At 46.7% G+C, this 47,736-nt stretch carries 44 protein-coding genes, 1 tRNA gene and 3 pseudogenes (1 of these 48 only partly in view); 36 read left to right on the top strand and 12 right to left on the bottom strand.

Translation table 11 applies throughout. The features are described from left to right. On the bottom strand, nucleotides 1-2,490 hold the 5' portion of the coding sequence (locus NtB2_RS05045) for a cation-translocating P-type ATPase (protein WP_109245852.1). Its footprint begins 123 nt before the window's first position; the window shows 2,490 of its 2,613 coding nt (coding positions 1-2,490); its start codon is at nucleotides 2,488-2,490; its stop codon lies off the left edge, out of view. Between the two features lie 122 nt (nucleotides 2,491-2,612). Between NtB2_RS05045 and NtB2_RS05050 the strand changes: the two genes are divergently transcribed. The 4 genes from NtB2_RS05050 (at nucleotide 2,613) to recG (ending at nucleotide 7,086) form a co-directional block, all read left to right on the top strand. Next, the gene (locus NtB2_RS05050; protein WP_225867049.1) at nucleotides 2,613-3,095 is read left to right on the top strand and encodes a DUF536 domain-containing protein; all 483 of its coding nucleotides are present in this window, start codon (nucleotides 2,613-2,615) and stop codon (nucleotides 3,093-3,095) included. 68 nt (nucleotides 3,096-3,163) lie between these two features. After that, on the top strand, nucleotides 3,164-3,829 hold the full coding sequence (locus tag NtB2_RS05055) for a YcjF family protein (RefSeq protein WP_109245854.1): 666 nt from the start codon (nucleotides 3,164-3,166) through the stop codon (nucleotides 3,827-3,829). Between the two features lie 178 nt (nucleotides 3,830-4,007). Then, complete coding sequence (gene gap / locus NtB2_RS05060) at nucleotides 4,008-5,018, top strand: type I glyceraldehyde-3-phosphate dehydrogenase (protein WP_109245855.1); 1,011 nt, start codon at nucleotides 4,008-4,010, stop codon at nucleotides 5,016-5,018. 61 nt (nucleotides 5,019-5,079) lie between these two features. Then, nucleotides 5,080-7,086, top strand: a complete 2,007-nt coding sequence (recG, locus tag NtB2_RS05065; RefSeq protein ID WP_109245856.1) for an ATP-dependent DNA helicase RecG — start codon at nucleotides 5,080-5,082, stop codon at nucleotides 7,084-7,086. A 44-nt stretch (nucleotides 7,087-7,130) separates the two neighbouring features. Here the strand turns inward: recG and mnmE are convergent, their stop codons facing one another. After that, nucleotides 7,131-8,498: a tRNA uridine-5-carboxymethylaminomethyl(34) synthesis GTPase MnmE gene (gene mnmE / locus NtB2_RS05070; protein ID WP_109245857.1), complete on the bottom strand. Its 1,368-nt coding sequence runs from the start codon at nucleotides 8,496-8,498 to the stop codon at nucleotides 7,131-7,133. Nucleotides 8,499-8,535: 37 nt separating this feature from the next. On the opposite strand from mnmE, the gene NtB2_RS05075 reads away from it, so the two are divergent. The 6 genes from NtB2_RS05075 (at nucleotide 8,536) to NtB2_RS05100 (ending at nucleotide 12,294) form a co-directional block, all read left to right on the top strand. Continuing rightward, nucleotides 8,536-9,255, top strand: a complete 720-nt coding sequence (locus NtB2_RS05075; protein WP_109245858.1) for a pseudouridine synthase — start codon at nucleotides 8,536-8,538, stop codon at nucleotides 9,253-9,255. A gap of 90 nt (nucleotides 9,256-9,345) precedes the next feature. Beyond that, a complete protein-coding gene (locus NtB2_RS05080; RefSeq protein ID WP_109245859.1) occupies nucleotides 9,346-9,642 on the top strand; it encodes a bacteriocin immunity protein in 297 nt (98 codons plus the stop codon). 29 nt (nucleotides 9,643-9,671) lie between these two features. Beyond that, nucleotides 9,672-10,577 carry an Rgg family transcriptional regulator gene (locus NtB2_RS05085; RefSeq protein WP_109245860.1) on the top strand — a complete coding sequence of 302 codons (906 nt, stop codon included), beginning with the start codon at nucleotides 9,672-9,674 and terminating at the stop codon, nucleotides 10,575-10,577. A gap of 53 nt (nucleotides 10,578-10,630) precedes the next feature. After that, complete coding sequence (gene rpiA / locus NtB2_RS05090; protein ID WP_109245861.1) at nucleotides 10,631-11,302, top strand: ribose-5-phosphate isomerase RpiA; 672 nt, start codon at nucleotides 10,631-10,633, stop codon at nucleotides 11,300-11,302. A gap of 91 nt (nucleotides 11,303-11,393) precedes the next feature. Next, nucleotides 11,394-12,110, top strand: a complete 717-nt coding sequence (locus tag NtB2_RS05095) for an XRE family transcriptional regulator (protein WP_109245862.1) — start codon at nucleotides 11,394-11,396, stop codon at nucleotides 12,108-12,110. 4 nt (nucleotides 12,111-12,114) lie between these two features. Beyond that, nucleotides 12,115-12,294, top strand: coding sequence for a hypothetical protein (locus NtB2_RS05100; protein WP_125194964.1), 180 nt, complete (start codon nucleotides 12,115-12,117; stop codon nucleotides 12,292-12,294). Between the two features lie 19 nt (nucleotides 12,295-12,313). On the opposite strand, the gene NtB2_RS05105 is transcribed toward NtB2_RS05100, so the two are convergent. Further along, the gene (locus NtB2_RS05105) at nucleotides 12,314-12,625 is read right to left on the bottom strand and encodes a winged helix-turn-helix transcriptional regulator (RefSeq protein ID WP_109245864.1); all 312 of its coding nucleotides are present in this window, start codon (nucleotides 12,623-12,625) and stop codon (nucleotides 12,314-12,316) included. Nucleotides 12,626-12,808: 183 nt separating this feature from the next. On the opposite strand from NtB2_RS05105, the gene NtB2_RS05110 reads away from it, so the two are divergent. Further along, entirely contained in the window at nucleotides 12,809-14,161 is a 1,353-nt protein-coding gene (locus NtB2_RS05110; protein ID WP_109245865.1) for an MFS transporter, read from the top strand. Between the two features lie 14 nt (nucleotides 14,162-14,175). Here the strand turns inward: NtB2_RS05110 and rpmG are convergent, their stop codons facing one another. Together rpmG and rpmF are read right to left on the bottom strand one after the other, a co-directional pair. Beyond that, on the bottom strand, nucleotides 14,176-14,337 hold the full coding sequence (gene rpmG, locus NtB2_RS05115; RefSeq protein WP_109245866.1) for a 50S ribosomal protein L33: 162 nt from the start codon (nucleotides 14,335-14,337) through the stop codon (nucleotides 14,176-14,178). A 26-nt stretch (nucleotides 14,338-14,363) separates the two neighbouring features. Continuing rightward, nucleotides 14,364-14,537 (bottom strand): 50S ribosomal protein L32, encoded by a 174-nt coding sequence (gene rpmF / locus NtB2_RS05120; protein ID WP_109245867.1) that lies wholly within the window; start codon nucleotides 14,535-14,537, stop codon nucleotides 14,364-14,366. Nucleotides 14,538-14,981: 444 nt separating this feature from the next. On the opposite strand from rpmF, the gene NtB2_RS05125 reads away from it, so the two are divergent. Continuing rightward, nucleotides 14,982-16,763, top strand: coding sequence for a heavy metal translocating P-type ATPase (locus NtB2_RS05125; protein ID WP_109245868.1), 1,782 nt, complete (start codon nucleotides 14,982-14,984; stop codon nucleotides 16,761-16,763). Between the two features lie 76 nt (nucleotides 16,764-16,839). Next, a complete protein-coding gene (locus tag NtB2_RS05130) occupies nucleotides 16,840-17,799 on the top strand; it encodes a polysaccharide deacetylase family protein (RefSeq protein WP_109245869.1) in 960 nt (319 codons plus the stop codon). A gap of 119 nt (nucleotides 17,800-17,918) precedes the next feature. Here the strand turns inward: NtB2_RS05130 and NtB2_RS05135 are convergent, their stop codons facing one another. The 3 genes from NtB2_RS05135 to NtB2_RS05145 are packed head-to-tail and all read right to left on the bottom strand — an operon-like array spanning nucleotide 17,919 to nucleotide 20,492. Then, a complete protein-coding gene (locus NtB2_RS05135) occupies nucleotides 17,919-18,692 on the bottom strand; it encodes a ParB/RepB/Spo0J family partition protein (RefSeq protein ID WP_109245870.1) in 774 nt (257 codons plus the stop codon). After that, nucleotides 18,689-19,954: a replication-associated recombination protein A gene (locus NtB2_RS05140; RefSeq protein WP_109245871.1), complete on the bottom strand. Its 1,266-nt coding sequence runs from the start codon at nucleotides 19,952-19,954 to the stop codon at nucleotides 18,689-18,691. Before NtB2_RS05140 ends, NtB2_RS05135 begins: the two co-directional genes overlap by 4 nt. Before the next feature lie 55 nt (nucleotides 19,955-20,009). Further along, the gene (locus NtB2_RS05145; protein ID WP_225867050.1) at nucleotides 20,010-20,492 is read right to left on the bottom strand and encodes a GNAT family N-acetyltransferase; all 483 of its coding nucleotides are present in this window, start codon (nucleotides 20,490-20,492) and stop codon (nucleotides 20,010-20,012) included. Nucleotides 20,493-20,552: 60 nt separating this feature from the next. On the opposite strand from NtB2_RS05145, the gene NtB2_RS05150 reads away from it, so the two are divergent. From NtB2_RS05150 to ptsP, 20 genes and pseudogenes are all read left to right on the top strand, one after another. After that, on the top strand, nucleotides 20,553-21,020 hold the full coding sequence (locus NtB2_RS05150) for a DUF3013 family protein (protein WP_109245873.1): 468 nt from the start codon (nucleotides 20,553-20,555) through the stop codon (nucleotides 21,018-21,020). A gap of 27 nt (nucleotides 21,021-21,047) precedes the next feature. After that, a complete protein-coding gene (locus NtB2_RS05155; RefSeq protein WP_109245874.1) occupies nucleotides 21,048-22,601 on the top strand; it encodes an ABC-F family ATP-binding cassette domain-containing protein in 1,554 nt (517 codons plus the stop codon). Then, nucleotides 22,580-23,167 (top strand): hypothetical protein, encoded by a 588-nt coding sequence (locus tag NtB2_RS05160; protein WP_125194966.1) that lies wholly within the window; start codon nucleotides 22,580-22,582, stop codon nucleotides 23,165-23,167. The genes NtB2_RS05155 and NtB2_RS05160 overlap by 22 nt, the downstream gene beginning before the upstream one ends. Then, nucleotides 23,164-24,117 carry a 50S ribosomal protein L11 methyltransferase gene (gene prmA / locus NtB2_RS05165; RefSeq protein ID WP_109245876.1) on the top strand — a complete coding sequence of 318 codons (954 nt, stop codon included), beginning with the start codon at nucleotides 23,164-23,166 and terminating at the stop codon, nucleotides 24,115-24,117. Before NtB2_RS05160 ends, prmA begins: the two co-directional genes overlap by 4 nt. Then, the gene (locus tag NtB2_RS05170; protein WP_109245877.1) at nucleotides 24,110-24,859 is read left to right on the top strand and encodes a 16S rRNA (uracil(1498)-N(3))-methyltransferase; all 750 of its coding nucleotides are present in this window, start codon (nucleotides 24,110-24,112) and stop codon (nucleotides 24,857-24,859) included. Before prmA ends, NtB2_RS05170 begins: the two co-directional genes overlap by 8 nt. 197 nt (nucleotides 24,860-25,056) lie before the next feature. After that, nucleotides 25,057-27,276, top strand: coding sequence for a RelA/SpoT family protein (locus tag NtB2_RS05175; protein ID WP_109245878.1), 2,220 nt, complete (start codon nucleotides 25,057-25,059; stop codon nucleotides 27,274-27,276). Continuing rightward, complete coding sequence (locus tag NtB2_RS08620) at nucleotides 27,273-27,437, top strand: hypothetical protein (protein ID WP_165814958.1); 165 nt, start codon at nucleotides 27,273-27,275, stop codon at nucleotides 27,435-27,437. Before NtB2_RS05175 ends, NtB2_RS08620 begins: the two co-directional genes overlap by 4 nt. A gap of 83 nt (nucleotides 27,438-27,520) precedes the next feature. Continuing rightward, on the top strand, nucleotides 27,521-29,140 hold the full coding sequence (locus tag NtB2_RS05180; protein WP_109245879.1) for an NAD(P)/FAD-dependent oxidoreductase: 1,620 nt from the start codon (nucleotides 27,521-27,523) through the stop codon (nucleotides 29,138-29,140). A 173-nt stretch (nucleotides 29,141-29,313) separates the two neighbouring features. Beyond that, nucleotides 29,314-30,738, top strand: coding sequence for a glycosyltransferase family protein (locus tag NtB2_RS05185; RefSeq protein ID WP_109245880.1), 1,425 nt, complete (start codon nucleotides 29,314-29,316; stop codon nucleotides 30,736-30,738). A 14-nt stretch (nucleotides 30,739-30,752) separates the two neighbouring features. Further along, nucleotides 30,753-31,202 carry a D-aminoacyl-tRNA deacylase gene (gene dtd, locus NtB2_RS05190; RefSeq protein WP_109245881.1) on the top strand — a complete coding sequence of 150 codons (450 nt, stop codon included), beginning with the start codon at nucleotides 30,753-30,755 and terminating at the stop codon, nucleotides 31,200-31,202. Further along, nucleotides 31,202-32,164 (top strand): TMEM175 family protein, encoded by a 963-nt coding sequence (locus NtB2_RS05195; RefSeq protein ID WP_109245882.1) that lies wholly within the window; start codon nucleotides 31,202-31,204, stop codon nucleotides 32,162-32,164. Before dtd ends, NtB2_RS05195 begins: the two co-directional genes overlap by 1 nt. Nucleotides 32,165-32,168: 4 nt before the next feature. Beyond that, on the top strand, nucleotides 32,169-32,786 hold the full coding sequence (locus tag NtB2_RS05200; RefSeq protein ID WP_109245883.1) for an HAD family hydrolase: 618 nt from the start codon (nucleotides 32,169-32,171) through the stop codon (nucleotides 32,784-32,786). A gap of 116 nt (nucleotides 32,787-32,902) precedes the next feature. Beyond that, on the top strand, nucleotides 32,903-34,249 hold the full coding sequence (locus tag NtB2_RS05205) for an amino acid permease (RefSeq protein ID WP_109245884.1): 1,347 nt from the start codon (nucleotides 32,903-32,905) through the stop codon (nucleotides 34,247-34,249). Nucleotides 34,250-34,574: 325 nt separating this feature from the next. Further along, entirely contained in the window at nucleotides 34,575-35,195 is a 621-nt protein-coding gene (locus NtB2_RS05210; protein WP_109245885.1) for a lysophospholipid acyltransferase family protein, read from the top strand. A 98-nt stretch (nucleotides 35,196-35,293) separates the two neighbouring features. Beyond that, a pseudogene (gene secA, locus NtB2_RS05215) lies at nucleotides 35,294-37,700 on the top strand (preprotein translocase subunit SecA); the annotation flags it as partial. A gap of 107 nt (nucleotides 37,701-37,807) precedes the next feature. Beyond that, nucleotides 37,808-37,885, top strand: a pseudogene (locus tag NtB2_RS08890) (SEC-C metal-binding domain-containing protein); the annotation flags it as partial. 70 nt (nucleotides 37,886-37,955) lie between these two features. Then, complete coding sequence (locus NtB2_RS05220) at nucleotides 37,956-38,993, top strand: 3-deoxy-7-phosphoheptulonate synthase (RefSeq protein WP_109245887.1); 1,038 nt, start codon at nucleotides 37,956-37,958, stop codon at nucleotides 38,991-38,993. A 687-nt stretch (nucleotides 38,994-39,680) separates the two neighbouring features. Then, nucleotides 39,681-41,213 (top strand): Nramp family divalent metal transporter, encoded by a 1,533-nt coding sequence (locus tag NtB2_RS05225; protein WP_109245888.1) that lies wholly within the window; start codon nucleotides 39,681-39,683, stop codon nucleotides 41,211-41,213. Nucleotides 41,214-41,363: 150 nt separating this feature from the next. Continuing rightward, the gene (locus NtB2_RS05230) at nucleotides 41,364-41,630 is read left to right on the top strand and encodes a phosphocarrier protein HPr (RefSeq protein WP_109245889.1); all 267 of its coding nucleotides are present in this window, start codon (nucleotides 41,364-41,366) and stop codon (nucleotides 41,628-41,630) included. Beyond that, nucleotides 41,630-43,357, top strand: coding sequence for a phosphoenolpyruvate--protein phosphotransferase (ptsP, locus tag NtB2_RS05235; protein WP_109245890.1), 1,728 nt, complete (start codon nucleotides 41,630-41,632; stop codon nucleotides 43,355-43,357). Before NtB2_RS05230 ends, ptsP begins: the two co-directional genes overlap by 1 nt. A gap of 141 nt (nucleotides 43,358-43,498) precedes the next feature. Here the strand turns inward: ptsP and NtB2_RS05240 are convergent, their stop codons facing one another. The 3 genes from NtB2_RS05240 to NtB2_RS05250 all read right to left on the bottom strand — a co-directional run bounded on the left by NtB2_RS05240 (nucleotide 43,499) and on the right by NtB2_RS05250 (nucleotide 45,037). Then, nucleotides 43,499-43,837 (bottom strand): YbaB/EbfC family nucleoid-associated protein, encoded by a 339-nt coding sequence (locus tag NtB2_RS05240; protein WP_225867052.1) that lies wholly within the window; start codon nucleotides 43,835-43,837, stop codon nucleotides 43,499-43,501. Nucleotides 43,838-43,886: 49 nt separating this feature from the next. Next, nucleotides 43,887-43,972, bottom strand: a tRNA-Leu gene (locus NtB2_RS05245). 123 nt (nucleotides 43,973-44,095) lie between these two features. Beyond that, the gene (locus tag NtB2_RS05250) at nucleotides 44,096-45,037 is read right to left on the bottom strand and encodes an alpha/beta hydrolase (RefSeq protein WP_439956811.1); all 942 of its coding nucleotides are present in this window, start codon (nucleotides 45,035-45,037) and stop codon (nucleotides 44,096-44,098) included. 83 nt (nucleotides 45,038-45,120) lie between these two features. Here NtB2_RS05250 and alr point away from each other — a divergent pair, with 83 nt between their 5' ends. The 3 genes from alr (at nucleotide 45,121) to rpsI (ending at nucleotide 47,251) form a co-directional block, all read left to right on the top strand. After that, complete coding sequence (gene alr, locus NtB2_RS05255) at nucleotides 45,121-46,248, top strand: alanine racemase (protein ID WP_165814959.1); 1,128 nt, start codon at nucleotides 45,121-45,123, stop codon at nucleotides 46,246-46,248. Between the two features lie 145 nt (nucleotides 46,249-46,393). Further along, entirely contained in the window at nucleotides 46,394-46,840 is a 447-nt protein-coding gene (rplM, locus tag NtB2_RS05260; RefSeq protein ID WP_109245894.1) for a 50S ribosomal protein L13, read from the top strand. A gap of 18 nt (nucleotides 46,841-46,858) precedes the next feature. Next, a complete protein-coding gene (rpsI, locus tag NtB2_RS05265; protein ID WP_109245895.1) occupies nucleotides 46,859-47,251 on the top strand; it encodes a 30S ribosomal protein S9 in 393 nt (130 codons plus the stop codon). A gap of 101 nt (nucleotides 47,252-47,352) precedes the next feature. Here the strand turns inward: rpsI and NtB2_RS08815 are convergent. Beyond that, nucleotides 47,353-47,610: pseudogene (locus NtB2_RS08815) on the bottom strand (hypothetical protein); the annotation flags it as partial. Between the last annotated feature and the right edge of the window lie 126 nt (nucleotides 47,611-47,736).

A 47,736-nucleotide genomic window follows, 5' to 3' on the forward strand; every position in this document is an offset into this window, starting at 1 on the left:
TAGGACATTCATCAGGAAGGGCACCTGAGTAAAGACAGCCGTAATAGATAGCGAGAGCAAGGTCGTCCCAAAGACCATCCGGTTGCTTAACAAGCCCATCTTCAAGATAGATTCATTGCTTCTGGCATTGAAGACGTTGATTGTAGAAGCAAGTGTCAAGACGATGAAGGCCATGGTTTGCCCCAACTGATGACTGCCGACCATACCGCCTACTTCTAGGAAGCGACCAATAGCAAAGCCAGATAGGACTGTGATGATAAAGGCGGTCGAGCAGACAGCGATTCGTTTTCCGACACCTCTTGAGAATAGGCTCTCAGTCACACCAATCGGCGGTCGCTCCATGATTTCTTTGTCTGCCTTCTCACGAGAGAGGCCGAAACCTGGAATCCCATCAGCCAGGACATTGATGTAGAGAAGTTGTATCCCTGTGAATGGCAATCCCCAGCCGATGATGGCACCAATCAGCATGGTCATAATTTCAGCGACATTAGCCGATAAGAGGTAGTAGATGGTCTTTTTGATGTTAGTATAGACCCGCCGGCCCTCTCTGACAGCCCCGACGATGGTCTCAAAGTTGTCATCAGCCAGGACGATGTCAGAGGCTGATTTAGCAACCTCTGTCCCTGTGATACCCATAGCCGTCCCGACATCAGCGGCCCGAAGGCTGGGAGCATCGTTGACCCCATCGCCAGTCATGGCAACAATCTGCCCTTTTTCCTGCCAGGTCTTGACAATCCTGAGCTTATCTTCTGGAGATACCCGGGCGTAGACTGAAATTTTCTCAATATTTTCTTTTAATTCTTCATCTGTCATATGGCTTAGCCGGATGCCATCAACGACCTGGTCATTCTCTCTATAAATATCGAGCTCATAGGCAATAGCCTTGGCGGTCAAGGCATGGTCGCCAGTGATCATGATAGGTTTGATACCAGCCCTTCTTGCTTCTGTCACAGCCTGCTTAGACTCTGGTCGTGGCGGGTCAATCATGCCGACAATCCCCAGGAATGTCTGATTTTCTTCAAGTTTTTCCAGGTCTGATGGCAAGTTATCCACAATCTTGTGGGAAAGTGCTAAAACCCTGAGGGCAGATTCAGCAAATTGGTCGTGGATGTCAAAGGCTTCAGGGAGATTATCTGGAGCCAGACGGTCAAAGGCCCCTTTGGTCAAGACCAGGTATTTCTCACCGTAAGGAAGGACGACCGTCATCTTTTTCCGCTTGGAATCAAAGGGAATTTCGATGATTCGCTTGGCTTCATGCTTGAAAGGATAGATTTCCTTGTCAATGGCAAAGCGGAGAATCGCTGCTTCTGTTGGGTCGCCCAAGACCTCCCAGTTCTCCTCTTCTTTATTAAAGTGGGCACTGGCATTGCTGGCCAAGATAAATTGCTCAATGAAGCGGGTCTCTGCATCCGTGATATGGCCGTGTTCATAGACCTGGTGTCCATGGAGCCAGAACTTCTGGATAGACATCTGGTTTTGTGTCAGTGTCCCTGTCTTGTCTGAGGCAATGACGGTCGCATTTCCAAGGGTTTCTACGGCTGGAATATTACGGATGATGGCACGCCGGTGGGCCATATTCTCCACACCATAAATCAGGCTCAGTGTGACGATAACAGGCAGGGTCTCAGGGACAGCAGCAACACCAAGGACAGCAGCCGTCATTAAATTATCGACTAATGGAATATTCCCATAGAGGATATTGATGAAAAAGATGATGGCACCAGCACCAAAGGCGATGAAGGCAAGGCGTTTTGCCAGGGTGTCAATCCGTTTTTGCAGGGGTGTCTTTCCCTTGACCTGTTCTTCTAGGAGGCTGGCAATCTGTCCCATCTGAGACTGGTTTCCGACGGCGACAACAATACCTTCTGCTGTCCCATTTAAGACATTAGTCCCTGAAAAGACCATATTAATCTGGTCTCCTAAAGGCACTTCTTGGCTGATGACTGCCTTGGCATCCTTTTCAATTGGCTCAGATTCACCTGTCAACGAACTCTCGTCAATCTGTAAACTACTGCTTGACAGCAGTCGAATATCAGCTCCTACCTGGACACCGGCTGTCAACTTGATCAAATCCCCACAGACCAGCTCACTTGAAGGAATGGTCTGGGTCTTGCCATCACGGATGACAGTTGAGGTCGGAGAAGAGAGCTTTTTCAGGGCTGATAAGGCATTTTCTGCCCGGCTTTCCTGGAAGATAGCCATGACGACATTGATACTGACAATAATCAAAATGACAGCAGTCTTCGTATAATTTCCATCTCCAATGAAGGCCAAATAGCTTGAAAACACCGCTACTGTCAGCAGAATGATATTCATGATTTCTAAGAGATGATGGCCAATCTTCTTAAAAATCCCTTCTTTTTTAGCTTCAGAAAATTCATTGGAGCCGTAGCTTTCACGAGAAAATTTGACCTGCTTCTGGCTTAATCCCGTCTGATCCTTATGGTAATAGGCTTTTATTTTTTCTATACTTTCAGTTTTATGGTTCATCCTGTCCTCCTTTTTGCGAAAATAGTTCTAATTTAATTTTAATATATTTCTTTCTTTCCGAGAAATAATATCCTTTTAGACAGGGGTTTACTAATTGACAGACTTATGATATTATTGTAAACATGAATACGAAAACAGTGACAGAACTCGCAGGGCTCTTTGGTGTAACCCGTCAAGCGATGAATAAACGTGTAAAGTCTCTTGCTTCAGAATACGTCGAAAAAAATGAAAAAAACATTACGGTTGTCAAGCAAGAAGGCATCCATCAGCTTGAACAGTTAATGGGGAAGGTTGTCACTGCTGAAGCTGAAGTGGTTGACAAGCCAGATTTGAGCCAGACAACCGAGCTTTCCTTAAAAGATGACTCAGGAATGTTAGACTTGGTCAGAAATCTCATGAGGGATAAAAACTCTGAAATTGATCAACTTCATCATCAACTGACTGTAAAAGACCAACAGTTGGCTGAAAAGGACAAGCAGATCCAACGTCAACAAGAGATGATGGAAAAGGCTCTGGGCGACCAGCAACAATTCTTTGTTGAGCTTCAAGAGCAGATGAAGACAGCTGGTAATAGAGGCTTCTTCGCCCGCCTCTTTGGAAAATAGAATAATAAAGTAGAACATTTCTTTTTGAGGGATGTTTTTTCTATAATAAATGTGAATGGGGGATTGTAATGAAGAAACAAGAAAAATTAGACCTTGACCTCTTTGAAACAAAAGAGGAGGAAGCAGACTTTCGGGCTTTTTTTGACGACGTCTTAAAGAAGATTCCTAAAAAATATGCCGTCATCGTTAAAAATTCACTGGCCAAGACCAGTAAACAGGCAGAAGCCTTTGTAAAGTCCAGAGCTGAGCAATTTGACAAGATTTTTGATGACTTCTTAAAGGATTTAGACAGAGATAGCCGCAAGAAAGCTCACAAAATCATCCATTTTGCCAGTGTGACGGCCGCGATTGTCGGCTTTACCCCCCTGCCTTTTGCAGATGCTCTTTTGCTCGTGCCTATACAGCTGGTCATGATGACTCGCCTCTATGCGATTTTTGGAGAAAGCTGGTCTGAAGGCTTGACCAAGTCACTGGCAAAGGAGATGGTGGTTGTAGGTCTGGGCCGTTCTGCTGTCGGTAATCTCTTGAAGTTCATTCCTGCGGTTGGAACGATTGCGGGTGGTGTGATCAATGCCAGCGTTGCCTCTATCATCACGGAGTCTCTGGGCTGGGTGACCGTCAAGATGTTGCATGATGGTGAGGACATTTTTGATCAAATCATGTCTTTTAGAGGACAATTTAATCTCTTATTTTCCAGTCTTTCTAAGGCATCCAAATCTAAGAATAAAAAGTGAAAGCCTTTACATCATCTAGTTTTAGACATTCCCACCATGAAAGGATTTTCAAACGCTTTTCCTTGCAAAATTTAGGAAAAGTGTTAAAATATTATTTGTAAGTTAGTTCAATAATTAACTTTGTTGTAAGGGCATTTGCTCTGAAAAAATTTCACCCTAATAAGGAGGCAACTACATAATGGTAGTTAAAGTTGGTATTAACGGCTTCGGTCGTATCGGTCGTTTGGCATTGCGTCGTATTCAAAACGTTGAAGGTGTTGAAGTAGCACACATCAACGACTTGACTGACCCAGCTATGCTTGCACACTTGTTGAAATATGACACAACTCAAGGTCGTTTCGACGGTACAGTTGAAGTTAAAGATGGTGGTTTCAACGTTAACGGTAACTTCATCAAAGTTACTGCTGAAGCTGATCCAGCAAACATCAACTGGGCTGAATCTGGTGTAGAAATCGTGCTTGAAGCAACTGGTTTCTTCGCAACTAAAGAAAAAGCTGAAAAACACTTGCACGCTAATGGTGCTAAGAAAGTTGTTATTACTGCACCTGGCGGAAACGACGTTAAGACTGTAGTATTCAACACTAACCACGATATCCTTGATGGTACTGAAACAGTTATCTCTGGTGCTTCATGTACTACTAACTCACTTGCACCTATGGCTAAAGCCCTCAACGATGCATTTGGTATCAAAGTTGGTACAATGACAACTGTTCACTCATACACTGGTGACCAAATGACACTTGACGGCCCACACCGTGGTGGTGACTTCCGTCGTGCACGTGCTGCAGCTGAAAACATCGTTCCTAACTCAACTGGTGCAGCTAAAGCTATCGGTCTTGTCGTTCCTGAACTTCAAGGTAAACTTCAAGGTCACGCACAACGTGTTGCAACACCAACTGGATCAGTTACTGAACTTGTAACTATCCTCAACAAAGAAGTTACTGCTGAAGAAATTAACGCAGTAATGGAAAAAGCAGCTAACGATTCATTCGCTTACAACACTGACGAAATCGTTTCATCTGATATCATCGGTGAAACTCACGGTTCAATCTTCGATGCTACTCAAACTGAAGTAACATCTGTAGATGGCGCACAACTCGTTAAGACTGTTGCTTGGTACGACAACGAAATGTCATACACTTCACAATTGATCCGTACTCTTGAATACTTCGCTAAAATTGCTAAATAATCAACTTGTATAGATTGAAAAGACCAGCTCTCAGGCTGGTTTTTTTGTTATAATAAGAACTATGAAACTTACGGATAGTATACAATACTTAAAAGGAGTGGGACCAAAGTCGGCAGAGAACTTTGAAAAGCTTGGCATTTCAAACCTCCAGGACCTCCTGCTCTATTTTCCCTTCCGCTATGAGGACTTTGCTGGTCGCTCAGTTTTTGAGCTGATGGATGGGGAGAAGGCGACAGTGATTGGAGAGGTTGTCACACCGGCTAATGTCCAGTATTTTGGGCGTGGAAGGAACCGCCTGTCCTTCAAAATTAAGCAGGAGGAGGCAGTCATTTCAGTGACCTTCTTTAATCAGCCCTATCTGGCGGATAAGGTAGAGCTTGGCAAGGAGATTGCTGTCTTTGGGAAATGGGAGCAGGCCAAGCAGGCCCTTTTAGGGATGAAGATCATTGCCCAAGCAGATGACGGTTTTTCACCGGTCTATCATCTGAAAGAGGGAATGAAGCAGGCAACGCTCGTAAAGGCCATTCAGGCGGCCTTCGATGCTGAGGTCTTGTCTGATGTAGAGGAAAATCTGCCGGATTATCTCCTTGAAAAATACCGGCTGATGCCTAGACAGGAAGCGATTGTGGCCATGCACTTTCCAAAGGACATGGAAGCCCATAAGCAGGCACTGCGAAGGGTTAAATTTGAAGAGCTTTTCTATTTTCAGATGAAACTTCAGGCCCTTAAAAATAAGGAAAAGGCTGCTAGATTTGGCCGGAAAATTAGTTTTGATGCGTTAGCTTTACAGGAAAAACAGGACAGTCTTCCCTTTGAGTTGACAGCTGCCCAGCAAAAGGCACTGGATGAAATCCTTTCTGATATGAAGTCTGACTACCATATGAATCGCCTTTTACAGGGGGATGTGGGCTCAGGAAAGACAGTGGTTGCAAGTCTGTCAATGTATGCAACAGTTCTGTCAGGTTTACAGTCGGCTCTTATGGTTCCTACTGAAATCCTAGCCCGTCAACATGCCGCAAGTTTACAGTCAACTTTTCCAGAGTTAAAGATAGCCCTACTCGTCTCTGGCTTAAAAGTAGCTGAGCGGAAGGAGATTCTAAAAGAGCTCAAATCTGGAGCGATTCAGATGATTGTGGGGACGCATGCCCTGATTCAGGAGGGGGTTGAGTTTCATGACTTAGGCCTTGTCATCACAGATGAACAGCACCGTTTTGGTGTCAAGCAACGTAAAACCTTACGAGAGAAAGGTCAAAATCCAGATGTTCTGATGATGACAGCGACACCGATTCCTAGAACCCTTGCTATTACAGCCTTTGGAGATATGGATGTTTCAATCATTGACGAGTTGCCTCAGGGTCGTCAAGCGATTACGACCAGATGGGTAAAGCATGAACAGATGCCTGAAGTCCTGAAATGGATTGCTGAGGAGTTGACAAAAAAAGCCCAGGTTTACTTTATTTCGCCCTTGATTGAAGAGAGTGAAGCCCTGGATTTGAAGAATGCTGAAGCACTTTACAGTGAGTTGACAGCCTACTTTGGAAGTCAAGTAGAGATAGGCCTTCTTCATGGTCGGATGAAAAATGAGGAAAAAGATGCCATCATGCAGGATTTCAAGTCAGCCAAGCTGGATGTTCTAGTGTCAACCACTGTCATCGAGGTCGGTGTCGATGTGCCTAATGCAACGGTCATGGTCATCATGGATGCAGACCGCTTTGGCTTATCCCAGCTACATCAGCTCAGAGGTCGTGTCGGCCGGGGAACTAAAAAATCCTATGCTATTTTAGTGGCGAATCCTAAATCTGAGTCAGGAAAAAAACGGATGGAAATCATGTGTAAAACACAAAATGGTTTTATCCTGGCTGAGGAAGACTTAAAGATGCGGGGCTCAGGAGAAATCTTTGGCCTACGCCAGTCCGGTATGCCTGAATTTCTGGTGGCTGACCTGGTCAATGATTATAATATCCTTGAAGTGGCCAGACAAGAAGCGCTTGAGGTCTTTAAGAGACCTGATGAGCCCGTCCATCGCTGGTTAATCCAGCAGAGCCAGGTTGAAGGAGAATTTGATTAGAAAAAAGCCTTTTGATGAGGCTTTTTTCTAATGAGAAAGATTGATTATTTTCCTAGGCAGAATTGACTGAAGAGTTGGGTGATGAGTTCATCTGGAGCCCCGTCACCTGTGATTTCTCCTAGGGCCTGCCAGCATCGAGTCACATCAACCTGGATCAAATCAACAGGTAGACCTGCTAGCAGGCTGTTTTTAGCTTCAGCAAGACTGTTTACAGCTGATTCTACGAGGGCGATATGGCGAGCATTAGAGAGGACGGTAGCATCCTTTGCTTCGATGTTGCCAGCAAAGAAAATGCGGTTGATTTCGTTTTCGACTGCCTCTAAGTTTTTACTATTGAGTACAGAGATGCGAATGAAATTGTCTGGTAATTGGTCAATCTCTATCTTTTCTGGCAGATCTGTCTTATTGAGAAGGATAATCCTTGTGGCTGACTCTGACTGCTCTAGGAGCTGTAAATCTTGACTGGTCAAAGTTGATGATGCGTCAAGGACTAATAGCACCAGGTCAGCCTCTGACAAGGCCTTGACTGAACGTTCAACACCGATTTTTTCAACGACATCATCTGTCTCACGAATGCCAGCTGTGTCAACCAATTCAAGGGGAACACCGCCAATATTTGCAAATTCTGTGATGACATCACGGGTTGTTCCTGCAATATCAGTGACGATAGCCTTTTCTTCTCTCAAGAGCTGGTTGAGTAAACTTGATTTACCGACATTTGGACGGCCGACAATTGCTGTTTTTAAGCCTTCCCTGAGGATTTTTCCTCGTTTTGCAGTTGACAGGAGATGGTTCAGAAGTTGCTCAAATTCAGCAATTTTTTCAGCTAGGAGCTGACTGGTCATCGTCTCGACATCGTCGTATTCAGGATAGTCAATATTGACTTCAACCTGGGCTAATGTCTCAAGGATTTCCTGACGAATGCTTGCAATCAAGGTTGACAGTGAGCCATCAAGTTGTTTTACAGCGATATTTGCGGCCAAATCTGTCTTGGCCCGAATCAAATCCATGACTGACTCAGCCTGGGCCAGGTCCATCCGGCCATTTAAGAAGGCCCGCTTTGTAAACTCACCTGGCTCAGCCAGACGTGCCCCATGACGGAGGAGGAGCTGGAGGATTTCTTGAGTGACAGCAATCCCGCCGTGTGTATTGATTTCAACGATATTTTCTCTGGTAAAGGTCTTTGGAGCTCGCATGACGGACAACATGACCTCATCAACCAACTCTTCATCATTGTAAACATGACCGTAATTGATGGTATGACTGTCAACCAGGTCTAAATCCTTGCCACGAAAGACTTCTTTTGCAATTTTTATCGCATCTGTCCCACTGAGGCGGACGATAGAGATGGCTCCTTCGCCAAGGGGCGTAGAAATCGCCGCAATCGTATCAAATTCTTGTGTTAATGTCATAAACCCATTTTACACAAAATTAAGGTAAAATAATAGCATGAGACTCGATAAATATCTGGCAGATTGTGGTTTAGGCAGTCGTTCAGAAGTAAAAACTTTTATAAAAAAAGGCAGGGTCACGGTCAACGGAAGCCTGGTGCGTTCTGACAAATTTCAGGTCGATGCCAATGAGGATGAGATTGCCTTTGATGGAAAAATGTTGCATCATCAGACCCTCTTTTATTATATGATGAACAAGCCGGCCGGCTTTGTTTCTGTCACCCAGGATAATCAGCACCAGACGGTGCTTGAGTTGCTGAATACGGCGGATTATCGCAAGGACATCTTTCCTGCAGGGCGACTTGATAAGGACACAGAAGGCCTCCTTTTTCTGACCAATGATGGCCTTTTGGCTCATGAACTATTGTCTCCTAGTAAGCATGTGGAAAAAGAGTATTATGCGAAGATTGACGGCCTGGTGACTGAGGAGACGGTCAAGCAATTTTCTGAAGGTGTCGAGCTTTTTGGTGAAAAAGGGAATCCCTTTAAGGGAGAATTGAGCGTTGTTTCCACAAATGAAAATGAGAAAAGCTCAGAGATTCGCCTGATTATTCATCGGGGTGTCTATCATCAGGTCAAGCGGATGTTTCGGGCAGTGGATATGAATGTGACTTATCTGAAGCGATTGAGGATGGGGACTTTGCTTTTGGATAGTAGGCTTGAGTCTGGATCTTACCGGGATTTGACAAAGGATGAGTTAGAAAAACTCAGGAAGTAAGAAAGCTAATCGATGAGATTTGGCTTTTTTTATTTCCAAAAATGGAAATGAAAAAATCTCATGTTATGATAAAAGAAAAAGGAGTAATTTATGGAAGAAAAATTTGAAGCGACAAGGCTTAAATTAGCCGACGACTTGAAGAGACTGCTTGCAAATGCTGAGATTTCGCCCTTTGAGCGAGAAAAACTAGGCCTGGCCTTAGAAAAGCTGGAGTCAGGCATCTTCATTCCAAATCTCATCCGGAGCCTGCAAGCAAGTTTTTATAAGCCGGCGATGAAGGGGAGACTGACGGATGAGGTTTTGGATTTTTATCATAGCCTGCCTAAGTCATTGCCAATGCTACAAATTTTAGGCTTTAGCATGACGGGAAAAGCCTATCCTTTGTGATAAAATCAAGCTAAAAGGGAGGAGAAAAGATGAAGGGAAGAAAAAGAATCAGGCGAGAGATGCTGAGAAAGCAAGCCAGGATTGATACGAAGTACGGCGATACCTTTGTCCAGATGAGGGAGCAGATGGGTATGATATCAAAGGATTTTGGCCAGTATATTAGTGCAGGGGCCCTTTCCAGATTTGAAAATTATGAGACCCTGCCAGATATTCGCAAGCTAAAAGAAATGATGCAGGTCATGCACAGCAGTCTTGGAGAGTATGAACGCTTCTGTGATAATTTTGAGCAGAACCCTTATGAGGCGGGCTATCAGAGGATTGCCTGGGCAAGATACCGAGGCGATAAGGATGAGCTGAGAAGCATTCATCTTTTGATGGTCAATCTGGGGCCGGCCTTTAGGCGGGGAGCACTGGCTGCTAAAGCAAGCTATCAGAGCTTGACAGAGCAAGAGGCTGAAGAGTGTTACGAGCACCTTTTTGGTGTGGACATGTGGATGATCAATGAAATCTATTTTGCAGGTTTTGTCGTCGAGCAGTTGCCAAAAAGTCTTATTTTATCGCTGTTAAAAGACTTTTTTGAAAGACGATTTTTGACCCGCTATCAAGGAAGCACCAAATACACGCGGGAAATCTATAATTTTGCCTCACGGGCCGGCCATATTCTTGTACGAGATGGCTCGGAAGAGGAGGTCATGAAGCTGGTCGAGCAGATGGAGCTTTATTTGCCTGGGGAAAACGAGCTTTATACCAGAATGGATTTTCATTTTCTAAAAGGGCTGGCTATCTATCGTTTTATCGACCGGGAGGCTGGGCAAAATAAAATCCAGGAGATTATGGATGTTTTAGGCAGTTTGGGGAGCTATACGCTTCAAAGCTTTTATTTGAGACGCTTTGAGGAGACAGTTGGCCATCCCTTTGGAAAAATTTCTGATTAAAAATATTTAAGAAAGCCCTATCAAGATTTTTCGAGTCGTGTTATAATAAGACTATGGAAAATCTAAAGCAGGCGGCGGCCGTCGAGGCTGCAAAATTTGTGAAAGATAGCATGGTGCTGGGACTTGGGACGGGTTCAACGGCGGCTTATTTTGTGGATGAAGTTGCTAGGCTGATGACAGAAGAAGGCTTGAGCATCACGGCAGTGACCACTTCTTTTGAGACAGCGAGCCAGGCTGAAAAACTCGGCATTCCCCTCAAGTCGATCGATGAAGTCGACCATGTTGACTTGACGGTTGATGGGGCTGACGAAGTGGACGCTGAGCTCAACGGCATCAAGGGCGGTGGCGGTGCCCTATTGATGGAGAAGGTGGTGGCATGCTATTCTCGGGATTACATCTGGATTGTAGATGACAGCAAGCCATGTAAGCAGTTGGGTGCCTTTAAGTTGCCCGTGGAAGTCGTGACTTATGGGGCAGAGCAACTCTTCCGTATCTTTGAAGAACGGGGTTATAAGCCGAGCTGGCGGATGAGGGGCGATGAGCGCTTGTTGACCGATATGAAGAATTTGATTATCGATCTGGACCTAGGCGTGATTAAAGAGCCTGAAAAATTAGCAGATGAGCTCAAGAGCATGTGTGGTGTGGTTGAGCATGGCCTCTTCATCAACATGGTCAAAAAGGTGATTGTAGCCAGTTCTGAAGGTATTAAGATTTTAGAAAAATGATCCAAAAAAATGGGTCATTTTTTCTTGCAAAATTTTGCTGAATAAGCTATAATAAAAATATAGTTTGAAACTATATTTTGAAAAGGACACTATGGAATTTGGACAAAACATCAAAATTTATCGGAAGGCGAGAGGTATGACCCAGGTTGAGCTCTGTGAGCAACTGGGCATCATGCAGGCTTCCTACTCTAACTGGGAGCGGGGGAAGACCTATCCTAGTTTTGAAAATCTGATGCAGTTATCTGATATTTTGAAGGTCAGCCCTGCCCAGCTCCTTGCCGACAAGCTCACAGCCACAATCATCGAGGCTTTACAGAACATGCAACCCAAGCAACAAGAAAAGTTGCTGGCTTATGCTCAGGAAGTTAGCAAGCCGCAAGTAAAGAAGAGTCCTGAAAAGCCCCTTGTCTTTCCTAAGAGGCCAGCTTTGACCGAGGTCAAGGTCTATGAAGGCCTGTCGGCTGGCACTGGGCGTGGCCTGGTTGGAGACGGCGACTACAGTACAGTTTATACGGATGAGGTCCTGCCTAGTTTTGATGTGGCAAGTTGGGTTTCAGGAGATTCGATGGAGCCAACCTATCTCAACGGCTCAGTGGTCTTGATTAAGGATACGGGCTTTGATTATGATGGGGCTATCTATGCGGTCGATGTCGATGGTAGCCTCTATATCAAGAAGGTTTACCGTGAGGAAGCTGGCCTTAGACTGGTTTCGATTAATAAAAAATATGATGATAAGTACTTCAGCCTAGAAGAGAATCCAAGGATTATTGGTAAGGTTGTTGGTAATTTTAAGGAATATGAGGATTAAAGAGATGATGAATTTAACAAATACGCAGACGACATATAATATTGGCCAGTTGATTATCAAGACTAATCGACCTATCACAGGGACTTCTGCCATCCAATTTCCGCTGACAAAGGAAAAGGGACATGAAATGCTGGAGGAGATGTTTCAATCTGAAGAAATGAAAAAAGCTCGCCTGTTTGGCTGAGCTTTTTTGCTGGCTGACGTTAGTTGTATTCTAAATGCCAGTCTCTCATGGCTTCAATGATTGGATAGAGGGCCATTCCTTTATCTGTCAAGCGGTATTCGACTTGAGGTGGGATAAGTGGCAGGACCTTTCTTGATAAGATGCCCTCCTCCTCAAATGCTCTGAGGCGGGTTGCGAGAATTCTGGGGTTGATTCCATCAATATTTCTGATGAGATAACCGTAGTGTAGATGGCCATCAAGGATGGCTGATAGAATTTCTAGGGCGAACTTGCCTTTTAATGTATTGATAACCGATCCAGCCAGACATTTTTTATCTTCTAAAAGTTCCATCGTTGTTAAATCTATCCTTAAGTATAGCTACTATACTTTATTTCCGTTCTTTTTAATCTCTTGTCGCTGTGCTATACTTCCAAAGTATCAGCTTTTAGCTGAATCAATTATATCATCAAAGCTTAGAAGCTTGGGCTCTCTGAGCTTACAAAGTAGAGAGATTTTTAAGAATAGGAGATTAAAATGACAGAGAAAAAAGTCTCAAACGGCTTAATCTTGATCACATTGGCCATTGGCTTTATCATGGCAACACTCGATGCTTCAGTAATGAACGTCGCTGTTGCTACACTTCAAAAGGCCTTATCCCTTGATAATTCTAGCGGGACTTGGATTGTTGATTCGTATTTATTATCTTTTGCGAGTCTGCTTTTATTAGGCGGGGTCTTGGCCAATAAATTTGGAGCAAAACAGATTTACTTACTAGGCTTAGTTATATTTACCATCGGGTCTATCTCAGGAGCCTTTTCTCAAAACGGGGCCTGGTTGATAGCTTCTCGTTTCTTGCAAGGGATTGGTTCGGCCCTGTTTATGCCCAGTTCTCTAAGTTTACTGGTTTTATCATTTACTGATGAAAAAGAACGGGCTAAAATGTTGGGTATCTGGTCAGCGATTGTCTCTGTTTCATCAGGTCTTGGGCCTTTTGTAGGTGGGGCTTTGATTTCATTTTTAGGCTGGCGGAGTATCTTTTTTATCAATGTTCCTTTTGGCATCATTGGTTTGATTCTAGCTTATCGCTATGCTCTAAGCCCGACTTCAAATAGGACTTTAAGGGTTAGTTTCATTCCCAATTTGATTAGTATGCTTATGCTGGCTAGCTTTGCCTATACATTGATTGAGGGAGGAAGCCATGGTTGGACTTATCTTCCAGCGATAGTGAGTTTTCTTATCTTTATTGTTAGTCTGCTTCTCTTTATTTTGAATGAAAAGCAATCTCTTAATCCACTGATTCCTTTGGCTTTACTCAAAAATAAGGCCTTTGTCTACGCCAATATCACAGCCTTTTTATTGAATGCCTCTATGATGGGTGGCCTCTTTATCTTTGGCCTTTATCTCCAGTCAGCAAGCCATAAGACAGCTGTTGAGGCCGGGGCCCAGCTGATTCCGATGATGATTGTTTTTATGATTGGGAATTTAGTTTTTTCAAGGCTGGTTAAAAAATTTGGCACAGATAAAATGCTTATCTTTGGCCTTGTTTTAGCTACGCTTGGTTCAGCGGTCTTGCCCTTTATTTTAACCTTGCCTTATATTGTCTATGCTATCATATATGCAATCGCTAATCTGGGCGTGGGGATTGTCGTCCCAGCGATGACGGCAACTGCCATGCAAAAGGCAGGGGACGAACACAGCAATTTTGCCGGAGCAATCTTTAACGTGGCAAGACAGATTGGCTCTCTGTTTGGCGTGGCACTCTTGGGGGTTATCTTTTATCAGGCCAGCAAGGCTCTTGCTGGAGCAGAGATCTCTTTTGCCCTTATGGCAGTCTTTTATCTCATTGGCATTCTACTGAGTTTTGCCAACAAAAAAACGGCGATTTAATAAATCGCTGTTTTTTATTTTACTTCTTTAAATACAACGTGTTTACGAAGTTTTGGAGAGTATTTTTTCAATTCCAAACGGTCTGGTGTGTTACGTTTATTTTTTTGTGTCAAATAAAGGCGTTCTCCAGATTCTTTGTGTTCAAGAATAACGTGTGAGCGTACTCCAGCTGCCATGATAGGCTCCTTTCTTCTTAACTAAATTATTTAACGTCGCGGACTTTACGGCCTTTGTAGTAGCCCTTAAGTGAAACGCGATGTGAGCGGCTGTAGTCGCCAGTTGTTTCGTCAAATGTAACAGATGGAGCTGTCAATTTGTAGTGGGTACGACGTTTGTTTTTCTTCGATGTTGAAGTGTGACGTGCAGGTACTGCCATTGTTTTGGTCCTCCGTGATTGATTTTGTTCTTGTCTAGCAAAAACTTACTTTACTAGTATAGCATAAAATTTTTGAAATGCAAGTTTTGTAAAGTATTATTACTTGACATTTGATTGCCGAGAGCTCTGAGACTTCAATGCGACCAAGGGAAGCAATGACGGCCAGAATTCTCTAATCAAAGCGTTCAAGGCGAAAATCAGCCTGATAGACCCTCCTCTGTCAAAAGACTTTGACAGTCTTCCCATTTTGCTGGAAAGGTCATCTTTGTTATAATTAAGATATTCTCATGTGAGACTTCAAACAGTCAACAGCTCAGCGTCGAAAGACTCAAAGTGCGAGGCGAGGCCGTCAGCTATCCTGGATAAAAACAGTATCCAAGGCTGGCCGTCTTCAAATCAAACAGGGCAAATGATTCACGAAAAACTGTTTTTGGAGGAATACACATGAAAAACTGGCAAAAACTCGTCTTGGTCTTTGCGATTGCGATCGCAGCCCTTTTGGCCGAGTTTGTATTTAAGGCACCCTTAGTCTCGCGTGGCATTGTAACGGTCGCGGGTGGCGTTTTAGCACTGTCTATGTTTTGGGAAATGATTAAAACCCTGCGTAGCGGCTCTTACGGTGTCGATTTATTGGCGATTACGGCCATTATTGCAACCCTGCTCGTGGGTGAGTACTGGGCTTCTTTGATTATCATTTTAATGTTGGTCGGCGGAGAAAGTTTGGAAGACTATGCGGCAGGCCGGGCCAACCGTGAGCTGTCGAGTCTTTTGGAGCAGTCGCCTGACATTGCCCATGTCAAGGCGTCAGAGCAAATCAAAGACATGGCCCTCGATGAGATTGCTGTCGGGACGACCCTCGTGGTGCGTCCGCTGGAAGTGATTCCCATCGACGGCATCCTACTTTCTGCGGCGGCCAGCCTCAATGAAGCTTCGGTCACGGGAGAAAGCAAGCCCAATGAGTTGGTCAAGGGCGATAACGTCATGTCTGGTGCGATTAACGGCAACAACAGCATCGAGGTCCAGACCACAGTGCCAGCTTCTGAGTCGCAATTTCAAAAGATTATCAGCCTGGTTAAAGAGGCTGAGTCTACGCCGGCGAATTTTGTCCGCCTGGCCGACCGCTATGCCGTGCCTTTTACTATCATCGCCTATATCATTGCAGCTGTGGCTTATTTTATTTCTGGGAATCCGGTTCGGATTGCTGAGGTCTTGGTTGTGGCCAGTCCTTGTCCGCTGATTTTGGCGGCTCCGATTGCCTTTGTTTCTGGGATGAGTCGCTCTTCTAAAAATGGCTTTTTAATTAAGAATGGCCAGATTATTGAGAAGTTGGCTGTGGCCAAATCAATTTTCTTTGATAAGACGGGGACCATCACTGATGGAGAGCTTGAGGTTGAAGCGGTGAAGCCGGTCGAGGCTGTTTCTGAAGAAGAGCTCCTGGCCATTGTTTACGCACTGGAAAAGGAAAGTAACCATATCTTGGCTAAGGCTTTAGTGGCCTATGTTGAAAAGGGCGACATCCCTAATATTTCGGCCGACCGTCTGGCAGAAGTGCCAGGGATGGGGGTTGAAGCCATGGTCAATGGCTCTGACATCAAGATTGGTCGGGCCAGCTTTGTCGATGCCCCTAAAGGCCTTGACTATGAGACGGCTTTCTATGTCAGCCGGGATGACCAGTATATCGGTGCTGTGACCTTTTCAGACCAGATTCGGGAAAATGCTGCTGAGGCTATTAACCGTCTTAGGAAGCTCGGCATCAATGAAATCAGCATGCTGACCGGCGACAACGAGCGGGTGGCCCAGAAGATTGCTGCTGAGGTCAATATCAGCAATGTTCACGCCAGTCTCCTGCCCGATGAAAAGCTGGCAGCCATCCAGTCGGCTGAGCACAAGCCTACCATCATGGTCGGTGACGGCATCAACGACGCTCCAGCCCTGGCCCTGGCAGATGTCGGGATTGCGGTCGGTGTCGGCGGGGCAACAGCGGCCAGCGAAGCGGCTGATTTGGTCTTGCTGAAGAACGATATCAACTGTGTGCCGACGGCTGTGACCATCAGCCGGGATACCATGAAGATTGCCCGTCAGGCAGTTCTGATTGGGATTATCATCTGTATTATTTTGATGCTGATTGCAGTAACCGGGCTGATCCCGGCTATCATCGGGGCACTTTTTCAAGAGGTCATCGATGTGGTCTCTATCCTCTATGCCCTGCGGGCACTTCGAGGTTAAATTGCCAGCATTTTTAAGCATAAAAAGATGGGCAGAAGTCTATCTTTTTTGATGCTCTTTTGATAAAATTAGGCTTATGCAAAGAAGAAATAGAAGAAGGCCGAAGAAGTCAAAGTTTCCTCTGGTTTTAGGAAGTCTCCTGGTCATTTTAATCCTTGGTATCGCAGCTGTTTTGGCCTATCCTCGTGTCCAGCAGGCTCTAAAAAAGCCGGCAGAGAAGACCGAGCAGGCGAGCAGTACTGCCTCATCTACGAAGGCAAGCAGTTCTAGTGAAGCTAAGCCCAAGATGGCCAATGCGACCTGGATTGACAGTAAGGGCGACAACCAGCTTCCCATCCTTATGTTTCACTATGTGTCGGGCCAGGATTCTGATTTGACCGACAGCAACTGGATGTCAGCAGCGACCTTTGATGCAGATATGAAGGCCTTGAAGGAGGCCGGCTACACCACAGTGACGGCTGAAGAGGCCCAGAAAATCATTACAGAGCACAAAAAGCCCAGCAATAAGATGGTCTGGCTGACCTTTGATGATGGCTCACTGACCAATCTCCGGGATGTGACCCCAATTCTTGAAAAATATGACATGCATGCGACGGCCTTTTTGATCACAGGATTTATTGACAATAAGCAAGGCGGGATCCTGAGTTGGGACAATGTGAACACGATGAAGGCCAGCGGTCGCTGGGACTTTGGTAGTCACACGGTTGACCACAATGACCTGGGCACGCAGGATGCGGCCGCTCAGACGGCTGAACTGAGGGATTCGCAGGCGGCCTTGAAGCAACATCTGGGCATCACGACCAATATCATCTGCTATCCGGCAGGTGGCTACAATGCTGATACACTGACCGTCGCCAAGCAACTGGGCTATGAATTTGGTCTGGCCGAACCAGGTCGTAATGGGGCAGTTGCCCAGGCAGCTACAGCTTCGGACGGCCTCTTGACCCTCTCACGCTTCCGGATGTCAAGTACAACAGGTCCTGACGAGCTCAAGCAGATGCTGGCTCCGGCTGAAGCTTATAACGCGAGTAATTAAAAAAGTGTCCAGTGGACACTTTTTCTAATCTCGCAGAATGCTGGTATTTCGGTCTTTTTGGAGGAATGAGAGCTCCGCACCAGAGGAATTTGAAAGCCTGGTGTCCAAAGCGGTAGCATCTAATTCCTCTTAAGCCTCTCCACAATCAAATCTAACTGCTCCAAATCATCAAAGCTAATACTAATCTGCCCTTGATTTTTCTTATTCGCCTTAATTTTAACCTGGTTGCCAATAATCTGCTTGAGCTCTTCCTCAAGGGCCTCAGCATGGTTGATGGCCTTTGCTTTAGGACTCTTTTTAGGCGGATAAATCAGACTTTCTAGCTGGCGGACACTGAGTTTTTCCTTGATGGTCCGCAGGGCCAGAGCTTCCTGCTTGTCTGCCTGCTTGACAGCAAGCAGGGTCCGGCCGTGGCCAGCTGAGAGCTCTCCGGTTTCGATTTTAGTCAGGATGGATTCAGGGAGCTTCAGGAGGCGGAGGCTGTTGGAGACGTAGCTTCTGGACTTTCCGAGCTGTTTAGAGATGTCCTCTGGACTGAGGACTAGCTTGTCTTTGAGGGCCTGTAGGCTCCGGGCCTCCTCGATAGGGTCGAGGTTTTCCCGCTGGAGATTCTCGAGGATGGCGAGTCGCATCATTTCTTCGTCGTCATAGTCCCGCACGATGGCTGGAATCTCCGTGAGACCGGCCTTCTTGCTGGCCTGAAAACGGCGTTCGCCAGCCAGGAGTTCATAGCCGATGACCTTGGATTCCCGCAGGATTATAGGTTGGAGGACGCCGTTTTCCTTGATAGAATCCGCCAGCTCCTCGAGAGCCTCTTCATCAAAGTGGGTCCGGGGCTGGTAGGGGTTTTTCACGATGCTTTTTAGGGGAATATATTCAATCGCTTCCGTCATTTTTTCTTTCTCTTTTGCTCGTCAATCCAGACTTTTCTAGCATGGAGGGCCTTTTCGTACTTGCCGGTATCATCAGGCTGGAAGTAGTCAGCCTGCTTGATTTTATCTGGCAGGTATTGCTGGTCAACCCAGTGGTTGGGGTAATTGTGGGCGTAGAGGTAGCCTTCGCTACGGCCGAGTTTTTTGGCACCGGCATAGTGGCCGTCCTGGAGATGGCTGGGGATCGGGAGGTTGCCGTATTTGCCAAGGTCAGAAATCGCTGTATCCATGGCTGTGTAGGCAGCGTTGGACTTGGGCGATAGGGCCAGGTCAATCACGATATTGGCAATGGGAATCCGGGCCTCAGGAAAGCCGAGGCGTTCTGCCGCCTGGATGGCTGACACTGTATGGAGGGCCGCATCAGGATTGGCTAGGCCAATGTCTTCGTAAGCCATAACCATGAGGCGACGGGTCAGACTCTGCAGGTCGCCACCTTCAACGAGGCGGGCAGCATAGTGTAAACTGGCGTTGACATCAGAGCCCCGGATAGATTTTTGCAGGGCGGAGAGGATGTCATAGTGGGCATCGCCGTCTTTGTCAAAGGTCGCTGCCTTGCGTTGGAGGCTGTTTTCCATGTCTTCTAGGGTCACCTGGTGGTCTGTAGAAGAAAGCACGGCAAGCTCTAAGGCATTGAAGGTCGAGCGGAGGTCGCCATTGGTCGAGTGGACCAGGAAGTTTTTGGCCTCATCGTCAAGCCTGACCTCAAAATCAAAGCCTCGCTCCTTGTCAGAGAGGGCCAGGCTGACGGCCTTTTCCAGGTCGCTAGCCTCGAGCGGTTTGAGCTCAAAAATCTGCACCCGGGAGCGAATGGCGGGAACCACTGAGAAATAAGGATTTTCAGTGGTCGCCCCAATCAGGATAATCTGGCCGTTTTCAATCAGAGGCAGGAGGAAGTCCTGCTTTGGCTTATCCAGTCGGTGGATTTCATCGAGTAGGAGGACGAGCTTGCCGGAGTACTCGGCTTCTGCGGCGATTTCCTGGAGGCGTTTCTTGCTGTCTGTAGTCGCATTAAAGGTCCGAAAGGCCGCATTCATGGTCCCTGCGATGGCAGAGGCAATCGAGGTCTTACCGATGCCTGGCGGGCCGTATAAAATCATCGATGTCAAAAGCTCAGCCTCAACCATACGGCGGATGATTTTTCCCTTGCCGACCAGATGCTCCTGGCCGATGATTTCTTCAATGGATCTAGGCCGCATGCGGCGGGCGAGGTTTTGTTGTGGCATCTTGTTCCTTTAATTTTTAGACTGTCAATGAAGTTGACAGGTCTGTAAACTTGTTTTATAGAAAGTAGGCGTAGAGCAGGTTATCGACATATCTGCCTTCGATTTTGAATTCTTTTTTCTGACGGCCCTCGAGGACAAAGCCAAAGGACTCGTAGAGGCTGATGGCTGGTTCATTTCCAGCCAGGACTTCCATGCTGATTTTCTGGAAGCCTTCTTTTCTAGCAATCTCTAAAAAGTGCTTGAGGAGGGCTTTGGCAATGCCTTGTTCCCTGAAGTCTTCAGCGACAATCAAGCCAAAAGTCATGACATGGCGGGAGGCGAGGATAGGATGGCGGAGGCCGGCGTCAAGGATGCCGAGAATCTGGTTGTCATCATCGTTTACAGCCAGATAGTAGTCACGCCCTTCTCGGAGGATTTTATTCATGATTTGCTCAGCTGTTGAACTCATGATGACAGGGGTCGCAATTCCCGTCCAATTTTCATTTTCAAAGTCAGCGACATCGGCGAAGTCTTTAGGTTGGATATCTCTTATCTGCAAGGCGGGTCTTTCTAAGTTTTTTGATATAATTATTTTAACACAAAACAAGGAGCTCAAGAAATGGCAGACTACGGTTTTCTGGATATTTTAAACCAGCAATTAGACAAGAATTTTAGCTATGATTCAGAGATGAACTGGGATAAGCGAAACTTTGCAGTAGAGGTCAGCTTTTTGCTGGAGGCTGAAAACCCTGATGGCCTGGCATTGACGGATGCAGACGGTGTAGAGTCTGAAGAAAACGTGCTTTATGAGGATGCAGTACTTTTTTACAATCCTGTCAAGTCAAAGTTTGAGCCTGAAGATTATCTGGCTGCTATTCCCTATCCACCGCAGGGTCTGTCAGAAGAGTTTCTGGCCTACTTTGTCAACTTTTTACAGGAGACGGCTGACAAGGGGCTGGATGCCCTGATGGATTTTTTGGCTGATGAGGAGGCGGAGGCCTTTAGCTTGGATTTTGACCGGGAAGCCTTTGAGGCAGGCAGGGCCAAGCTGAATGAAGCAAAGTTTTACAAGTACCCAAGATATTAGATAAGTTGAGTTAAGGATTTTAGAAAAATGAGTATATTAGAAGTAAAAAACCTGAGTCATGGCTTTGGCGACCGGACAATTTTTGAAGATGTGAGCTTCCGCCTGCTTAAGGGTGAGCATATCGGTTTTGTCGGTGCCAATGGCGAGGGGAAATCGACCTTCATGGACATCATCACAGGGAAATTGATTCCTGATGAGGGTAAGGTAACCTGGTCTAAAAAGCACCGTGTCGGATACATGGATCAGCACGCGGTCTTAGGCAAGGGAAAGACAACTCGTGAAGCCCTGTCTGAAGCCTTCAAATATCTTTTTGATATTGAGGCACAAATTAATGACATCTATATGAAGGTGGTTGAGATGTCTGAAGAGGAGATGACTCAGGCCCTGGAAGAAGCCGGAGAGCTCCAGGTTGAGCTGGATGCTGGCGACTTTTATATGATTGATGCCAAGGTTGAAGAAACAGCACGGGGACTGGGTTTGACCAATCTCCTGGACAAGGATGTGGCCGATCTGTCTGGTGGTCAGCGGACGAAGATTCTGCTTGGAAAACTCCTTCTTGAAAAGCCGGATATTCTTTTGCTTGACGAGCCGACCAACTATCTTGATGAAGAACACATTTTCTGGCTGAAAAATTATCTGAAAGATTATGAAAATGCCTTTATTTTGATCAGCCACGATGTGCCTTTTATGGATGAAGTCGTGAATATCATTTATCATGTGCATGGGCAGGATATTACACGTTATGCGATGAGTTATACTGAGTTTGAGCGTGTCTTTGAGGAGAAAAAACGTCAGCTTGAAGCTTTACATGATGCCCAAGTTGCTGAAGCGGCAAACTTGCGTGATTTCATTGCCAAGAAGAAGGCAAATGTCGCGACGAGTGGACAGGCTAAAGCGCGTGAGAAGAAGCTGGCGAAGATGGAAATTGTTGAAACAATCTCAGAAAAACCAAAACCACATTTTGACTTTAAGTTTAGTCGTAAACCAAGCCGTCTGGTTTTTGAGGCGACAGATTTGGTCATTGGTTATAATGAACAGCTGTCTTCTGAAATTAACTTCAAAGTCGAAGCGGGGCAAAAGATTGCTTTTGTCGGCTCAAATGGGATCGGGAAATCAACCCTCTTGAAGAGTTTGCTCGGCTTGATTAAGCCTTTATCTGGTCAGGTTGTTAAGGGCGAATTCCAGCATATCGCTTACTATGAGCAGGAAATCAAAGAGCCGAGTCGCAAGACAGTGCTGGATGACCTTTGGGACGAGTATCCAAGTTGGAATCAAGCAGAACTCCGTGGCGCGCTTGCGCGTGTCGGTTTGACTGCAAAGCAAATCGAAAGTCGTGTCTATGTCCTCTCTGGTGGGGAACAAGCCAAGTTGCGTTTTGCCAAGCTGATGAATAGCGAGAGCAATATCCTTGTCCTTGACGAACCGACCAATCACTTAGATGTGGACGCAAAAGACGAGCTGAAGCGGGCCTTGAAGGCCTATTCTGGCACGATTTTGATGGTCAGCCACGAACCGGAATTTTATGAAGGTTTGGTCGATGAAGTGATTAATTGTGAGGAGTGGACGACGAGGGTGTTGTAGGAATGAAGGAGAGAAAGCTCAGAGTTGTTCCTGAAGGCGACGGTGTATTAGTGAAATTGTTTATCAATAAGTTTATTGCCTTTATAGGGATTATCTTCTCGTTTATTGGAGCGCTTTCGATTTTGTTTTATCTTCCGGAAATTTTATCGGGGAGCTTTTACTTGCCTCTAGGGGGAAGTAGATACTGGGGAATGATTGGTATCGACGTTCATAATAAGCCTCTAGCTTGGCTTGTTGGCTTTCCTTTCTATACTTTGATCATGTTTGTTTTGTTTTTTGCTGCCATATATTTAATACTATTATTGCTAAAAAGACCGGGCATTTTAATCAACGCTCAAGGGATTACTAAGCGTAGGATTAGAAAAAGTAAGCTGATAGCCTGGAAGAACATTTCAGATATTGAACTAAAATATGGAAATAGCATCTATCTTAAACATAATCGTGGGAGAAGTGACGTTCTTAAGCTAAGAGGAAGATATGAGAAGAGGGCTAAAGAAGAGCATTTACAGCTTTTTAATCTCCTTAATCATTATTTTGAAAAATACAAAAAGAAAGAAAAAACATGAACAACTGGAACGCAATCATCATAAAAATCAAACGAGCAGCTGAAGAAGCAGTCTCTGCCCTCCTCATCGAGGCAGGCGCTGGTGGTGTGGAAATCAACGATACAGCTGATTACCTGACCCACGAAGATAACTTTGGTGAGATTCTTCCTGACATCGAGCAGTCTGAATTCATTGAGGTCAAGGCCTACTATCCTGAAAACCTGCCGATTGTAGAACTAAAGGCAGATTTGGAGCTCAAGATTCAGGGTCTATCAGACTATTTTGACCTAGAAGGCTTTGAGGTCACGACCGATAATCTGGCTGAGGCTGACTGGGCAGATGCCTGGAAGAAGTACTTTAGGCCTGCCCGGATTACCCACGATTTGACGATTTTGCCGAGCTGGACGGAGGATTATCAGGCTTCAGCGACTGAAAAGCTCATCAAGCTGGATCCTGGCATGGCCTTCGGGACAGGGACTCATCCGACGACCAAGATGAGCCTTTATGCCCTTGAGCAGGTCATTCGTGGCGGTGAGACCCTGCTTGACGTTGGGACGGGCTCAGGAGTGCTTTCGATTGCCAGCCGTCTGCTGGGGGCGGGCAAGATTTATGGCTATGACATCGATGATGTGGCTGTCCGTGTGGCTCAGGAGAATATCGACCTGAACCCGGGCTGTGAGGATATCTCCCTTTCTGCTAACAATCTCTTAGAGGGGATTGACCAGGAGGCAGATGTGATTGTGGCTAATATCTTAGCCGATATTCTCGTCCTGATGACAGAGGATGCTTATCGCCTGGTCAAGCCTGAGGGCTACCTGATCATGAGCGGGATCATTGCTGACAAGGCGGACATGGTCATTGCCTCGGCTGAGTCTGCTGGCTTTTTCCTGGAGACCCGGATGATTCAAGGCGAATGGAATTGCGTGATTTTCAAGAAAACAGAAGATAGGACGGGCGTGATCGGTGGCTAATCAATACTTTGTGAAGCAGGCCCTGCCTGAGCTTGGCGGGCGGGTTTCCCTTCAGGCTGAATCGGCCAGCCATCATATCTTTAAGGTCATGCGGGCTGAGGCTGGCGACAAGCTCCGCTTGGTCTTTGAGGACGCTCGGGTCGGCCTGGTCGAAGTAACCGACCTGGAAAAGCAGGAAGTTAAATTGCTTGAAGTCTTAGAGGCCAAGCAGGAACTTCCACTTGAGGTCACGGTTGCTGTCGGCTTTCCCAAGGGCGACAAGCTGGACTTTATCGTCGAAAAGACGACGGAGCTGGGAGCAAAGGCCATCTGGGCGGCACCCTTCAAGTGGTCTGTCGCCAAGTGGGACGCCAAGAAACTGGCGAAGAAGTCAGAAAAATTGGAGAAAATTGCCCTGGGAGCGGCTGAGCAGTCGATGCGGCTGCAAATCCCTGAGATTCAGCTTTTTGAGAATTTTAGAAACCTTTCAGGACGCCTGTCTGAATTTGACAGTATTCTTGTCGCCTACGAAGAATCGGCGAAATCAGGCGAGATGACGGTCTTTGCCCAGGCACTCGAAGAAATGCCCAAACGACTCCTCTTGATTTTTGGCCCTGAAGGTGGGATTTCTGAAGAGGAGATTCAGCTTTTTGAGGCGGCAGGTGCCCGCACGATTGGTCTGGGGCCAAGGATTCTTAGGGCTGAGACGGCCCCTCTTTATGCCCTGTCGGCTATTTCCGCATATTATGAGCTTTTTCACTAAGCAGTGGCCCTGTCATTGCTTTTTTTGACCAGAATTTTATGATAAAATAAACTAAATCTAATTCAAGATGTAAGATGAGCTCGCTTAGAAAGTTAGAAATTTAGAAAATCGCAAGGTTCTGTGCCTGCACAGGTTCTGGGATTTATCTAATTTCCTAACTTTCTAGCTCATCGCACTCGATTATTGAGGAGAAAAGCATGGCTGAAGAACCCATATTGACAGGTGCCCAGGTGGTTCAGATCTGTACGGATTACATGAATGAATCTGACCTTATCCTGGTTAAAAAGGCCCTGGAGTGTGCCACCATCGCCCATAGCGATCAGTACCGTGCTTCTGGCGAGGCCTACATTGTCCATCCCATCCAGGTGGCCGGGATTTTGGCGAAACTCAAGCTTGATGCGATGACCGTGTCGGCAGGCTTTTTGCATGATGTCGTTGAGGACACGGGCTTTGTCAAGATTGACCTCAAAGAGCTCTTTGGCGATGAGATTGCTGACATTGTCGACGGTGTGACCAAGCTCGGCAAGGTCGAATACCTTTCCCATGAAGAACAGCTGGCTGAAAACCACCGGAAGATGCTGATGGCCATGTCTAAGGACATCCGGGTCATCCTGGTCAAGCTTGCCGACCGCCTGCACAACATGCGGACGCTCAAGCATCTCCGCCCTGACAAGCAAAAGCGGATTTCACGTGAAACCATGGCGATTTATGCCCCTCTGGCCCACCGTCTGGGTATTGCCAGCATCAAGTGGGAGCTAGAGGACCTCTCTTTTCGCTACCTCGATGAGGCCGAGTTTTACCGGATTCGTGGCCTGATGAATGAAAAGCGGGCTGACCGGGAAGAGCTGGTCGCTGAGGTCATTGGCAAGCTCAGCCACCATATTGAAAAGGCAGGTGTCGAGGCTGAGATTTACGGCCGTCCTAAGCATATCTACAGCATCTATCGCAAGATGCACGACAAGAAAAAACGCTTTGACGAAATCTATGACTTGACGGCCATCCGCTGTATCACAGCGACGACGGCGGATGCCTACACGACCCTTGGCTATATCCACGAGCTCTGGAAGCCGATGCCTGGGCGTTTTAAGGACTATATTGCCAATCCTAAGGCCAATGGATACCAGTCTATCCACACGACCGTTTACGGGCCTAAGGGACCGATTGAGTTCCAGCTGAGGACCCGTGAAATGCACCAGGTCGCAGAATACGGGGTTGCTGCCCACTGGGCCTACAAGAAGGGTGTTAAAGAGAAAGTCGACGTCCATGAGATTTCTGAGACATTGAACTGGATCCATGAGTTGGTCGAGCTCCGTGAAGAGGCCGGCGACTCAGCGGAAGACTTTGTGAAGGCGGTTCAAGAGGATATTCTTTCGGACAAGATTTATGTCTTCACGCCCGACGGCGAGGTCCAAGAACTGCCTGCAGGCTCTGGGCCGATTGACTTTGCCTATGCCATCCATACCAAGGTGGGCGACCATGCAACAGGTGCTAAGGTCAATGGCCGGATGCAACCCCTGTCAATTACGCTGAAAACGGGTGACCGGGTCGAGATTGTCACCAGCAAATCTTCCTTTGGGCCGAGCCGGGACTGGATCAAGCTGGTCAAGACCAATAAGGCCAGAAATAAGATTAAGCAATTCTTTAAGAATCAAGACAAGGAGCTCTCTGTCAATAAGGGCCGGGAACTCCTGCAAGATGCCCTACAAGAACTGGGCTTTGTGGCCGGTCATTATCTGGACAAGAAGCACTTTGATGAATTGTTCAGTAAAATGAGCTTCAAGAATCCAGAAGCACTCTATGCTGCCATCGGCTTTGGCGAGGTCTCAGCTGTCACTGTGGCGAACCGTCTGACCGAAGAAGAACGCCGTAAGGCCGAGCGTGAAAAGTCCAAGGCTGAAGCTGAAGAGCTGATGAAGGGCGAGGTCAAGCGGGAAAACAAGAAGGTCATGAAGATCCGCCATGACGGCGGGGTCTCGGTCTCTGGGATTGACTCGCTTCTGGTCCGGATTGCCAAGTGCTGTAATCCCCTGCCGGGCGACGAAATCATCGGCTATATTACCAAGGGCCGTGGGGTCTCTATCCACCGGGCTGACTGTAAAAATGTCCGGGGTCAAGAGGACTTCGAGGCCCGTCTGGTCGACGTTGAATGGGAAAGCGACGAGAATCACAGCAAGGAATATGTCGCTAATATCGATGTCTACGGCTTTAACCGGCCTGGCCTCTTGAACGACGTCATGCAGGTCCTGTCTAACACGACTAAGAACCTGATTTCGATCAATGCCCAGCCGACCAAGGACATGAAGATGGCGAATATTCACATTTCCCTAGGGATTAAGAGTCTGGCTGATTTGACCTTGATTGTCGATAAAATCAAGATGACGCCGGATGTTTACAGCGTGAAGAGGACGAATGGATGATAAAAGATTCAGAATTTGAAGCTTTGAAGCTGGCGATGGAAGGCTTGAAAGAGATTGCGCTGTCAGGCGAAGCCGAGGCGGTTAAGCTGGCGAATCAGACCCTTGACCGGATTGATGCGGTCTTGGATAATCAGGCGGATGCCAGCTATGACTGTGAATAAATCTCAGCTTCGGCTGGGATTTTGTTATAATGCAAGAGCGGGCTTTTGCCAGAATTGCTGGCAGGCCAAGAAAAGGAAATGAAATGATCAGACTCTCACAACTCAAACTCACAATCGATGAGCCAACGACCAAGCTCCCAGAGATGGTGGCGAAGCGGCTGAAGGTGCCGGTCTCAGACCTGTCAGACTTTAGGATTTACAAGGAATCCATTGACGCCAGAAATCGGGATGGTCAAGGCATCATTTTTAACTACACAGTCGATGTGAATGTTCCGCATGAGGCCAGCCTCCTCAAGAAAAAACTTAAAAATGTGCAGAAAACGCCAGATTTCCGCTATAAGCTACCTGTGCCTGGACAGGTCCAGATGAAGCATCGGCCAATCGTCGTCGGCTTCGGCCCTGCCGGCATGTTTGCTGCCCTGCTCCTGGCTCAGATGGGCTACAAGCCAATTGTGCTTGAACGGGGTCAGCAGGTGGCTGACCGGGTCAAGGCCATTGATAATTTCTGGAAAAATGGCGAGCTCAATCCTGCCTCTAACGTCCAATTTGGCGAAGGCGGGGCGGGAACCTTTTCTGACGGCAAGCTAACCAGCCGTGTCAGAGACCTGCGGAGTCGGAAGGTCTTGTCCGAGTTTGTCGCAGCCGGTGCCCCTGAGGACATTCTCTACAAGTCTCATCCTCATGTGGGGACCGACCTCCTGCGGGATATTGTGGTCTCTATTCGGGAGGAAATCATTCGCCTGGGTGGGGAAGTCCATTTTGAGGCCCAAGTGGCTGACTTTGACATCGTCGAAGACGAGCGAGATAATCTCCAGCTCAAGGGGCTGACACTGACTGACGGCCGGCATTTTGAGGCTGAGCAGATGGTCTTGGCCATTGGTCACTCGGCCCGGGATACCTTCCGGAAGATTTATGCCCGGGGCATCCAGATGGAGGCCAAGCCATTTGCAGTCGGTGTCCGGATTGAACACCCCCAGAGTTTGATCAATGAAGCCCAGTATAAGGACTTTGCCCAGCATCCAAGGCTGGGTGCGGCAGAGTACCACCTGACCCACAAGGCCAGCTCTGGGCGAGGTGTCTATAGCTTTTGTATGTGTCCTGGAGGGACTGTTGTGCCTGCCGCTTCAGAGCTTGGCCATCTCGTGACTAACGGCATGTCTGAGCACGCTCGGGATGCGGAAAATGCGAATTCTGGTTTGATTGTCCAGGTCTTTCCAGAAGATTTTAAGGGGGGAGAAGTCCTCTCTGGCATTGACTTCCAAGAGGAACTGGAAAAGAAGGCCTTTGAGCTTGGCGGTGGGACTTACCAGGCGCCAGCTCAGCTCCTGGGGGATTACCTGGCACACCGGCCGTCTGAGGCTATCGGCGAAGTACAGCCCAGCTATGCCCTTGGTGTCAAGCTGACCGAGCTCCATGAGCTCTTCCCTGACTTTATCAACCAGGCACTGGAAGAAGCCCTGCCTGCCTTTGGTCAGAAAATCAAAGGCTTTGACCGGAAAGATGCCGTCATGACAGGGGTCGAGTCCCGTTCAAGCTCGCCCGTCCGGATTTTGCGGGACAAGGAGAGCCACCAGTCCATCAACATCGCTGGCCTTTATCCTTCAGGCGAAGGGGCTGGCTTTGCGGGCGGGATTGTCTCTGCGGCGATTGACGGCCTGAAGTGTGCTGAGAAGATGATTGAAGATTTTGCTCCATTTGAATGAAGCTTGAGCCAGAATTTGCAGAAGTTAAAAGCTAATTTTGGCTTTTTTTGGTACAATGAAAGTATAAAAATGGCGAACAATCACATAGTCCCAGTTAACGAGAGCCCGTTGGAATCGGCTATGATTATTTGGGATAAAATTAAGATTTATAATGTGAAGAGGACGAATGACCAATGACCAATGAATTAGGACTTCGACGGGAGAAGTATCAGCTGAAAAAAAGCCCGTTGACAACTTTTGGAAAGATATATTTTTGGGCCTTAATTGCCCTGTTTTTTGCTTTTGCCTTGTATGGTAGCCTGCATTTTAGCTTTGGAGCGAATAACGGGGCTCCTGACGAGCGGACGCGGATGACGGTTGTTAACTTTATTGCAAACTACCTCCATCTTCCCTACGGGACAGAAACAGCGGTGAGGATTCCGGTCTGGGGATTTTCTTATGCCTTTCAGCCTTATTTTCCTTCAATCATTGCGGCCTTTTTTGTGAAGGCAGGTCATTTCTTGCTTCAGCAACCGCTGGACTATTCGCCGACGGCCTTTAGTCGCCTCTCTTTTTCTGTCTTTGCACGTTTTGTAAGCATGGGCTCTGGTTTAGCTGTGATTGCTCTGGCCTTGCAGATAGGGAAAAAACTCTTTGACCGACAGGCTCCTATTCTTTTTTTCTGTACCTTATCAGCATTATTGCCACAATTTTTTTATCTTTCAACCTATTTTAATAACGATGCCTTCTCAGTCTTCACGACTTACCTTATCTTTTATGCTTGGCTTCGGGGAAAAGAAGACGGTTGGAGCTGGCTGACGGCATTTCTCTTGTCTGTCGGTCTTGCCTTGACCCTTCTGACTTATTATTTTGCAGGCGCCTTTGTGTTTTGCAGTGTCATCATTTTTAATGTGACCTATCTGCAAGCTCATAAAAAGGATTACAAGGGCCTTATAAAGAAGGAGCTCTTCATTATTTTACTGGTCTTTCTAATGGCCGGTTGGTTCTTTATCTGGAATTATCTTAAATTTCATGACTTTTTAGGGACATCGATTTCCAATCATTTTGGAGAACTTTATGGTCAAGGGAATTTCAAGCCATCGCTAAGACAGACACCAGAGCATCTCCATCAGGACATCTGGCAAATGCTATGGTCTGATAACGCAAGCCTTCCTAGCTGGGCTAGGGGGACGAGCTGGCTTTCTGTTTCTTTGAAGTCATTTTTAGGGGTCTTTGGTCCACTGGCCTTTCCAATGAAGGCGTGGATGTACCAATTTTATGTCGGCCTTTTGAGCCTGGGCCTTGGTCTAGGAGTGATTTACAGTTTTATCAAGAAGAGACTGCTCAGTCCAATCTTCTTTCTATCACTTCTGGCCTGCATGGTCATTCCCTTCCTTTTTTCCGTCTATTATTCTTTCTTTAGTGATTATCAACCTCAGGGTCGCTATTTTATTTCAGCAATGCTCCCCCTGCTGGTGCTTGTCACAGTTGGCTATGAGGGCGTCTTATCAAGGCTGAAAGAGTGGATAAAGTTTGATTTGACCTATCTTTTGATGTGGGCCTATCTCTTGGTCTTTGTCCTTGTCTTCTTTAATGTTATCTTACCAGCCTTAACTTAGGAGTTTTTATCAATATGAAAACAGTCATCCAACGCGTCAAAGAAGCCTCTGTCTCCATCGATGGCAAGGTCATCAATCAAATTGGTCCCGGCCTCCTGCTCCTGGTGGGGATCGAGGATGCTGATACTGAAGTTGACCTCGACTACAGCATCCGTAAAATCAGCCAGATGCGGATTTTTTCAGATGAAGTCGGCAAAATGAATCGCTCGATTCAGGACATCCAGGGGGAAATCCTCTCTATTAGCCAGTTTACCCTCTATGCCAATACGAAAAAGGGCAATCGGCCGAGCTTTACCCGGGCTGGCCAGCCTGATTTTGCCCGGCAGATGTATCTTAAATTTGACGAAAAATTAAATGAAATCGTCCCAACCAAGGCAGGTAAATTTGGGGCAGATATGGCGGTCAGTCTGGTCAATGACGGGCCGGTCACGATCATATTGGACACGAAAGAAGGACAGGCCTGATGGAAGAAGATCAATCAAAAGAAATCAAGAATGAACCGAGCGAAGAGGCCATCACTGAAGGCCTTGGTCGGATGATTGGCCAGAGCTTTGGCATGCCGACCAAGTCAGAAGAGCAGAGGCAACGAGAGGCGAAAAAAAGCAGGATGTCGCCCCGCCAGCAACGCAAATATGAAGAGCTAAAACGCAATCCTGAGATGATCCAGGCCAGAAAAGAGCTCCAGGAGGAATTTCTCGCGGCCCATCCCCACTATGCTGAGATGAGCGATGCTGAGTTGATGCGGGAGATGAAGCTCCACGCTGAAGAGGACGACAGGACCCGGAAACGCAAGCTACGTGACCATATTGAGACCTTCTCAGATGGCATGATTGCCATCATCATCACCATCATGCTCCTTGAGATTCCGGTGCCGTCCGAGCATGTCGGCTATCTCGAGTTCATCGAGAGCGTCGGCGTCTTCCTGGTTTCCTTTGTGGTCATTGCCAATTTCTGGTTCAACCGTCATAAGATTTTTGCCCTGACGGAAGAAATCACGGAGAGCATCATCGTCCAAGACTTTATCTTTACTGGCCTTTTGAGCCTGATTCCGATTTTGACCAAGTGGATCATGGTTAATCCGAGCCCTTTTTCAGCCTTGAATTTTGGTGGGGTCCTGATTTTGATTCTGATTTTTCAAGAAGGATTAAGTTATTCGATTACTAAGAGTCATTTCAAGGATATGCCGAAATCCTTCATGTTTTGGCGGAGAATCTGGGCTGGTCGTGTCTTTATGACCCTCCTGCTCAACCTTGTGATCACGGGGATTGCCATTGCAAGTCCCTTCTATGGCCACTGGCTCTTTGTGATTGTCCCAATCTTTTACTTTATCGTCAGATTCTTCAACGACCGCAACAATAAACGGACCTTTGACGAACAACTGGAAAACGGAGAACGGGCAATCGGTGTCCCATATATGAAGGAGTAAGAAAATGAAAAACATCATTTTTGACCTGGGGGCGGTCATCATTGACCTGGACCTGCCAGAGATGAGTCGGCGTTTTGAGTCATTGGGTGTAAAGGATTTTCAAAGTCACTTCAACCTGAATAAGCAGGGCAGGCTCTTTACGGACTTGGAAGAGGGCTTGATTAGTCCAGAGGCCTTCTGCGAGGGACTAAGAGAGCTTTTTAAGATAGAAGCTTCAGACGAAGCCATTATCCAGGCCTGGAATGGCATTTTGACCGACTTTAGGCCAGAGCGGATGGCCCTGCTTGAGCGCCTATCTAAGGACTTTAAGCTCTATCTTTTTAGCAATACCAACAAGATTCACGCCGATTGCTTTGAGGCTTCCTGTCAAAAGACCTGTCATCGAAGTTTACAGTCCTACTTTACAGCGAGCTTTTATTCGCATGATATACACGACCGAAAACCCCGTCTGTCAAGCTTTGAGGCGGTCTGTCAACTTGCTGGCATCAAGGCAGAAGAAACGGTTTTTATCGATGACAATGCCGATAATGTCGCAGGGGCAAGAGAGGCCGGTCTTCAAGCCTATCATCTCCTCTCGCCTGAGACGATTTTAGAGCTCGATTACGAGCAGTGGAAAAAATAAGCTAAACAAGAGCTCCCCGATGGGAGCTTTTTTATTAAAAAAGCAAGTCCTTCCTCTTGAAAATTTTCAGACGATTTGCTAAAATAAATAAAATAATATAGAAATAGGGTGAAACTATGGAAAATGAAGAAAGAAATCGAAAGCTCTCGGGCGCTCTAAAAAGTCGTCATATTGTCATGTTGTCGCTAGGTGGGGCCATTGGCTCTGGGCTTTTCTTGGGCTCTGCCTCTGCGATTGTAGCGGCAGGTCCTGCTGTCCTCCTCTCCTATCTCTTGGCCGGCCTTGCCCTCTATGTCGTCATGTATGGCGTGGGGCGGATGGTCGTCCATGGCGATAGCCAGAGCCGGGAGGCTGGGATGTCAGGCATCATCAAGCCTTATGTTGGTGGAAGATGGGCCCATTTTACCGACTGGGTCTACTGGGCGACCTGGATGGCTGTGCTCATCGCTGAAGAAGCAGGCGTGTCGACCTTTTTGGCCATGCTCTTTCCAGGCGTCCCCCTTTGGGTTTACGCCCTGATTGTGGCTGTCCTCGGGACCGCCATCAACCTTTATTCTGTTAAGGCCTTTGGCGAGACGGAGTACTGGCTGGCCTTTGTTAAAATTTTTGTCATTATTCTTTTGATTGTGGTCGGCCTGGTTCTTCTTGCGACGAATGTCTTTCATATGGGCCTGGGGCCAAGTCTGGGCCACATGACTCAGGAGACCCGCTTTATTCCGCACGGTATTGGTGGGATTCTGAGCTCGCTCTTGATTGTCATCTTCTCATTTGGTGGCTCTGAGCTCGCTGCAGTAACGGTCGCTGAGACGGAAAATCCAAGAGAGACAATCCCTAAGGCCATCCGAGGGATTCTCTTCCGGATTATCAGCTTTTATGTCGTGCCAATTTTTCTCTTCCTTGAGCTCCTGCCATGGAAGCAGGTTTCTGAGGGGACTGCGAGTCCTTTTGCCCTGATTTTTGAGAAGATTGGGATTCCTTATGCTGATAAGATTATTCTTGTCGTGATTATTGTGGCGATTTTCTCAGCCGTCAATTCAGCGATTTATGCGACTTCACGCTCGCTGTACTCACGGGTTCAGCATGCTGAAAATGGCCTGGGCAAGTCGCTTGGTAAGCTCTCTAAAAAGCAGGTGCCGACCAGGGCCATCATGGTTTCGGCTGCAGTCTTGTTTCTGGGGGTAATCCTCTCGGCGATCTTTGGAGATGGTTTCTGGCAGTTTGTGGCAGGCTCAATTTCATTTACGATTACGATTGTCTGGATTATGCTTCTGATTGCTAGTCTTATGATGTACTTCAAACGAAAAGAGACAGCCAATGGCTTTTTGAGGATGGTGACCGTCCTTGTCTTGATTGCCCTGGTGGTCGTCTTGGTCAGCCAAGTCCTGATGAACCCTTGGAGCCTCTCAGTCTTTGCCCTCTTGATCTGCCTGTTGTCCTTCTTTAGCTATCGGCAGACGAAGTGAGGCTTGAGTGTATAGACTTTTATAAAAATAAAAAAGGCGGAACTGCAAAAAAGCTGGGATGCTATCGTGAAATAAGGCAAAGCTGGAGACCGCAGGGCTCTAGCTTTAGGAATGGAAGCCCTTAGGCTTCGCTACCCCCATGCGACTAGTTGCTTTAGCAACTTAGCGAGCGTGGAGAGCGGAGTGGGGGTAACCACGGAGATGGCCTCACGATAGCATCCCGGCTTTTTTTGCAGTGGAGCAACTAAAAACAGGAAAGCCCCAGAGACTAGATAAATTCAACAAATTATTATAAAATAAAAAGACTAAAAATCTTGGAGAAATTATGTTTTATTCATTCTTACGCGGTCTGGTCCGCTTCCTGCTCTTTATCTTTAACGGCAATGCCCACTACCACAATCTGGAGCGCCTGCCTGACCGCTCAGAAAACTACATCCTGGTAGCCCCTCACCGGATGGCCTGGGAGCCGGTCTACTTTGCCTTTGCGACGAGGCCGAAGCAGTTTATCTTTATGGCTAAAAAAGAACTTTTCAAAAACAAGTTTGGAGCCTGGTGGATCCGTAACTGTGGGGCCTTCCCGGTTGACCGTGAAAATCCAAGCATGAAGACCATGAAATATGCCGTCAAGATGCTCAAGGAAAGCGACAAGTCGATGATCATGTTTCCGACAGGCTCCAGGCATTCAGACCAGATGAAGGGTGGCGTGGCCGTCATCGGTAAGCTGGCAAATGTCCGCCTGGTGCCCTGCGTCTATCAAGGGCCGACAGACATAAAAAACATCTTCAAACGCAGGCGGATTGACCTGAACTTTGGCGAGCCGATTGACATCTCAGATGTGAAGAAGGCCAACGAAGAAGGCATCGAGGAAATCAACCGCCGCATGGAAGCGGCCTTTGCCAGCCTCGACCATGAGCTCAACCCCGACTATCACTACGAAGCGAAATAAGGCTGGGAAAATTGAAAAGACCGGCCTTTTGTGCTATAATCAAAGGGACTAACGACTGAATTGTCTAGGAGGAAGGGCCTGAATTAGGCCTATAAAATATGCCAAATTTTATTAGAAGTATCGTTGAAAACGACAAAAAAGAGCTCAGAAAACTGGACCGGATGGCCCAAAAGGTGGAAAGCTACGCAGATGCCATGGCCGCACTTTCTGATGAAGAGCTCAAAGCCAAGACGCCTGAACTCAAGGCTCGTGTGGCGAATGGAGAATCCCTCGATGACCTGCTCTACGAGGCTTTTGCGGTTTGTCGTGAAGCCGCAAAACGGGTGCTTGGCCTCTATCCATTCCATGTCCAAATCATGGGTGGGATTGTCCTCCATAACGGTGACGTCCCTGAAATGCGGACCGGTGAAGGGAAGACACTGACAGCGACCATGCCTGTCTACCTCAACGCCTTATCCGGCGAAGGGGTCCACGTGGTCACCGTCAATGAGTACCTGTCGACTCGTGACGCAACAGAGATGGGCGAGCTCTACAACTGGCTGGGCCTGACGGTTGGTCTTAACCTCAACTCTAAGTCATCTGAAGAGAAGCGTGAAGCCTACAACTGTGACATCACTTATTCTACTTCTGCTGAACTTGGCTTTGACTATCTGCGTGACAACATGGTCACCCGCTATGAAGAAATGACCCAGCGTCCGCTCAATTACGCACTGGTCGATGAGGTCGACTCTATCCTGGTCGATGAGGCCCGTACACCATTGATTATCTCAGGTCAGGCAGAAAGTTCATCAGCCCTCTACTACCGGGCTGATCAGTTTGCCAAGACCCTGCATGGTCAGAATCTCAATATCGTCGACAGCGACTATGAAGAAGGCGACGACTATAAGATTGACCTGCAATCTAAGACCATTGGCCTGACTGAAGAAGGGATTGACAAGGCCGAGAAATTCTTTGACATTGACAATCTTTACGCCATGGAAAACGTGGCTTTGACACACTTTATTGACAATGCCCTGCGGGCTAATTTCATCATGTTGACAGACATCGACTACATGGTGGATGAAAATCAAGAAGTCCTGATCATTGACCAGTTTACAGGGCGTACCATGCCAGGACGTCGTTATTCTGACGGCCTCCACCAGGCGATTGAAGCCAAGATGGGCGTGCCGATTCAGGATGAATCAAAGACCATGGCCTCAATCACTATCCAGAACTACTTCCGGATGTACAAGAAGCTCTCAGGGATGACGGGTACCGCCAAGACCGAAGAGCAGGAATTCCGTGAGATTTACAACATCCAAATCACGCCAATTCCGACCAATAAGCCCATCAAGCGGATGGACCACCCAGACCTACTTTATCCAACGTTGGAGTCTAAGTTCAAGGCTGTGATTGAAGACATCAAGACCCGCCATGCCGAAGGTCAGCCAATCCTGATTGGTACGGTTGCTGTCGAGACTTCTGAGTTGATTTCTCAAAAGCTGGTCGAAGCGAAAATTCCTCACGAGGTCTTGAACGCCAAGAACCACTTCCGTGAAGCTCAAATCATCATGAATGCCGGACAACAAGGAGCCGTAACCATTGCGACCAATATGGCCGGACGTGGTACCGACATCAAGCTTGGCCCTGGTGTCGTTGACCATCCAAACGAAGAATATCAAGGGCTCGCCGTCATCGGTACTGAACGCCACGAAAGCCGTCGTATCGACAACCAGCTCCGTGGCCGTGCCGGCCGTCAAGGGGACCCAGGGACATCGCAATTTTACCTGTCCCTCGAAGATGAGCTGATGAAGCGTTTTGGCTCAGAGCGGGTCACTGCCTTCCTTGACCGGATGCGACTCGAAGGCGAAGACGCGGTCATCCGGTCTGGCCTGATTACCCGACAGATTGAGTCTTCTCAAAAGCGGGTCGAAGGGAACAACTACGACTCTCGTAAGCAGGTCCTCCAGTATGACGACGTCATCCGTGAACAGCGAGAAGTCATCTATGCCCAGCGTTTTGAAGTTATCAAGTCAGATCGCGACCTGACGCCTGAGCTCATGGGCATGTTCAAGCGGACGATTGATCGCCAGATTGATGCCCACGCGGCTGCAGGTGACCTGAACAAGGAAGAAACCATCAAAGACCTCTTTGTCTGGGTGGAAAGCTCACTCCTGCCTGATAAGGCCATCACTCCGGATGACCTGGCTGGCAAGGATGCTGAAAGCTTAAAGAGCTTCCTCTTTGACAAGGTCAAGGAAAATTACGGCCGTCAGATGGAAAAACTCGTTGACCCAGAACGTCAGTTGGAATTCCAGCGGGCTGTCATTCTCCGGGTGGTTGACAACAACTGGTCTGAGCACATCGACGCCCTTGACAACATGCGTCAGTCAGTCGGCTTGCGTGGTTACGCACAAAATAATCCGATCGTTGAATACCAGCAAGAATCTTACCGGATGTTCAACAACATGATTGGTGCGATTGAATTTGAAGTGACCCGTCTGATGATGAAGGCCCAAATCAATCCGCAAACGGCTGTCGAAGCAGAACGTCCAAAGACCGTACTGACGGCTTCACAAGAAAACATGACGGATGTCAACCAAGAAGAATCAGCTTCTGAGCTTGACTTTAGCAATGTCGGTCGTAATGACTTTTGTCCTTGTGGCTCTGGCAAGAAATTCAAGAACTGCCACGGCCGTCATGCCCTCTAATACTAATAAATAACAATCACAGGTCCGCATTTGCCGGCCTGTTTGATTTTAACTAAAGGAACATCTATATATGGCATTTAAGGAAATCTCTCCTCGTATTAATATTCCAGAAATCAAGGCCCTGAGCCAGCTGGATGAGGACCAAAAGCTCAAAAAAGCAGCCCGAGACCAGGAACTTGAAGCCATCATCAAGGGAGAGGATGACCGGCTCTTGCTCATCATCGGCCCCTGCTCATCTGACAACGAAGAAGCGGTGCTCGAATACGCCCGCCGTCTGGCCAAGCTCCAGGAGGAAATCAGCGACAGGGTCTTTATCGTCATGCGGGCCTATACGGCCAAGCCCAGAACCAACGGCGACGGCTACAAAGGCCTCATGCATGAGCCAGATGCTGACGGCCGGGTCGACCTGATCAACGGCATCAAGGCTGTACGCAGGCTTCATTATCGGATTTTCACAGAGACAGGCCTTACGACGGCCGACGAGATGCTCTATCCGGAAAATCAGATCCTGGTCGATGACCTGGTTTCTTACATCGCTGTCGGTGCCCGCTCGGTCGAGGACCAGCAACACCGCTTTATGGCCTCAGGCATTGCAGGGCCGGTTGGCATGAAAAATCCGACCTCTGGCAATATCAAGGTCCTGCTCAATTCAATCTACGCTGCCCAGCAGTCCCAGCACTTTCTCTTTGATTTTTCTGAGGTCGAGACTTCAGGCAATCCAATGGCCCACGCTATCTTGAGGGGCGGGACCAATGCCTACGGGAAGAATGAGCCGAATTATTATATTGACAATCTACTCGAGACCATGGACATGTATGATGAAATGGCCCTCAAACACCCCTTTATCGTCATTGACACCAACCATGACAACTCCGGCAAAAAGTACATGGAGCAAATCCGGATTGTCCGCCAGACCCTGATTAACCGGGCCTGGAATCCCGAAATCCGTAAGACCGTCCGAGGCTTTATGATTGAGTCCTATCTGGAAGATGGCCGTCAGGAGAGCCCAGAAATCTTTGGTAAGTCGATTACCGACCCCTGCCTGGGCTGGGAGAAGACAGAGAGCCTCTTGCGGGAGATTCATGAGAGTTTGGGACGGGAGAACTGAGGGCTAGTATAGGATGGTTCCGTTCCGGAAGTCTTGCCAAAACACTGTGAGGCCGCAAGCGAATGCTCTGCGTTCCATTGCTAGATGTCGAGCCCTTCGGTCTCGACATCTGCCTATTTCACGGTGTTTTGGCAAGACTTCCTCCACTACACATGTGGAGGCTGGCTCAGTTCTTTCTCTAGCAGATAGTTCTGGCAAATCCACCTCGAGCAGAAAAGCATAAAACAACAGTAGTACAGGCACGAATGAAGTGTAAGAAATCCGGAAAAGACATCGTGGCATAAGGCAAATCATAAGACCCAAAGGGGCTTATGATTTAGGCATGGAAGTCAACGGCTTCACTGCCGGCCCCACAATGTCTTTTCCGGATTTCTGGAACGGAATGAACCAACATCAGAACGACAAAAAAACAGCAGGACCCCCCTGCTGTTTTTTCAATTCCAATCCTTTACTTTTCCCGAAAAAGAAGCTACAATAAAACCATCAGAAATCCCGTCCCTAGGGCGTCTTCGGTTAAAATGTGACACAATTTAATTCCTTCTCTTTTGATTCTAAAAGGCTCAGGATTCAAAGCATCTAAAACAGAGATGTCAAGGAAGAAAGACAAAAAAGCTTATCTGGCCTGCCAGACAGGGCTTTTTATCGACGCTTCTTGAGCCTGATTCACTCAATCAAGAAAGGAAAAACATGTCTTCTCATATCAGTATCCCAGCAAAGCCCGATAAGACCAGGCTTTCGCTGGAAGAAATCAACAATACTATCCCCGTGCCTGAAAAATCAGGCTTCTGGCGGACCCTCTTTGCCTACTCGGGGCCGGGTGCCCTGGTGGCTGTCGGCTATATGGACCCGGGCAACTGGTCGACCTCTATCACGGGCGGGCAAAACTTCCAGTACCTGCTCATGTCCATCATCCTCATGTCCAGCCTGATTGCTATGCTCCTCCAGTATATGTCAGCCAAGCTCGGTATCGTTTCCCAGCAGGACCTGGCCCAAGCCATCCGCTCACGGACCAGCAAGCCCTTGGCCCTGGTTCTCTGGGTCATCACAGAGCTGGCCATCATGGCGACCGATGTGGCCGAGGTTATCGGCGGAGCCATCGCCCTCTACCTCCTCTTTCATATCCCGCTGGTGCTCGCCGTCTTCATCACAGTCTTTGACGTCCTCCTCCTTCTGGTTCTGACCAGGATTGGTTTTCGGAAAATCGAGGCCATCGTGGTCGCCCTGATTTTAGTCATCCTCGTCGTCTTTGCCTACCAGGTGGCCTTGTCTAATCCAGACTGGTCAGCGGTCGCCAGTGGCCTCATTCCTAGACCTGAAGCCTTTGACAGCCAGCACATGGTCAATGGCTCGACTGCCCTGACCGGCTCCCTCGGCATTATCGGTGCGACCGTCATGCCTCACAACCTCTACCTGCATTCATCATTGACCCAGAGTCGCCAGTTTGACCGCAAGAAAAAAGAGGCCATCCAAAAGGCCATCCGCTTTTCGACCTGGGACAGCAATATCCAGCTCTCGGTCGCCTTTGTGGTCAATGCCCTCCTTTTGATTATGGGGGTGGCCGTCTTTAAGAGCGGTCAGGTCAGCGACCCTTCCTTTTTCGGCCTCTTTGATGCCCTATCCAGACCAGAAGTCTTGTCAAACGGGGTCTTAGAAGGACTTGCCAAGACAGGTGTCCTTTCGACCCTCTTTGCCGTTGCCCTCCTGGCCTCTGGACAAAATTCAACCATCACAGGAACACTGACCGGCCAAATTGTCATGGAGGGCTTCCTGCATTTGAAGTTACCACTTTGGCTGAGACGACTGGTCACCCGCTTGCTCTCGCTGATTCCAGTGCTTTTAGCCGTCGTCTTGACCCGCTCAGAAAATGTCGAGCAACAGCACCAGGCCATAAACATGCTTCTGAACAACTCCCAGGTCTTCCTGGCCTTCGCTCTTCCCTTTTCTATGCTCCCCTTGCTTATGATGACCAACAGCAGGCGAATGATGGGCGACTTCAAAAACAAGCTCCTGGTCCAGGTGCTTGGCTGGCTCTCGGTTGCCTCCTTGATTGGTCTGAATATCTTAGGACTCCCTGACCAGATAGAGGACTTCTTTAGCGAGGGGCAGAAGCTCTTGGCTGACGGCTTGGCCTATGCCATCATTGCGGGTATTCTTCTATTATTAGCCTGGACCCTGCTCGAATTTTACAAGCATAACCGGCAGATGACAGTGGAAAATTAAGCTTGCTTAAAGTTGCTTTGAGGCCTGATAGAAAGCCGTTAAACATTGCAATAAAAAATTCTTGCAAACCTTTTCACTTTGTGATAGAATTAACGGGTAAAAGGTAGGAGACTCTACCCTAAAAATTGCAAAAAATTAAGGAGACCAATCATGGCATCTAAATCATTCCACGTTGTTGCAGAAACTGGTATTCACGCACGCCCAGCTACATTGCTCGTGCAAACAGCTTCAAAATTCACTTCAGAAATTAACCTTGAATACAAAGGTAAATCTGTAAACCTTAAATCTATCATGGGCGTTATGTCACTCGGTGTTGGCCAAGGTGCAGACGTTACAATCTCTGCTGAAGGTGCAGACGCTGACGAAGCGCTTGCAACTATCGGTGAAACAATGGTTAAGGAAGGTCTTGCTGAATAATGTCAAATATGCTTAAAGGTATCGCTGCATCATCAGGTGTAGCCGTAGCTAAGGCATACTTGCTTGTCCAACCAGACTTGTCTTTCGAGACAAAGACTGTTGAAAACACAGACAATGAAGAAGCTCGCCTTGATGCAGCCCTCGCTGCTAGTACAAGCGAGCTTCAAATCATTAAGGACAAAGCAGTAGCTAGCCTTGGAGAAGAAGCCGCATCAGTATTCGATGCTCACATGATGGTTCTTGCTGACCCAGAAATGACTGGTCAAATCAAAGAAACAATCCGTGCGAAAAAAGAAAATGCTGAACCAGCCCTCAAAGAAGTGACAGATATGTTTATCTCTATCTTCGAAGGGATGGAAGACAATGCCTACATGCAAGAACGTGCAGCGGATATCCGCGACGTGACAAAACGCGTGATGGCAAATCTTTTGGGTGTTAAATTGCCTAGCCCAGCTTTGATTGACGAAGAAGTGATCATCGTTGCTGAAGACTTGACACCTTCTGATACTGCTCAGTTGGATAAGAAATTCGTCAAAGCCTTTGTTACAAACATCGGTGGACGGACTTCTCACTCAGCTATCATGGCCCGTACTTTGGAAATCCCTGCTGTACTTGGTACAAACAACATCACTGAACTCGTTAATGAAGGTCAACTTTTGGCTGTTAACGGAATCACTGGTGATGTGATCATCGAACCAAGTCCAGAAGAACAAGCTGAATTCCATAAAGCTGGCGAAGCTTATGCGGCACAAAAAGCAGAATGGGCAGCATTGAAAGATGCTGAAACAGTCACTGCTGACGGACGTCACTTCGAGCTTGCAGCTAACATCGGTACACCTAAAGACGTTGAGGGTGTTAACGAAAACGGTGGGGAAGCTGTCGGTCTTTACCGTACAGAGTTCCTTTACATGGATTCACAAGATTTCCCAACAGAAGACGATCAATACGAAGCTTACAAGGCTGTACTTGAAGGCATGAATGGTAAACCCGTCGTTGTTCGTACCATGGACATCGGTGGTGACAAGACATTGCCTTACTTCGATCTTCCAGAAGAAATGAACCCATTCCTCGGATGGCGTGCATTGCGTATCTCACTTTCTACAAGTGGTGATGCCATGTTCCGTACTCAGTTGCGTGCCCTCTTGCGTGCTTCTGTCCATGGTCGTCTTCGTATCATGTTCCCTATGGTAGCTTTGGTCAATGAATTCCGTGCTGCTAAGAAGATTTACGAAGAAGAAAAAGCAAAATTAATTGCTGAAGGTGTTGCCGTTGCAGACAACATCGAAGTGGGTATCATGATTGAAATCCCTGCAGCAGCAATGCTTGCTGACCAATTCGCTAAAGAAGTTGACTTCATGTCAATCGGTACAAATGACCTCATTCAATACTCAATGGCTGCAGACCGTATGAACGAACAAGTCTCATACCTCTACCAACCATACAACCCATCTATCTTGCGTTTGGTAAACAACGTTGTTAAAGCCGCTCACGCAGAAGGTAAATGGGCTGGGATGTGTGGTGAAATGGCCGGCGACCAAACAGCCGTACCGCTTCTTATGGGTATCGGACTTGACGAATTCTCAATGTCAGCCACTTCAATTCTCCAAACACGTTCACTCATGAAACGTTTGGACTCTAAGAAGATGGAAGAGCTTTCTAACAAAGCTTTGACAGAATGTGCAACAATGGAAGAAGTTGTGGCATTGGTTGAAGAATATACTAAATAAGTATGATGAAAACAGGTTTTTGGCCTGTTTTTTTCGGATTGAGCTCCCCTTCACTTGCAGGAAGGCCCACAGTAAAGTCGCCCTTTTCTTGTTGCGAAATGAACTAAAGAAAAAAGCCCCCACAACTGGAAGCTAAAATTCTTAGAAAGGCAATCCCTTAGTAAACTTACCAAGCTTTTGCTCGGTCTCTTTTTCAATCTGAGTCAGGCCATCGTTAACGGCATCCGCAATCATTTCTTGCAAAGTTTCTGGATCTTCAGGGTCAATCAAGTCACTGTTGATGTTGAGTTTTGTCAGCTTGCGGTCGCCGGTAAATTCAGCAGTCACCAAGTCTTGGGCTGACTTGCCTAGGAAAGTGCTATTTGCGATTTCCTCTTGAGAAGCAGCCATTTGCTTTTGAAGCTTTTGGGCTTGCTTCATCATGTTTTGCATATTCATCATGATAGATTTACCTCTTTTAAAATGTAGTTCGTGTTCTATTTTACCATAAATTTGCTAACAAAAAAACTCGTTATCCGAGTTTGATTTATGCGGAAGGCGGGACTTGAACCCGCACCAAGAAAATTCCCGACAGGATCCTTAATCCTGCGCGTCTGCCAATTCCGCCACTTCCGCGAATTGCTACTCAAATATAAGATCATTTTACAGTGATTTTTGCAAGTATCAGTGATATGAGGATGAAAAAATTTTTTGACAGAACTGTCAAAAAAATCTGCCAGATTTGACAGATTTTTTTATTTATTTGACAGGATTATATTTCATCATAAACTTGCTAACTGTTGAGCGATATAATGTTGGGTCAGTTTCAAATGACCGTGCGTGTGCGGCGCCTTTGACAATCAAAAGTTCTTTTGGTGTGCCTTTTTTGACAGCTTTGTAATTTTCATAAACCATCTTTGTTGGGACATAAGTGTCCGTCCCGCCATGAATTAGGAGGATTGGCAACTTATCTTTTGCGAGCGCTGAAGTCGAACTTGCCTGTTGGAAAAACCAACCTTGACGAATGGCATTTTCGGCTGAAACACTGTAAACAATAGGGAAAGCAGGTACATGATAACCGCTCCAACCTTGATAAGTAATCTCGCTCCAAACACTGCTATATCCACAATCTTCGATGATATTTTTGACAGAACTTGGTAAATCAGGCTGGTCAGAAGCCATCATCACAGTCGCAGCTCCCATTGACAAACCAAACAAAGTGATATGAACTTGAGAATTTTGTTGCGTCAGCATTTTTGCCCAAGCGATAACATCTGTTTTATCCTTGTAACCATAACTGATGAATTTACCTTGAGAATCGCCAGCAGCTCGATTATCTGGCATCAAAACATTGTAGCCCAGCTGATGGAAAAGCTCTCCATATTGACGCATCGCAGATTTATCTTGTCGAAAACCATGCACAACGATAACTGTTTTATTCGTTGCTACAGTAGCAGGAACGTACCAAGCATCAAGTTTTAATCCACCATTTTTGATTGTTTCTGTTTTTACAGACAATTTGTCAAAATCTTGTACAAGATGATAATTTTTACTTACGGTTGCTACCTGCGTGACAGGACTGTCATTGCGAATACAAGCTACTTTATAAAAATATAAAGTTACTCCAACATCAATAATCACAAGCGCTACAAAGATTCCAATAATCCAGCGCAAAAAATGTTTTTTCTTATTTTTCATGATGAAGTTCATTATACACAAAAAGCCTTGCCATGTCTAATTATTTTTATCATCAAATATTTTTAAAAATGAGTTATAATAAAAAGATGAAATTAACACGACCAACCTGGCTAGAAATTGACTTAGAAGCAATTTCCCAAAATGCTAAAACTCTCATGAAATGGACAAAAGCACGTGAAATGATTGCCGTTCTTAAAGCAAATGCTTATGGACACGGCGCTCCAGAAGTTGCCCTGAAACTTTATGAAGATAATCAAGTTCGCCGTTTTGCTGTCGCCACTATTGATGAAGGAATTCAGCTGCGTCAAATTTTACCAAGTGATACAGAAATTTTACTGCTATCTGTCCAAGAAGCAAGCCAAGCCCCATTGATGTTAGATTATCAGCTCACACCAACGATTGACAATTTGGACTGGCTGAAGTCCGCAGAAACTCAATTATTTTTTGACAGAACTGTCAAAAAATTTTCTGTCCAAATTGCCATTGATACAGGTATGGCACGTATTGGAGTACAAAATATCCAACAATTGACAGAGCTATATCAGTATATCCAACACAGCAAAAACTTAGAATTAACAGGTGTTTACACACATTTTGCCACAGCAGACGAAAAAAAATCTGACCAGTATTTTCTCAAACAAAAAGAACAATTTATAAAAATGGTGCAACAAGCACAAATTCCCTCCAATTATTGGCATCTCGCAAACTCACCAGCTTCAGTCTGGCACAAAGACGAACTTCCAATGGACATTATCCGCATAGGAAATGCTCTCTACGGTTACAATATGTCCGACTTGACAGACCTACCAGATGGCTTAATTTTACAACCATCATTTACTTGGAAAACACGGATAATCTCAGTGCGCAAGCTCCAGCCTGGCATGAGCGTCTCCTACGGTGCAACATTCACAGCACAGCAAGAAATGTGGCTAGGCACATTGCCAATTGGCTACGCAGATGGTTTTCGTAGAAGTTTTCAAGGAGGAAAAGTTCTAGTAAATGGCGAGTTTCAAGAAATTATCGGACGAATTTCAATGGACCAAGCTCTCATCGCTCTCCCAGAAAAAGTAGCACTTGGCACAGAAGTAACGATAATCGGCAAAGAGCATGAACATCAAATAAACCTAGAAGATTGGGCGAAAAAAGCCAACATGATTGGCGCAGAAATTATTCTCGGCATTTCTCCGCGAGTTCTCAGGATTTATAAAAAATAATACTTGACAAATGAAGCAAAAATATGCTATCAAGATAAACGGTATTGTTTACCCCATTTTTGTGGCCCCGGAAACCCAAAAATATCTTGACAGCTAAGGAATGGCTGCCTGTAAACAAATTCTAGTAAAAGGAAAAACAACTAAAATGATGAAAACAACATTCATGGCTAACGCTCAAAACGTTGACCGCAAATGGTACGTTGTTGATGCGACTGATGTTCCTCTTGGACGTTTGTCAGCAGTAGTTGCTAGCGTACTTCGCGGCAAAAACAAGCCAACATACACACCTCACACAGATACAGGCGATTTCGTAATCGTTATTAACGCTGAAAAAATCAAATTAACTGGTAAAAAAGCAACAGATAAGATTTATTACAAACACAGCCTTTACCCTGGTGGATTGACTTCTATCACAGCTGGTGAACTCCGTGATAAAAATGCTGTTCGTTTGATTGAAAAATCAGTTAAAGGAATGCTTCCACACAACACTTTGGGACGTGCTCAAGGCATGAAACTTAAAGTATTTGTAGGAGCAGAACACACACACGCAGCACAACAACCTGAAGTGCTTGACATCTCAGGACTTATCTAATAGGGGGAAACGAACAAAATGGCACAAGTACAATATGCCGGCACAGGCCGTCGTAAAAACTCAGTTGCACGTGTACGTCTCGTACCCGGCACTGGTAAAATCACTGTAAATAACCGCGATGTAGAAAACTACATTCCACACGCAGATATGCGTTTGGTTATCAACCAACCATTTGCAGCTACACAAACTGAAGGTGCTTACGATACACTCGTAAACGTCAACGGTGGTGGTGTATCTGGACAAGCAGGAGCTATCCGTCATGGTATCGCTCGTGCATTGCTCGAAGTTGACCCAGACTTCCGTGGAGCATTGAAACGCGCAGGTCTCTTGACTCGTGACGCTCGTATGGTTGAACGTAAAAAAGCCGGACTCAAAAAAGCCCGCAAAGCATCACAATTCTCAAAACGTTAATCAGAACCGCTCTGTATCAACGTTTGTGGCTGTTTCTGGTGCAATCTTGGTGCAATTTGGCTCGTTAAGCCAGTTATATCAAGGAGTTCCAGACACACAAATTATTCTGATAAAGAATTCAAAAAATCTAAAGCATCGGCATCCTGCTGGTGCTTTTTTTCTGGCATTAAAGTCAAGTAATAATTTTGTGTGGTTTGAATGTTTGAATGACCGAGGCGTTGGCTGACAAGTAATAAGTGAACTTTCGTAGAGCGACCTAATAGAGCAATTTGAGCAAGTAGCGAAAAGAATGCGTCTTTAATTGCTTTATTGACTCCTTCGGAAATCGCAAGTACCTCATCGATTACAATTGTGAGATGTGACATTAAGTCAAGAAACTGGACACCAAAATGGGTAAATTACCTTTCTGCCTATGCGGCTAATTTTTGTTGTTTATGTTCAAATTCATTGGGCGTTAAATAATTGAGCCCTTGATGAATCCGATT

Origin of the sequence: Lactococcus termiticola (genome assembly GCF_003116835.1) — a bacterium.
Lineage (GTDB): Bacteria > Bacillota > Bacilli > Lactobacillales > Streptococcaceae > Lactococcus > Lactococcus termiticola.

Excerpts from the sequence above, each read along its gene's own strand:
- alr (WP_165814959.1), top strand. The coding sequence starts at position 45,121 with ATGAAATTAACACGACCAACCTGGCTAGAAATTGACTTAGAAGCAATT.
- NtB2_RS05230 (WP_109245889.1), top strand. The coding sequence starts at position 41,364 with ATGGCATCTAAATCATTCCACGTTGTTGCAGAAACTGGTATTCACGCA.
- NtB2_RS05200 (WP_109245883.1), top strand. The coding sequence starts at position 32,169 with ATGAAAAACATCATTTTTGACCTGGGGGCGGTCATCATTGACCTGGAC.
- NtB2_RS05185 (WP_109245880.1), top strand. The coding sequence starts at position 29,314 with ATGACCAATGAATTAGGACTTCGACGGGAGAAGTATCAGCTGAAAAAA.
- NtB2_RS08620 (WP_165814958.1), top strand. The coding sequence starts at position 27,273 with ATGATAAAAGATTCAGAATTTGAAGCTTTGAAGCTGGCGATGGAAGGC.
- NtB2_RS05135 (WP_109245870.1), bottom strand. The coding sequence starts at position 18,692 with ATGACGGAAGCGATTGAATATATTCCCCTAAAAAGCATCGTGAAAAAC.
- NtB2_RS05220 (WP_109245887.1), top strand. The coding sequence starts at position 37,956 with ATGGCATTTAAGGAAATCTCTCCTCGTATTAATATTCCAGAAATCAAG.
- prmA (WP_109245876.1), top strand. The coding sequence starts at position 23,164 with ATGAACAACTGGAACGCAATCATCATAAAAATCAAACGAGCAGCTGAA.
- NtB2_RS05150 (WP_109245873.1), top strand. The coding sequence starts at position 20,553 with ATGGCAGACTACGGTTTTCTGGATATTTTAAACCAGCAATTAGACAAG.
- mnmE (WP_109245857.1), bottom strand. The coding sequence starts at position 8,498 with ATGACATTAACACAAGAATTTGATACGATTGCGGCGATTTCTACGCCC.
- NtB2_RS05225 (WP_109245888.1), top strand. The coding sequence starts at position 39,681 with ATGTCTTCTCATATCAGTATCCCAGCAAAGCCCGATAAGACCAGGCTT.
- NtB2_RS05055 (WP_109245854.1), top strand. The coding sequence starts at position 3,164 with ATGAAGAAACAAGAAAAATTAGACCTTGACCTCTTTGAAACAAAAGAG.
- NtB2_RS05205 (WP_109245884.1), top strand. The coding sequence starts at position 32,903 with ATGGAAAATGAAGAAAGAAATCGAAAGCTCTCGGGCGCTCTAAAAAGT.
- NtB2_RS05050 (WP_225867049.1), top strand. The coding sequence starts at position 2,613 with ATGAATACGAAAACAGTGACAGAACTCGCAGGGCTCTTTGGTGTAACC.
- NtB2_RS05075 (WP_109245858.1), top strand. The coding sequence starts at position 8,536 with ATGAGACTCGATAAATATCTGGCAGATTGTGGTTTAGGCAGTCGTTCA.
- NtB2_RS05080 (WP_109245859.1), top strand. The coding sequence starts at position 9,346 with ATGGAAGAAAAATTTGAAGCGACAAGGCTTAAATTAGCCGACGACTTG.
- NtB2_RS05180 (WP_109245879.1), top strand. The coding sequence starts at position 27,521 with ATGATCAGACTCTCACAACTCAAACTCACAATCGATGAGCCAACGACC.
- NtB2_RS05125 (WP_109245868.1), top strand. The coding sequence starts at position 14,982 with ATGAAAAACTGGCAAAAACTCGTCTTGGTCTTTGCGATTGCGATCGCA.
- rpsI (WP_109245895.1), top strand. The coding sequence starts at position 46,859 with ATGGCACAAGTACAATATGCCGGCACAGGCCGTCGTAAAAACTCAGTT.
- rpiA (WP_109245861.1), top strand. The coding sequence starts at position 10,631 with ATGGAAAATCTAAAGCAGGCGGCGGCCGTCGAGGCTGCAAAATTTGTG.
- ptsP (WP_109245890.1), top strand. The coding sequence starts at position 41,630 with ATGTCAAATATGCTTAAAGGTATCGCTGCATCATCAGGTGTAGCCGTA.
- NtB2_RS05105 (WP_109245864.1), bottom strand. The coding sequence starts at position 12,625 with ATGGAACTTTTAGAAGATAAAAAATGTCTGGCTGGATCGGTTATCAAT.
- rpmF (WP_109245867.1), bottom strand. The coding sequence starts at position 14,537 with ATGGCAGTACCTGCACGTCACACTTCAACATCGAAGAAAAACAAACGT.
- dtd (WP_109245881.1), top strand. The coding sequence starts at position 30,753 with ATGAAAACAGTCATCCAACGCGTCAAAGAAGCCTCTGTCTCCATCGAT.
- rpmG (WP_109245866.1), bottom strand. The coding sequence starts at position 14,337 with ATGGCAGCTGGAGTACGCTCACACGTTATTCTTGAACACAAAGAATCT.
- NtB2_RS05110 (WP_109245865.1), top strand. The coding sequence starts at position 12,809 with ATGACAGAGAAAAAAGTCTCAAACGGCTTAATCTTGATCACATTGGCC.
- rplM (WP_109245894.1), top strand. The coding sequence starts at position 46,394 with ATGATGAAAACAACATTCATGGCTAACGCTCAAAACGTTGACCGCAAA.
- NtB2_RS05095 (WP_109245862.1), top strand. The coding sequence starts at position 11,394 with ATGGAATTTGGACAAAACATCAAAATTTATCGGAAGGCGAGAGGTATG.
- NtB2_RS05140 (WP_109245871.1), bottom strand. The coding sequence starts at position 19,954 with ATGCCACAACAAAACCTCGCCCGCCGCATGCGGCCTAGATCCATTGAA.
- NtB2_RS05100 (WP_125194964.1), top strand. The coding sequence starts at position 12,115 with ATGATGAATTTAACAAATACGCAGACGACATATAATATTGGCCAGTTG.
- NtB2_RS05175 (WP_109245878.1), top strand. The coding sequence starts at position 25,057 with ATGGCTGAAGAACCCATATTGACAGGTGCCCAGGTGGTTCAGATCTGT.
- NtB2_RS05210 (WP_109245885.1), top strand. The coding sequence starts at position 34,575 with ATGTTTTATTCATTCTTACGCGGTCTGGTCCGCTTCCTGCTCTTTATC.
- NtB2_RS05195 (WP_109245882.1), top strand. The coding sequence starts at position 31,202 with ATGGAAGAAGATCAATCAAAAGAAATCAAGAATGAACCGAGCGAAGAG.
- NtB2_RS05130 (WP_109245869.1), top strand. The coding sequence starts at position 16,840 with ATGCAAAGAAGAAATAGAAGAAGGCCGAAGAAGTCAAAGTTTCCTCTG.
- gap (WP_109245855.1), top strand. The coding sequence starts at position 4,008 with ATGGTAGTTAAAGTTGGTATTAACGGCTTCGGTCGTATCGGTCGTTTG.
- recG (WP_109245856.1), top strand. The coding sequence starts at position 5,080 with ATGAAACTTACGGATAGTATACAATACTTAAAAGGAGTGGGACCAAAG.
- NtB2_RS05085 (WP_109245860.1), top strand. The coding sequence starts at position 9,672 with ATGAAGGGAAGAAAAAGAATCAGGCGAGAGATGCTGAGAAAGCAAGCC.
- NtB2_RS05155 (WP_109245874.1), top strand. The coding sequence starts at position 21,048 with ATGAGTATATTAGAAGTAAAAAACCTGAGTCATGGCTTTGGCGACCGG.